At 67.5% G+C, this 55,671-nt stretch carries 56 protein-coding genes (2 of these 56 only partly in view); 21 read left to right on the plus strand and 35 right to left on the minus strand.

What is annotated here, in order from left to right:
• Nucleotides 1-834 carry the 3' portion of an MFS transporter gene (locus EV650_RS17765; RefSeq protein ID WP_134120179.1) on the plus strand. It extends 384 nt beyond the left edge of the window, so the window shows 834 of its 1,218 coding nt (coding positions 385-1,218); its start codon lies beyond the left edge, outside the window; its stop codon occupies nt 832-834.
• On the plus strand, nt 831-1,520 hold the full coding sequence (locus EV650_RS17770; RefSeq protein WP_134120180.1) for an SGNH/GDSL hydrolase family protein: 690 nt from the start codon (nt 831-833) through the stop codon (nt 1,518-1,520). The genes EV650_RS17765 and EV650_RS17770 overlap by 4 nt, the downstream gene beginning before the upstream one ends.
• Nucleotides 1,521-1,686: 166 nt before the next feature.
• Here the strand turns inward: EV650_RS17770 and EV650_RS17775 are convergent, their stop codons facing one another.
• The 14 genes from EV650_RS17775 to EV650_RS17840 form a co-directional block, all read right to left on the minus strand.
• Nucleotides 1,687-3,624: a hypothetical protein gene (locus tag EV650_RS17775; RefSeq protein ID WP_134120181.1), complete on the minus strand. Its 1,938-nt coding sequence runs from the start codon at nt 3,622-3,624 to the stop codon at nt 1,687-1,689.
• Nucleotides 3,625-4,037: 413 nt separating this feature from the next.
• On the minus strand, nt 4,038-4,373 hold the full coding sequence (locus tag EV650_RS17780; protein WP_134120182.1) for a DUF4288 domain-containing protein: 336 nt from the start codon (nt 4,371-4,373) through the stop codon (nt 4,038-4,040).
• Nucleotides 4,374-4,389: 16 nt separating this feature from the next.
• Nucleotides 4,390-5,718 carry a hypothetical protein gene (locus EV650_RS17785; protein ID WP_134120183.1) on the minus strand — a complete coding sequence of 443 codons (1,329 nt, stop codon included), beginning with the start codon at nt 5,716-5,718 and terminating at the stop codon, nt 4,390-4,392.
• Entirely contained in the window at nt 5,715-6,689 is a 975-nt protein-coding gene (locus tag EV650_RS17790; RefSeq protein ID WP_134120184.1) for an alpha-ketoacid dehydrogenase subunit beta, read from the minus strand. The genes EV650_RS17785 and EV650_RS17790 overlap by 4 nt, the downstream gene beginning before the upstream one ends.
• Complete coding sequence (locus tag EV650_RS17795) at nt 6,689-7,666, minus strand: thiamine pyrophosphate-dependent dehydrogenase E1 component subunit alpha (protein ID WP_134120185.1); 978 nt, start codon at nt 7,664-7,666, stop codon at nt 6,689-6,691. The genes EV650_RS17790 and EV650_RS17795 overlap by 1 nt, the downstream gene beginning before the upstream one ends.
• A 4-nt stretch (nt 7,667-7,670) precedes the next feature.
• The gene (locus EV650_RS17800) at nt 7,671-8,456 is read right to left on the minus strand and encodes a DUF3050 domain-containing protein (protein ID WP_134120186.1); all 786 of its coding nucleotides are present in this window, start codon (nt 8,454-8,456) and stop codon (nt 7,671-7,673) included.
• Between the two features lie 10 nt (nt 8,457-8,466).
• Complete coding sequence (locus tag EV650_RS17805; protein ID WP_134120187.1) at nt 8,467-9,372, minus strand: phytanoyl-CoA dioxygenase family protein; 906 nt, start codon at nt 9,370-9,372, stop codon at nt 8,467-8,469.
• Nucleotides 9,369-10,430 (minus strand): 4-hydroxyphenylpyruvate dioxygenase, encoded by a 1,062-nt coding sequence (hppD, locus tag EV650_RS17810; protein ID WP_134120188.1) that lies wholly within the window; start codon nt 10,428-10,430, stop codon nt 9,369-9,371. Before hppD ends, EV650_RS17805 begins: the two co-directional genes overlap by 4 nt.
• Nucleotides 10,431-11,690 carry a beta-ketoacyl-[acyl-carrier-protein] synthase family protein gene (locus EV650_RS17815; RefSeq protein WP_134120189.1) on the minus strand — a complete coding sequence of 420 codons (1,260 nt, stop codon included), beginning with the start codon at nt 11,688-11,690 and terminating at the stop codon, nt 10,431-10,433.
• A complete protein-coding gene (locus EV650_RS17820) occupies nt 11,687-13,264 on the minus strand; it encodes a class I adenylate-forming enzyme family protein (RefSeq protein ID WP_134120190.1) in 1,578 nt (525 codons plus the stop codon). The genes EV650_RS17815 and EV650_RS17820 overlap by 4 nt, the downstream gene beginning before the upstream one ends.
• The gene (locus EV650_RS17825; protein WP_134120191.1) at nt 13,261-13,695 is read right to left on the minus strand and encodes a beta-ketoacyl-[acyl-carrier-protein] synthase family protein; all 435 of its coding nucleotides are present in this window, start codon (nt 13,693-13,695) and stop codon (nt 13,261-13,263) included. The genes EV650_RS17820 and EV650_RS17825 overlap by 4 nt, the downstream gene beginning before the upstream one ends.
• On the minus strand, nt 13,692-14,801 hold the full coding sequence (locus EV650_RS17830) for a beta-ketoacyl synthase N-terminal-like domain-containing protein (protein WP_134120192.1): 1,110 nt from the start codon (nt 14,799-14,801) through the stop codon (nt 13,692-13,694). Before EV650_RS17830 ends, EV650_RS17825 begins: the two co-directional genes overlap by 4 nt.
• Entirely contained in the window at nt 14,794-15,006 is a 213-nt protein-coding gene (locus EV650_RS17835) for an acyl carrier protein (protein ID WP_134120193.1), read from the minus strand. The genes EV650_RS17830 and EV650_RS17835 overlap by 8 nt, the downstream gene beginning before the upstream one ends.
• Complete coding sequence (locus tag EV650_RS17840; RefSeq protein WP_134120194.1) at nt 15,006-15,260, minus strand: acyl carrier protein; 255 nt, start codon at nt 15,258-15,260, stop codon at nt 15,006-15,008. The genes EV650_RS17835 and EV650_RS17840 overlap by 1 nt, the downstream gene beginning before the upstream one ends.
• Nucleotides 15,261-15,363: 103 nt before the next feature.
• Between EV650_RS17840 and EV650_RS17845 the strand changes: the two genes are divergently transcribed.
• A complete protein-coding gene (locus tag EV650_RS17845) occupies nt 15,364-16,560 on the plus strand; it encodes an RNA-guided endonuclease InsQ/TnpB family protein (protein ID WP_134120195.1) in 1,197 nt (398 codons plus the stop codon).
• Nucleotides 16,561-16,600: 40 nt separating this feature from the next.
• Nucleotides 16,601-17,218: a 4'-phosphopantetheinyl transferase family protein gene (locus tag EV650_RS17850; protein WP_166678210.1), complete on the plus strand. Its 618-nt coding sequence runs from the start codon at nt 16,601-16,603 to the stop codon at nt 17,216-17,218.
• Here EV650_RS17850 and EV650_RS17855 read toward each other — a convergent pair.
• Complete coding sequence (locus EV650_RS17855) at nt 17,149-18,549, minus strand: class I adenylate-forming enzyme family protein (RefSeq protein ID WP_134120197.1); 1,401 nt, start codon at nt 18,547-18,549, stop codon at nt 17,149-17,151. The genes EV650_RS17850 and EV650_RS17855 overlap by 70 nt on opposite strands.
• Before the next feature lie 416 nt (nt 18,550-18,965).
• Between EV650_RS17855 and EV650_RS17860 the strand changes: the two genes are divergently transcribed.
• From EV650_RS17860 to murQ, 5 genes are all read left to right on the plus strand, one after another.
• The gene (locus EV650_RS17860; protein ID WP_238174296.1) at nt 18,966-21,494 is read left to right on the plus strand and encodes a glycoside hydrolase family 3 N-terminal domain-containing protein; all 2,529 of its coding nucleotides are present in this window, start codon (nt 18,966-18,968) and stop codon (nt 21,492-21,494) included.
• A 10-nt stretch (nt 21,495-21,504) separates the two neighbouring features.
• A complete protein-coding gene (locus EV650_RS17865; protein ID WP_238174297.1) occupies nt 21,505-22,779 on the plus strand; it encodes an exo-beta-N-acetylmuramidase NamZ family protein in 1,275 nt (424 codons plus the stop codon).
• On the plus strand, nt 22,776-24,500 hold the full coding sequence (locus EV650_RS17870; RefSeq protein WP_134120199.1) for a serine hydrolase domain-containing protein: 1,725 nt from the start codon (nt 22,776-22,778) through the stop codon (nt 24,498-24,500). The genes EV650_RS17865 and EV650_RS17870 overlap by 4 nt, the downstream gene beginning before the upstream one ends.
• Nucleotides 24,501-24,536: 36 nt before the next feature.
• Nucleotides 24,537-25,424, plus strand: coding sequence for a MurR/RpiR family transcriptional regulator (locus EV650_RS17875; RefSeq protein ID WP_134120200.1), 888 nt, complete (start codon nt 24,537-24,539; stop codon nt 25,422-25,424).
• A 100-nt stretch (nt 25,425-25,524) separates the two neighbouring features.
• Complete coding sequence (murQ, locus tag EV650_RS17880) at nt 25,525-26,418, plus strand: N-acetylmuramic acid 6-phosphate etherase (RefSeq protein ID WP_134120201.1); 894 nt, start codon at nt 25,525-25,527, stop codon at nt 26,416-26,418.
• On the opposite strand, the gene EV650_RS17885 is transcribed toward murQ, so the two are convergent.
• Both EV650_RS17885 and EV650_RS17890 read right to left on the minus strand, forming a co-directional pair.
• On the minus strand, nt 26,392-27,570 hold the full coding sequence (locus EV650_RS17885) for a low temperature requirement protein A (RefSeq protein ID WP_202874744.1): 1,179 nt from the start codon (nt 27,568-27,570) through the stop codon (nt 26,392-26,394). The genes murQ and EV650_RS17885 overlap by 27 nt on opposite strands.
• Before the next feature lie 10 nt (nt 27,571-27,580).
• Entirely contained in the window at nt 27,581-29,026 is a 1,446-nt protein-coding gene (locus tag EV650_RS17890; protein ID WP_134120202.1) for a ketol-acid reductoisomerase, read from the minus strand.
• Nucleotides 29,027-29,241: 215 nt separating this feature from the next.
• Between EV650_RS17890 and EV650_RS17895 the strand changes: the two genes are divergently transcribed.
• On the plus strand, nt 29,242-29,793 hold the full coding sequence (locus EV650_RS17895) for a hypothetical protein (protein ID WP_134120203.1): 552 nt from the start codon (nt 29,242-29,244) through the stop codon (nt 29,791-29,793).
• A gap of 61 nt (nt 29,794-29,854) precedes the next feature.
• On the opposite strand, the gene EV650_RS17900 is transcribed toward EV650_RS17895, so the two are convergent.
• From EV650_RS17900 to EV650_RS17920, 5 genes are read right to left on the minus strand one after another with little or no spacing between them, the layout of a single operon-like run.
• Complete coding sequence (locus tag EV650_RS17900) at nt 29,855-30,946, minus strand: Gfo/Idh/MocA family protein (protein WP_134120204.1); 1,092 nt, start codon at nt 30,944-30,946, stop codon at nt 29,855-29,857.
• A complete protein-coding gene (locus EV650_RS17905; protein ID WP_134120205.1) occupies nt 30,939-31,709 on the minus strand; it encodes a ThuA domain-containing protein in 771 nt (256 codons plus the stop codon). The genes EV650_RS17900 and EV650_RS17905 overlap by 8 nt, the downstream gene beginning before the upstream one ends.
• Before the next feature lie 20 nt (nt 31,710-31,729).
• Nucleotides 31,730-32,533 carry a carbohydrate ABC transporter permease gene (locus tag EV650_RS17910; RefSeq protein ID WP_134120206.1) on the minus strand — a complete coding sequence of 268 codons (804 nt, stop codon included), beginning with the start codon at nt 32,531-32,533 and terminating at the stop codon, nt 31,730-31,732.
• A gap of 18 nt (nt 32,534-32,551) precedes the next feature.
• Nucleotides 32,552-33,490, minus strand: a complete 939-nt coding sequence (locus EV650_RS17915; protein ID WP_134120207.1) for a carbohydrate ABC transporter permease — start codon at nt 33,488-33,490, stop codon at nt 32,552-32,554.
• Nucleotides 33,491-33,493: 3 nt separating this feature from the next.
• The gene (locus tag EV650_RS17920) at nt 33,494-34,729 is read right to left on the minus strand and encodes a sugar ABC transporter substrate-binding protein (protein ID WP_134120208.1); all 1,236 of its coding nucleotides are present in this window, start codon (nt 34,727-34,729) and stop codon (nt 33,494-33,496) included.
• Between the two features lie 159 nt (nt 34,730-34,888).
• Here EV650_RS17920 and EV650_RS17925 point away from each other — a divergent pair, with 159 nt between their 5' ends.
• Entirely contained in the window at nt 34,889-35,896 is a 1,008-nt protein-coding gene (locus EV650_RS17925) for a LacI family DNA-binding transcriptional regulator (protein WP_238174298.1), read from the plus strand.
• Here the strand turns inward: EV650_RS17925 and ilvY are convergent.
• On the minus strand, nt 35,840-36,721 hold the full coding sequence (gene ilvY, locus EV650_RS17930; protein ID WP_134120210.1) for an HTH-type transcriptional activator IlvY: 882 nt from the start codon (nt 36,719-36,721) through the stop codon (nt 35,840-35,842). The two genes, EV650_RS17925 and ilvY, sit on opposite strands and share 57 nt — an antisense overlap.
• 158 nt (nt 36,722-36,879) lie before the next feature.
• Nucleotides 36,880-37,185 carry a hypothetical protein gene (locus EV650_RS17935; protein ID WP_134120211.1) on the minus strand — a complete coding sequence of 102 codons (306 nt, stop codon included), beginning with the start codon at nt 37,183-37,185 and terminating at the stop codon, nt 36,880-36,882.
• Between the two features lie 90 nt (nt 37,186-37,275).
• On the opposite strand from EV650_RS17935, the gene EV650_RS17940 reads away from it, so the two are divergent.
• From EV650_RS17940 to EV650_RS17950, 3 genes are read left to right on the plus strand one after another with little or no spacing between them, the layout of a single operon-like run.
• Complete coding sequence (locus EV650_RS17940) at nt 37,276-37,446, plus strand: hypothetical protein (RefSeq protein WP_202874746.1); 171 nt, start codon at nt 37,276-37,278, stop codon at nt 37,444-37,446.
• Nucleotides 37,443-37,985, plus strand: coding sequence for a DUF6879 family protein (locus EV650_RS17945; protein ID WP_134120213.1), 543 nt, complete (start codon nt 37,443-37,445; stop codon nt 37,983-37,985). Before EV650_RS17940 ends, EV650_RS17945 begins: the two co-directional genes overlap by 4 nt.
• Before the next feature lie 4 nt (nt 37,986-37,989).
• Complete coding sequence (locus EV650_RS17950) at nt 37,990-38,850, plus strand: helix-turn-helix domain-containing protein (protein WP_202874748.1); 861 nt, start codon at nt 37,990-37,992, stop codon at nt 38,848-38,850.
• Between the two features lie 45 nt (nt 38,851-38,895).
• Here the strand turns inward: EV650_RS17950 and glmM are convergent, their stop codons facing one another.
• The 3 genes from glmM to rplM are packed head-to-tail and all read right to left on the minus strand — an operon-like array spanning nt 38,896 to nt 41,250.
• Nucleotides 38,896-40,242, minus strand: a complete 1,347-nt coding sequence (gene glmM, locus EV650_RS17955; RefSeq protein ID WP_134120214.1) for a phosphoglucosamine mutase — start codon at nt 40,240-40,242, stop codon at nt 38,896-38,898.
• A gap of 7 nt (nt 40,243-40,249) precedes the next feature.
• The gene (gene rpsI, locus EV650_RS17960; protein WP_134120215.1) at nt 40,250-40,771 is read right to left on the minus strand and encodes a 30S ribosomal protein S9; all 522 of its coding nucleotides are present in this window, start codon (nt 40,769-40,771) and stop codon (nt 40,250-40,252) included.
• 35 nt (nt 40,772-40,806) lie between these two features.
• The gene (rplM, locus tag EV650_RS17965; protein ID WP_134120216.1) at nt 40,807-41,250 is read right to left on the minus strand and encodes a 50S ribosomal protein L13; all 444 of its coding nucleotides are present in this window, start codon (nt 41,248-41,250) and stop codon (nt 40,807-40,809) included.
• A gap of 277 nt (nt 41,251-41,527) precedes the next feature.
• On the opposite strand from rplM, the gene EV650_RS17970 reads away from it, so the two are divergent.
• Both EV650_RS17970 and EV650_RS17975 read left to right on the plus strand, forming a co-directional pair.
• Nucleotides 41,528-42,814 carry a citrate synthase gene (locus tag EV650_RS17970; protein ID WP_238174299.1) on the plus strand — a complete coding sequence of 429 codons (1,287 nt, stop codon included), beginning with the start codon at nt 41,528-41,530 and terminating at the stop codon, nt 42,812-42,814.
• Between the two features lie 588 nt (nt 42,815-43,402).
• Nucleotides 43,403-44,200 carry an SDR family NAD(P)-dependent oxidoreductase gene (locus EV650_RS17975; RefSeq protein ID WP_134120218.1) on the plus strand — a complete coding sequence of 266 codons (798 nt, stop codon included), beginning with the start codon at nt 43,403-43,405 and terminating at the stop codon, nt 44,198-44,200.
• Nucleotides 44,201-44,262: 62 nt separating this feature from the next.
• Here EV650_RS17975 and EV650_RS17980 read toward each other — a convergent pair whose 3' ends face one another.
• Nucleotides 44,263-44,718, minus strand: a complete 456-nt coding sequence (locus EV650_RS17980; RefSeq protein ID WP_134120219.1) for a nuclear transport factor 2 family protein — start codon at nt 44,716-44,718, stop codon at nt 44,263-44,265.
• Nucleotides 44,719-44,840: 122 nt separating this feature from the next.
• On the opposite strand from EV650_RS17980, the gene EV650_RS17985 reads away from it, so the two are divergent.
• Together EV650_RS17985 and EV650_RS17990 are read left to right on the plus strand one after the other, a co-directional pair.
• Nucleotides 44,841-45,386, plus strand: coding sequence for a TetR/AcrR family transcriptional regulator (locus tag EV650_RS17985; protein WP_238174300.1), 546 nt, complete (start codon nt 44,841-44,843; stop codon nt 45,384-45,386).
• Nucleotides 45,383-46,384: a glycoside hydrolase family 18 protein gene (locus EV650_RS17990; RefSeq protein ID WP_238174301.1), complete on the plus strand. Its 1,002-nt coding sequence runs from the start codon at nt 45,383-45,385 to the stop codon at nt 46,382-46,384. The genes EV650_RS17985 and EV650_RS17990 overlap by 4 nt, the downstream gene beginning before the upstream one ends.
• Here EV650_RS17990 and EV650_RS17995 read toward each other — a convergent pair.
• The 4 genes from EV650_RS17995 to EV650_RS18010 form a co-directional block, all read right to left on the minus strand.
• Nucleotides 46,374-47,018, minus strand: coding sequence for a response regulator transcription factor (locus EV650_RS17995; protein WP_134120220.1), 645 nt, complete (start codon nt 47,016-47,018; stop codon nt 46,374-46,376). The genes EV650_RS17990 and EV650_RS17995 overlap by 11 nt on opposite strands.
• Nucleotides 47,009-48,253, minus strand: coding sequence for a sensor histidine kinase (locus EV650_RS18000; RefSeq protein ID WP_134120221.1), 1,245 nt, complete (start codon nt 48,251-48,253; stop codon nt 47,009-47,011). Before EV650_RS18000 ends, EV650_RS17995 begins: the two co-directional genes overlap by 10 nt.
• A gap of 14 nt (nt 48,254-48,267) precedes the next feature.
• A complete protein-coding gene (locus EV650_RS18005) occupies nt 48,268-48,690 on the minus strand; it encodes a hypothetical protein (protein ID WP_134120222.1) in 423 nt (140 codons plus the stop codon).
• 77 nt (nt 48,691-48,767) lie between these two features.
• Complete coding sequence (locus EV650_RS18010; protein WP_134120223.1) at nt 48,768-50,450, minus strand: ABC-F family ATP-binding cassette domain-containing protein; 1,683 nt, start codon at nt 50,448-50,450, stop codon at nt 48,768-48,770.
• A 74-nt stretch (nt 50,451-50,524) separates the two neighbouring features.
• On the opposite strand from EV650_RS18010, the gene EV650_RS18015 reads away from it, so the two are divergent.
• Both EV650_RS18015 and EV650_RS18020 read left to right on the plus strand, forming a co-directional pair.
• Entirely contained in the window at nt 50,525-50,725 is a 201-nt protein-coding gene (locus tag EV650_RS18015; protein WP_134120224.1) for a hypothetical protein, read from the plus strand.
• On the plus strand, nt 50,722-51,888 hold the full coding sequence (locus EV650_RS18020; protein ID WP_134120225.1) for a hypothetical protein: 1,167 nt from the start codon (nt 50,722-50,724) through the stop codon (nt 51,886-51,888). Before EV650_RS18015 ends, EV650_RS18020 begins: the two co-directional genes overlap by 4 nt.
• A 1-nt stretch (nt 51,889) precedes the next feature.
• Here the strand turns inward: EV650_RS18020 and EV650_RS18025 are convergent, their stop codons facing one another.
• Nucleotides 51,890-52,660, minus strand: a complete 771-nt coding sequence (locus EV650_RS18025; protein ID WP_134120226.1) for a hypothetical protein — start codon at nt 52,658-52,660, stop codon at nt 51,890-51,892.
• Entirely contained in the window at nt 52,653-53,174 is a 522-nt protein-coding gene (locus tag EV650_RS18030) for an RNA polymerase sigma factor (RefSeq protein ID WP_238174302.1), read from the minus strand. Before EV650_RS18030 ends, EV650_RS18025 begins: the two co-directional genes overlap by 8 nt.
• Nucleotides 53,175-53,348: 174 nt before the next feature.
• Here EV650_RS18030 and EV650_RS18035 point away from each other — a divergent pair, with 174 nt between their 5' ends.
• Entirely contained in the window at nt 53,349-55,160 is a 1,812-nt protein-coding gene (locus tag EV650_RS18035; protein WP_134120228.1) for a hypothetical protein, read from the plus strand.
• Here EV650_RS18035 and EV650_RS18040 read toward each other — a convergent pair.
• Nucleotides 55,144-55,671, minus strand: the 3' portion of a protein-coding gene (locus tag EV650_RS18040; RefSeq protein WP_238174303.1) for a class I SAM-dependent methyltransferase. It continues 75 nt past the right edge of the window; the window shows 528 of its 603 coding nt (coding positions 76-603); its start codon lies off the right edge, out of view; its stop codon occupies nt 55,144-55,146. The genes EV650_RS18035 and EV650_RS18040 overlap by 17 nt on opposite strands.

Here is a 55,671-nt window from a genome sequence, read left to right on the forward strand (position 1 = left end):
GTCGAGCTGATTCGGATCACGTCCCTGCACGAGGCCTTTGCCCGCGGCGCGACCCTCCTCGGCGCACCGCTCGGCGGCCTGTTGATCTACTGGACCGACGCCGCGCGCGTGCTGTGGATCGACGCGGCAACCTTCGTGATCTGCGCTGTCCTAGTGGCGGCGTTCGTCCACCCGCCTTCGGTTGTTTCGGACTTACGGCGGGACAAGTACTTTCGCTCGTTGGCTGAAGGCTTCTCGTTCGTACGGCGGGATGAGTTGCTCGCGACGATGCTGATCACCACGTTCACGATCAACATCTTCGCCAGCGCGAGTACGGCGGTCTTCATCCCGGTCTGGGTCCGCGACGAACTCGGCACACCGGCCGGCCTCGGTCTCACCCTCGGTGCGTTCTCCGCCGGTGCGCTACTCGGCAGCATCACGTTCGCCGTACTCGCCACCAAGGTGCCGCGCTATCTGACCTTCGCGGTCGGAGCGTTCGTCGGCGGCAGTCCTCGGCTGCTCGTGCTCGGGCTGAGCGATCATTTGAGCTTAGTCATCGTGGTGACGTTCTTGTCCGGCATCGGTATCGCGGCGATCAACCCGGTCTTCGGCGCCGCGTTGTACGAGCACGTACCGAAGCATCTGCAGGCGCGAGTGATCGGGCTCGTGGCGGCGTCGTCGTTCGCCGGTCTTCCGTTGGGCGCGTTGCTGGCCGGCGCGTTAGTGAGCTGGGTTGGGCTGATCCCCGCGTTGATCTGGTCCGGCGTCGCGTGTCTGCTGGTCAGCCTGTTCCCGCTGATCCGGCGTGGGCCGGGCAAGGTGCTGGATGCGCCGACCACCGCGGAGGTCACATGAACGAGGCCACCGATCCTTATTGCCTGCGGCCGGGCGAGAGCGCCAAGCTCCTCACCGGTCATCCGTGGCGGCGGTTCGTCGTCCTCGGTGACAGCGTCGCGGAAGGTCTCTGCGAGCCGGTCGACGGGTACAGCAAACTCCAGTGGGCGGACCGGATCGCCTCCGAGCTCCGCGCCGTACAACCTGAACTCGCCTACCTCAACCTCGGCGTCAGCGGACTACGCACCCGCGAGATCCTGGCCACGCAACTCGAGCCGGCACTCTTGTTCGGTCCTGACCTCGCCCTGGTCGTTGGCGGTGGCAACGATGCCTTCCCGGCCACGTACGACGCCGAGCGCGTCGATCGCGAACTCGCGCTGATGATCACCACGTTGCAGGGCGCGGGCGCCGACGTGATGACACTCGGAATGTTCGACATCTCCTACAGCCCGGCGGTCGTCGACTGGCTCCGTCCGGGCCTCAGGCAACGAATGCGAACCCTCTCAAACCACACCGCCGCCCTCGCCGCCGAGTTCGGCACCATCCACATCCACCTCACCGACCACCCCCTCTCCACCGACCCAACCCTCTACAGCCCCGACGGCCGCCACGGCACCGCCCGCAGCGACGCAGTAGCAACCGCCGAAACCCTCCGAGCCTTAGCCGACCACCTAACTACCACCCACCACCAAGCACCGCCGACCTAAGCATCGGCCACCCTGGTGGGTCCGACGCAGCACCTCAAGCCACCGACCGTGCGGCAACTCGAGGCCCGACCAACTCATCCCGACCCCGCACCTCGCACGGCGTAGCACGGCCGTCGTCCTCGTGCCTCGCGTCCGGTCGCTCGGAGACTGTTGCTGCTGGCATCGGTTAGTCGGGCTCTCCGGAGGTCCGCACTCGGTGGGTGCCGGTGGGGTCGACGTGGAACCGGAACCCGTGGGGTGTACTCCATTCGAGGGTCTTGTCGTCGACGCGGTGCACGTTCCAGCCGTGGGCGTGGGTCTTCACCCGGTGGGGGTAACGTCCCAACGGCGCGAGATTGCTGGTCGAGGTCTGACCCGGTGGACCGAGAGGGTCGTACGGGCGCAGGTGGTCCAGGTCCATGGAGCGGCGGGTCTCTTGGGTGCCGAACGGGAAGACTTCGACGGGGTGGGTGAGCTTGACGCGTTCGCGGATCCGGTCGGGGATCTCGTAGGCGTCCACACTCACCGCATCGTTCAGATCAATAACTGGTTTCACGGTGTACGGGCCGTACCCGACCAACTCGGCGAGCTGCTCGGCAAGCATCGGACCCAGCCCCTCGACCCGCAGGACACCGCTCCCGGTCGCGAGGGTGAGATCGGTGAGGTGCACATAGATCTCGGTCTGCCCCGGCCGCACCCGCACACCACCACTACCACTACCTCCACCGTTGGCGCCACAGCCGCTGCTGCCCGTGCCGTTGCCGGCGCCGTTGGTGCGGCCGCCGCTACCGGCGGCGCTGTGGGGGTGGGGTTGGTTGGCGTAGGCGTCGTGTTTGATCCGGGCCAGGCGGGCGCGCAGGGCTCGCTCGGCGGCGGGGTCCATGGGCTGGCCGTCGTCGGGTTCGATGTGTAGGAAGGGACCGGACGGTCCAGCCGACTCCGACTCCGACTCCGGCTCCGAGGACCCCTGCTCCGGCTCCATGCCCGGGGCGTCAGGTACGTCGGGAGGTTCGGCACTGCTGGGGTCGTGTGGGTCGCGGTCGAGCTCGCCGTCCGGGCCTAGCTCATCCCCGTTAGCCGGCCAATCGTCCAGCAGGTCCTCATCCTCATCCCTCCACCGCGCGCGAGCTCCTGCCGCGGCTGCAGTTGGTTCGCCGACGCCGGTACGAGCTTCAGTCGGGTCCGGCATACCGGGACCGTCCGGTGTAGCCGGGTCCGGCCTCCTCGGGTCCGGGGTGCCGGGACTGTCCGGCGCGGTCGGGTCCGGCGTGGTCGGGTCGGGCCTAGTCGCGTCGTCCGGGGTGTCGGCGGCGTCTGGCTGTGGGTTGATGAGGCGGTGGGCGCGGGCCTGGGTGAGAAGTTCTTCGGTGAAACGGGCATCGGCGATGATGCCGACCGCCTCCGCGCGGCGGGTCTGGACGCTGCGGGTGTCACCGAAGATCTTCAACGCCTCCGCGATCGCGGCCAGCGTCGCCTCGTTGCGGGCCACCGCACCCGCCGCGGCCTTGATGAACATCGTCTTGGTGCCATGCTCGTTCGACTGGCCGACAAAAACACCCCGCTCGCGCGCCTTCTCGGCGGCCTCGGCGCGGGCCTGGTCGGTGTCGACGTGCATCCTCGCGGCCTTGATGATCTTCTCCAACCGGGCCGGCGTGATCGAGTCCACCAACCCCGCCACTCGCTTGTCGACGCGGGCGGCTGCCTCCGCGGAGAGTTTCTTGCAGTCGGCGACGATCCGGCAGGCCTTCCAGGGGGTGGCTTCGCCGGACAGGACCCGGGCCCACAGGAAGGGGAATCGGTGCCGTAGCGCCAGGGCCTGGCCGAGGTAGTCGGCTGCGACCCGGGGTGAGATGCCTAGCATGACGCCGAATTCGGCGATGGCGAACTCGAGGATCTCTGGGCAGCCGTCGCCGCCGAGTACGACCGTGCGCTCGCGGCCGTCGCAGGTACGGCGGCCGGGGCGGCGGCCGGCCCGGTCGGGGTAGGCGGAGGGGTGGTAGCGGTCGGCGTAGGACAGGGCGTGTTGGAGGAGCCGGGCCTCGGCGCGGTGGGACAGGGCGCGGAGTTCGGCGGCCGACTCCAGCAGGTCGGCCGTCGGCAACGCATCCAAATCATCCTCGAACATGTGTTCGAGATTACTCCGCGACCGCGCCGCAGGCAAATCGAATAGAGCCGGAAACCCCTTATCCACAAGGGGAAACCTCACATCACATCGGAATCGCGAAACGGGTATGCCTCAGCGGGCATCCGCCCGACCTTGCACGAGCAGGCACGTCGGCGCGGTCCGGCAGTTGGTCCGCGGCAATGCGGTGGGGCAGTGGTCCGCAGCGATGCGGTGGGGCAGTGGCGCGCGGAGGGCGGTGCAGTCCGGCAGTGACGACAGTCCAGTGTGGCGTTGGTGTGGGGCGATGCCTCGCGACGGCGATGCGGTGCGCGGCAAGCGGTGCGGCACTGCCGTGCAGTCCGATGCGGCGGGCCGTGGTCGTGCGGTCCGGTCGTGTGGTGGTGCGGTCGTGCGGTGGTGCGCTGTGGTGATCTTTACGAACGCTGCTGGTGTTCCTTGCCGGTGTCGAAGAAGTGGTTGAGGTAGGACTTGGGTTTGCGGTTGCTGTCTCGTAGGAGGGAGAAGATCTCAGCGCCGTCGCCGGGCGGGTCCTCGAGGCGGTATGCCTGGGCCAGACCCAAGTAGGTGTCCGGCGAGTCGGTGAGGGTCGCCGAGTACTCGCGGGCCTCGTCCTCCGCACGCTCGATGGCGTGATCGAAGGAATCGGCCCGCCACAACGTGATCCGCTCCTCGTACGTCTTGCCTGCGGCCTCGGGCGGCCACCCGCTACGGAAGATGCACCGCACTGCGTACCAACCGGAGCTGCTCATGGAACCCAATCATGCGCTACGGCAGCAGTAGTAGGCCGCTTGTTAAAGCGCCTTGGCCTACGTTTACTACGGGGCCGGCGTTGGGGACGGTGAAGCGGAGGTAGGCGCCGGCGGGGGTGCCGGCGAAGAGGTACGGGGCTACGCAGAAGGGGACGTCGGCCTCGTGGGGTTCGTTGGTTTCGAGGTTTATGAATTGCATGGTTAGGCGATCGACCTCGACGTGGGCCTGGACGATGTAGCCGCCTTCGCTCAGGGCCGTGTCGACGGCAGTTGCCCAAGTCTGATCGGAGACCTCTGGGCCGACGACTACTCCGACGCCGCCGTAGGATCCGTACGGCTTGAGCACCAGCGAGTTCCGGCCGGCGAGCACCTGATCGCGGAGCCCGCCGGCCAGGATCTCGGTGTGGGGTACATGGCCAACCACAACCGAGGCATCCGTCGGCGCCAGCAACGAGAGGTCTTCCCACAGCCAGGCGAGGATCGCCTTGCTGGCAAGCAACCAGCTCGCGGTGGCGGTGAACATCCGGACCGATCGCGTTTGCACCGCGATCCCCAACGCATCCAGACCAGCGCTCGGCTTCATCCCTTGTGGAACGAACATTCGCAGTACGGCGTCGATCGGGCCGTCGTCGACGCAGAGTCGGCCGGCGTCGTCCAGCGTCAGCCATTCAAGTGGGAACACGCGCATGTCGAAACCCAGCTCGCGACCGCGTTCGCTGAACGGTTCGAGCAGCTTGATCATCGCCAACCCGTCCTGCGACCCCGGGTACGTCCCACCGGTGGTGAACACCATCGCCAACCGATCGTCCCCGGTCACCCCCAACGCCGACCGCACCGCCTCGTACCGCGCGTCCACCGCCGACGCCGGTGCCTTCAACCCGAGCGCGGACACCTCCGGATCGCCCGCATAAGCATCGAGGAACCGTCGAGCAACCCCATCGGAGTCATGCGCCCCACCGAGCGCGCTGTCGATATTCGCCTCCACGACGTACGGCGTCCCGCCGCTGAGCAGGATGTCCGCCCGGACACCGCCGAGCAGTTCCTCGGTCAACGGCAGCTCCTCGTCGAGCAGATCGATGTACCCGACCGGCATCCCGAGCGCCCGTCGCAGCTCCCCCGCGGTCGTTGCCCGCCGCAAACAAGCCTCAAGGATCAGCCGGGCAACAGTCGCCGAGATGTCCGTCAACGACTCATACATACCGACCGACATGATCGGCGGTCGCAGCGGTCGCCACTCCTTGTTATGAGTCGCCACGCCGTCGTACACCTCTCGCCATGACGCGGTCCCGCGCGCGATGAGCGCCGTACGCGTTGCCTCGGGCAACTGGTGCCACAGGTCGGTCATTGATCCTCCAGTACGGCGTTGATCGCGGCAACGAGTTGATCCCGGCCGGGTTGGACGGCACGGTCGAGCGCAAGGGCGAACGGGAGTACGGCGCCATCGGGTCGGGTCACGCGGCGCGGCGGGGCGTCCAGGGTGAAGCGTTCGGCGGCGAGCGCGAGTACTTCGGCAGCGAAACCGCTGGTGCGATTCGAATCGTCGATCACCACCAGCCGGCGGGTCTTCGCCACCGACGCGGCCAGCCCGTCAACGTCGAACGGATAAACGGTCCGCGGATCGAAGACCTCGACCGAGATCCCGACACCGGCCAACTCATCAGCGACGACCAGCGCATCCTGCAGTAGGTGGCCGAGAGCAACGACCGTCACATCCCGACCGGACCGCGCCACCCGTCCGACCCCCAGCGGCACCGGCGCCAGTGTCGAAAAGTCGACATCGTCGCGGACACCGAGCGCGGCGGACGGCGCGAACACCACGACCGGATCATCGTCGCGGATCGCCGAGACGAGCAGACCGTAGGCATCCGACGGCGTCGCCGGCACGACCGTCTTCACTCCGACGTGAGCAAACAACGTGTAGGGATGATCCGAGTGCTGGCCGGCCCACCCGGTACGCGAGCCCGATCCAGGTACGACGTACGTCACCGGGACCTTGCATTGCCCTCCGGTCATCAACGAGAACTTGTGGGCCTGGTTCGCGATCTGCTCGAAGACCAAGAACAGCAACGACGGGATCTGGAACTCGATCACCGGCCGCATCCCGGCGAGTGCGGCCCCGGTCGCGAAGTTCGTGAACGCCTGCTCCGACAGCGGCGTGTCGATCACCCGCTCCGGACCGAACCGCGACGACAACCCGGCGGTCAGGTTGGACGCCGCGACCCGGATGTCTTCACCGAGCAGGAAGACAGACGGATCCAGCTCCATCGCATCACCCAAAGCGCGATTCAGCGCCTTCAAGTACGACAGTTTCGGCATCAGGGCATCACCGCGTACAAGTACTTAAGAGGATCAGCAGGGTCCGGGTGTGCGCTTCCCAGCGCGAACTCGGCCGCCGCATCGAGGGCCGCCTCGACCTCGGAGTCGACTGCCGCGCGCTCGCGCTCCGGCAGCCGTGCGCCCTGGATCGCGACCGGATCACGCGCCCGGCCGGCAGCGACCTCGCCGGGCGAGCGGTAATCGAGCCGGGCGCGGTGCTCGAAGGTGTGATGCGCGTCGAAACGATAGGTCAGGCACTCCAGAAACATCGGGCCCTTCCCGGAGCGAGCCCGCGCAACCGCAGCTGTGCTTGCCTTGAGCACCGTCTCCGGATCCTGCCCGTCGATGGTGAACGCCGGCATGCCGAACGCCCGCGCCCTCGCGGTGATGCTGCCGGCCACCGCCGACCCGACCGGCATCGTGGTCGCGTACCCGTTGTTCTCGCAGACGAAGAGCACCGGCACCTGCCAGAGCGCGGCCAAGTTCAGGGCCTCCAGCAACATCCCTTCGTTCATCGCACCGTCCCCGAAGAACGTGACGGCGACCGTGTCGCGCCCTTGCTGCCGGTACGCCCAGGCGGCACCGGTCGCGATCGACGCGGCCGCGCCGACGATCGCGTTCGCCCCGAGAATCCCGAGGCTGAAATCGGCCGCGTGCATCGAGCCGCCGCGTCCCTTGTTCAGCCCGGTCTCCCGTCCCATCAGCTCGGCGAGCATCCGGCCCGGGTCAGCACCCCGAGCGAGCACATGCCCATGCCCTCGATGCGTACTGGTGATCACGTCGGCTGAGGTCAACGCTGCACATACGGCAGCGGCGATCGCCTCCTGGCCGAGGTACGGATGAATCCCGCCGACGATCTCCCCGGACCGCACGAACTCGATCGCCCGCTCCTCGAACCTGCGGATCAACCGCACGGCCCGGTAGAGGTCGACGGTCACGGCATGGGGCGCCGTCCGGCCGAGATCGTCGGCGGTCATCGCTTCAGCCCTTCACCGCGGCCAGGATCGCGTCCCACAGGCGGGCGCGGGCGGCGAGCGCGCTGTTGATGGTGTCCGCGCAGGCGTCCCACTTGCCCTGGTCGTCGCCGCAGAGGTCGCTGACCATCTGCATCGCCATCGGCGTGTGCTGCTCGCCGTCCACCTCGATGTGCCGCTCGAGGTAGTCGACGAAGGTGTTGAGCCGGTTCGACCGCTCGTTCACCGCGACCACCTGGGTGAACATGTCCGGGATCAGGTCCTCCCGCCCGAAAGCGAACGCCGCCGCCTGGCAGTGGATCGGAGCGTTCTCGATGATGTCCCACGTGGTCCCGGCGAAGTCGATCGACGGCTGCGGTACGCCGGCCTCCCGAAGCGACTCGACCACCGGCGCTCCACCGCGAAGCAACTCGATGAGGTGCGAGATGGCACTCGTATCCGCGCCGGCCTCCGTCATCCCGTTCACGTACAGCTCGAAGTGGCTGATGAAACCGTCGCCGAGTTCGTCGCTCTCCTCGACCATCACGATGTCGTTGATCAGCCGGCGACTGCTGGTGTGCGCGGTCGGGATCCACGGCACGGTTACGCAGGTCAGCTCGCGTTGCAGTGACTTCAGCAGCGACATGAAGTCCCAGACCGCGAAGACGTGGTGCTCCATGAAGGTGACCAGCGCCTCGTGGGTGTCGAGGTTGGCGTAGAGCGGGTGCTGGACGACCTTGTCGCGGGCCGGGGTGACGGCCTTCTCCAGCTGCTCGATGCCGGGGTGGGTCTGACCCCAGTCGTAACGGGACATTGCGGTTCTCCTAGCGGTCGGCCCAGAGGGTCGGGCAGTAGTCGGGGTCGGCGTAATCGGGGTGGCCGGCGGAAGTACGGCGTACCAGGACGTCGTGGTTGTAGGCGGCAAGGGTTCCGTCGGTGAGCGGGTACTCGCGGTAGCGGTTCGCGCCGTCCTGCAGGTGCAGGGAGATCGCGCGGCGCGGGCGGTCGGTGACGTTGGCGCCGCTGCCGTGGTACGTGCGGCAGTGGTGGAAGTTCACGTGACCGCGCGGGATCGTGATCGGCAGCCTGGTCACCTCGACGTTGTTGTACGCCGCGTTCTCGGCCAGCATCTGGTCCAGCTGAGACCGGTCCCGCTCGGCGAAATGGCGTACGACGGTGTCGTCGGAACCGATCTCCGCCCACCGATGGCTGCCGTCCACCATCGTGATCGTGCCCATCTCCGGCGGGCAGTCGTGGAACGGGATGAACGCGGTCAGCATCCGGTCAGACGACGAGGACGACCAGTAGTGCTTGTCGAAATGCCAGGGCACCAGGTTGGACGGCTCGCCGGAGATCGGCGGCTTGTAGATCAGCGTGGACTGGAAGATGCGGATCTCGTCGGTCTGCGCGAGCCGGGCCGCGACCGCACCGATCAACGGCTTGCGGAGGATCTTGGCGAGACCGTCGTGTTCGTAGTGCACGTAGTCGTTGTGCCGCTGGACGTCGCCCTTCGACGGATCCCAGTAGGCCAGCCTGGGTGGTGCCTCCGGCAACGATCGGTCCCGCTCGCCGGCGTAGTACCGCTCGCTGGCGTTGACCAGTTCGTCGGTCTCGTCGTCGGTGAGCAGCTTCTTGGACAGGTACCAGCCGTGCTCGTTGTAGAAGGCAACATCCTCGTCGGTCGGCAGCAGCTCGACCTCTTCGTCGGACAGCTTGAACTCCAGCGTCATGAGGCCAGCTCGCGTTCCTTGGCCTCGTAGAGCGCCTTGATGTTCCCGCTGCCGAACGTCATCGCGCCACGCCGCTCGATGATCTCGAGGAACAGCGTCCGTCGTACATGCATCGACTCGGTGAAGATCTGCAGCAGCTGGCCCCAGTGGTCCCGGTCGACCAGGATGCCGAGCTTCTCCAGGTCCTCGATCGGCGTCTCGAGCTCGCCGACCCGCTCCGGCAACGCCTTGTAGTACGCCGACGGCGAGGCAAGGAAGTTCACACCGCGGGCAGCCAACGTGCTGACCGCCTCGACGATGTCGCTGGTCCGCAAGGCGATGTGCTGTACGCCGGCGCCCGCATGCCAGCTGAGGAATTCGTTGATCTGTCCCGGGCGGCGATTCGGATCCGGTTCGATCAGGGTGAATGTGACGTGTTTCGACGGGCTCTGGACGACGGTCGACTCCATGCCCTGCCCCGCGACCTCGATGTACTCGTCGAAGATCGGCAGGAATCCGAAGACGCGTTCATAGAACTCCACAGTCGGCTTCAGTTGGCCGGACGGCACACAGATCGCCAGGTGGTCGATCTCGCTGAACAACTTCTCGTCCGGCCCGCTCGCCGGCGCGGTGATCTGGATCGCGCCCGGCAAGAACTCGTACCGCGGCCCGCGCCGCTCCACCAGCCGATGGATCACATCGCCGAACCCACCGACCTCGGCGATGACGACGGTGGTCTCCTGGTCCGTGTAGATCACCGGCGCGGCGACCGATTCGGCGCCTCGGGCAAGCAGTTCGGTATAGGCGCCTGCGGCGTTGTCCACCTCCAAACCGACCACGGCGACACCGTCACCGTGCCGCTGGACGTAGGCAGCCGCCGGATGCTCGGCAGCCAGACCGGACGTCAGCACAATCTGTACGGCGTCCTCGCGCAGCAACAGCGATCGTTGCCCGGGCAGTCCGGTCTCGGGTCCGCCCTGGCCGTGTATCTGCAGGCCGAACGCGTGCCCGAGGTAGAACGCCGCCTGCCGAGCGTCGCCCACGTACAACTCGACGTGGTCGATCCCGTAGATCTCCATTTACGCCCTCTCCTCACTGTTGATGTCGCGCCCGGTCGGCGTACTGGCGGCGCCGAGGAGCAGGCTGACGTTCTGACCGCCGAAGCCGAACGAGTTCGACAACGCGTACTCGAGCCGGACCTCGCGGGGTTCCTTGCGGACGTGATCCAGCGGGCAGGCCGGATCCGGATCGTCCAAGTGGTACGTCGGGGGCACCAGGCCGGACGTGATCGCGCCGACCGCCGCCACCGCCTCGACGACCCCGGAGGTGCCGAGCATGTGACCGGTCAACGCCTTCGTCGAGCTGACCGCCGGCCGGTGATCACCGAACGCCCGCCCGATCGCGACGGACTCGGCGACATCCCCGAGCTTCGTGCTGGTGCCGTGGGCGTTGACGTAACCGACCTGGCTGGGGTCGATCGCCCGCATGGCCAACTGCATGCACTTCGCCGCGCCGACCCCATCGGGCCTCGGCGCCGTCGGGTGATGAGCATCCGAGTTCACGCCGTACCCGACGACGTCCGCATAACCGCCGGCTCCTCGAGCGGCAGCGTGCGCGGCGCTCTCCAGGACGAGCAGTGCGGCACCTTCTGAGAGCACGAAACCGTTGCGGCGCAGGTCAAACGGCCTACTCGCCTCGGCCGGATCGTCCCAGCCGCGGGCCAGCGCTCGTGCGTTCGCGAACGTCTCGGCGAACGTCGGGAACAGCGGCGCCTCGCTCGCCCCGCACAACACCACGTCGACCTCGCCGGACCGGATCAGCCTGACTCCGTCCGCGATCGCCTGCGCTCCGGACGCACACGCCGTACCGACCGCCGAGGTGTACCCGCGGAGGCCGAAGCGGATCGCGATCCGGGCGGCCGGCATGTTCGGGAGGATGCCGGTGAGCAGGTACGGACTGACCGCGGCGCGACCTCGTTCGGCGCGAGCGAGGACCTGTTGCTCGAGCATCGCCATTCCGCCGACACCGCCCACGATCACGCCGACCCGGTCGGGGTCGACGTTCTCGCCGACGATCAGACCAGCATCGGCGAGTGCGTCTTCGGCGACGAGTTGGGCAAGGATGACGGTCCTGTCCATCACCTTGCCGTCCGGGCCTTTGGCGATGGTGCCGGCGTCGATCGGCGGGAGGATGCCGGCCAGCTCGATCGAGTTGGCGATCGGGTGGTCGGCGGGCGGCTTGACAATGCCGGATCGCCCATGCAGCAAGGCGTCGTACACCTCACGGGGTCCACGGCCGACGGGAGTCAGCAGGCCCATCCCGGTGATCGTGACGGTCATGCCCTCGCCTCCCGGAGGGCGACCTTGCGGACCTTGCCGGTGACCGTGACCGGGATCTCGTCTGTGCCGACGACGGTGACGTTGCGGATGATGGTGGCGACCTCCTCGCCGACGGCCGCCTTGATCGCGGCGGTGCGGTCGAGGTGGGGCGCATCGTGGGACAACTCGAGGAGTACGTCGGCGACGTACCTGCCGTTGTCCGAGGCGATGATCACCGTGCAGTCGTCGACCTCCGGGAGCGCGGCGAGTATGCGTTCCTCGGACATCGACGTGAAGAGTTGCGGGCCTTCGAACCCCGCGACCGCGTCCGGCACCCGGTCGAGATGGAAGTAGTGACCCGTCTCGTCGCGGTACACCAGGTCGCCGGTGAGGAACCAGCCGTTCAGCCGGAAGCGGTACGTCGTGACCGAGTCGTTCCAGTACCCCGGCGACACCGTCGGCGAGCGGAACCCGAGCAGGCCGACCTTGCCCGGCGGCAGTTCCTCGCCGGACGAACTCAGAACGGTCGCCTGGGCGAACTCGTAGGGCTTACCAATGCAGCGGCCGTAGTGATCGCTGTCGATCGTGTGCGTGATGTGGAACCCGTTGTGGCCCATCTCGCTGGAGCCGAGGCCGTCGATGAAGTGACTGCCGCGGACGGTCCGACGGCCCTCGCGGGTGACGGTCTCACGGGTGCCGACAGCAACGAGTTTGCGGATGTGCGGTTCATGGGCGCAATCGCCGGTGTTGAACCACATCCGGACCGAATCGAGGTCGCGCTTGCTCAGATCTTCACGGGCGAGTCCGGCCCAGGTGACCGCGAATCCGTAGACAGCGTGGGGTTTCCAGCGCTCGATGTTCTCGAGGACATACGGCGCGTCCTGGCTGGAGAGCAGCAGCATCTCAGCACGGTTGCCCAGGACCTGGTTGACCATCAGGATCGTCGCGGTGTGCGGGATCGGGAGCGCGTTGAGGATCCTGTCGGTGCCTTGCGCCTGCGGCATGGTGAGCAGGTGTTTCAGGGCGGCGTACAAGGTGGTGTGGGTGTGCAGCACCGCCTTGGGTACGCCGGTGGTGCCGCTGGTGTGCGTGATCACAACGGGGTCGTCGGCGTGGTGCTGGTAGTGCTCCGGCGCCTTCGCTGGATCACCTTCGCCCAGCTCTCGAGGCTCGGCGAGGATCTCTGTTTGCAGGAGCGGTTTGTGAGCGGCGTCGGCGAGTACGGCGGTGACCCGCAGCCGGCGGATGTACTCGTCGGCGATCGCGGGCGCCATCTTGCCGTTGAGGAGTGCCGGGATCGCTCCGATCCGAGTCAGCGCGAGGAAGCTGAGCACGATGTCCTGCGCCTCGGTGGCCCAGATCGCGACCACGTCCCGGCGGCCGATGCCGTGCTCGTGCAACCACGCCGTACGGGCCTGGACGCGTTCGTCGAGTTGGCCGAGGGTGAGCGGATGCTCGGCCGGGAAGTGGTCGACCGGGGTGTCGAAGGTCAAGCCGGGGCCGTTCGGATCGGCGCCGTACTTGATGACTGTTGCCAGCACGTTCCCCGTGCCGATCGCCGGGTCCGCGGCCAGTTGTGCTCTGAAGCTCCTCATACCGGGTCTCCCCCACTAACGATCTCCGCGAACGCCTGGTCCGCGATCACCTGCACGATCAGCACCTGCTCGGCATCGCCGTCGTCGATCAGCAACTCGGCCTCGTCCCGTCCGCCGTCCGTCACACACACCACCGGGCCGCGCAGATCCCACTTGGCCGCGAGCCATCCGGCGACGCTGTTCGGCACCGACTGGAAGAAGAACAACGGACCGATGCGCTTGCCGTCGGCAACTGCCTCGTGAACGTGGTCCGCACTGACCCTGTCCCCGTCAGTCACAAGCACGATCCCTGTCCGCGGACTCGAGTCGGCGAGCTGGCTCAAGCACCGCTCGGCCGTCGCCACCACGAGCGGGTTGAACCGCGACAACACAAACCCAGCCACCCCCGGCGGCTCCCCCGCATCCCACCGCGCCTCAGCCAGAACCCTCATCCGACCCGCACCACCAAAGCCGTATTCGCTCCCCCGAACGCCGAGTTCAACGACATCCCGTACGGCGACGTCGCGGGCCGCGGCGCATCCACGATCACATCCACCGAACACGCCGGATCCGCCCCGAGATAACCGGCGTTCACCGGCAACTTCCCCTCCCGCAACGCCTGCACCAGCACGACAAACTCCACCAATCCGGAAGCCTCCAACGCATGCCCATGCACCCCCTTCGTCGAAGACACCCCCGGCCCACTCCCCATTTGCCTGGCAGACCCACCAAGTTGGGGGTTTGTGACCCGCAACCCGGGTGTGGAACCCCCCGTTTGCTGGGTGGGCCAGGCAAATCGGTGGGTCTGCCAGGGAAATGCGGTCGTCAGGGCGGCGGACTCGGCGGCGTCGGCGAACGTGGTGCCGGTGGCGTTCGCGTTGACGTAGGCGATGGCGTCGGGTGGGAGAGCCGCTTTCCGGAGCGCCGACTGGATCGCTTCGGCCAGGCCTCGGCCGTCGGGAGCGGGTTGGACGGGGTGGTAGCCGTCGCCGGAGCGGGACCAAGCGACCAACTCGGCCAACCCTTCGCCGGGTTGCAGGACGACCGCAGCTACCCCGTCGCCTAGCAGGGTGCCGGTTCGATGCAAAGAGAACGGGCGTACGGCGCCGTCCGTCGACAGCGCTCGGCCGGCGTCGAAGAGGGCGTACTGGTAGGGCTCGACCAAATACGCGGCGGCTACGACGACCCGGTCGAGGCGACCGAGCCGGATGAGAGTCGCGGCGTCCGCCAGCGCCGTACTCGCGGAGACGCAGGCGGACGTGTAGGTCCGGAGTTGGCCGAAGTCCTGCTCCGGCCGCGTGTGCAGGGCAAGCAGGAGCGGTGTGGCACCACGGTCGACGCCGGCCTGGGCGCACGCCGAAGCGATCGCGTGGTCCAGCTCCTCCTCCAGCGTGCCGGCATCGGCAGCGGTCGCGGCATGGTGGGTACGGCGGTTGCCGGTGTCGAAGCGGGTGACCTCGGCGAAGGCCGGCGTACCGGACAACTGCGCCGACGGACCACGACCGAGAGCGGTCATGATCGACATGCCGGTGACCGCGACCGGGCGAGCGTCAGACATGGCTGGTCAGCACCTCGCTGAGTACCGCGGCCGCGTCGTCGATCGTGGTCATCCGCGCGAGCTGGTCGTCGTCGAGCTCGACGCCGTACCGCTGCTCGACCTGATGGACCAGCCAGGCCAGCTCCATCGAGTCGAGCCGCTCGGCGCCGGCCGGCCGTTCGCCGAGACCGGCCAGCCAACCGACGATCTCGTCCCGCGAGATCATCACACCTGCTGGGCGACCCGGCCGGCCACCTCGGCGGTGAACTCGCCGACCGTCATCAACGCCAACTGCTCGGACTCGTCGTCGGAGAACCTGACCCCGAACCGGTCCTCGACCCGGACCGACAGGTCTGCCAGCGCCAGCGATTCCAGATCGACCCCGGCCGGGCCGAGCGTGGTGTCGTCGTCGATCCCTTCGGTGTCGTAGTTCATGTCCTGCAGCTGCGCGATGACGAACTCGCGTACCTCTTCCTTCATTGACTTGGCCGCGGGGCATCCCCGCCGTTGGAGCGGAGAGCACCCGCGACTCCCTCCCTTCGGTGATCAGGGACTGTCGGTCCCGACTGGTTGGATGTGTGGCATGTGCCGGTTCCGGATCTACCCGAGTCCCGCGCAGGAAGCTGCGTTGCTGGAGCAGTGCAGACACGCTCGGCACATATGGAATCTGGCGCTTGAGCAGTGGTCGATGTGGACTCGCGACCAAGGACCGACGCCCGGGTACGTCGAGCAGGCACGTCAACTGACCGAAGCGCGAGCGGTGTTCGGATGGTTGCGAGCGGGCTCGCAGATGGTGCAGCAACAAGCGCTGCGAGACTTCGAGCAAGCGGTCAAGAATTTCTACGCGGGATCCCACCGGCGACCGACCTGGCGTAAAGCCGGGGTGCATGAGGGCTTCCGCATTGCCGGCTCCCAAGCGTCCCGCATACGAAAGCTCAGCCGGAAGTGGGCCGCCGCTCTGGTACCCAAAGTCGGCTGGGTTCGATTCCGCCTCTCTCGCGCCGTACCTGACGCGAAGTCCTACCGCATGACCCGCGACCGGCAGGGTCGCTGGCACATCGCATTCGCCGCCATCCCGGAGCCGATCCCCGCACCTGGTACGGGTGAGATCGTCGGCATAGACCGCGGTGTCACCGTCTCGGCCGCCCTGTCCACCGGCGAACTCCTGACCTGTCCCAAACTCTCCGAACGCGAACGGCAACGGCTCAAGCAGCTGCAACGTCGCCTCGCCCGGTGCCGTCGCGGCTCGAATCGACGCCAGCGGGTGAAGGCCGCGATGGCCAAACTGCATGCCCGCGCCGCCAACCGCCGCAAGGACTGGGTCGAGAAGACCAGCACTGACCTCGCGCGACGGTTTGACGCCATCCGCGTCGAAGACCTCGACATCGTCTCGATGACCTCGCGCCCCAAGGCCAAACCCGACCCGACACGACCAGGTGCCTACCTTCCGAACCGGCGCGGCGCCAAGTCCGGTCTGAACCGGGGCATCCTGACCAACGGCTGGGGCGATCTTGTACACCGACTCGAGCAAAAGGCCCGGGGTAGAGTCGAGAAGGTGAACCCTGCGTACACGTCGCAGACGTGCAGCGTCTGTGGGCATTGCGCACCGGGAAACCGCGAGAGTCAAGCGGTCTTCTGGTGCGTTGCCTGCGGACATCGGGCGCACGCGGACGTGAACGCAGCAGTCAACATCGCGGCCGGACGGGCCGTCAGCGCACGCCGAGAGACGCCCGCATGGGTCTCGCCGAAACGTGAACCTCAACACGCTACCTCCGCGTAGAAGTTGGAATCCCGGGCTCTTCACGAGCGGGAGGATGTCAATGAGTTACCTTCTTTCGGTGGTGGTGGGAGATCCGGTTCATGTCTGGGTGGCGCCGGCCGGCGCCGAGCCGCGGGCCGCGGCCCACAACCTGTTGCTCGACCTGGCGAGCACGCTCATCAGCAGTCCTTCGCTGCACCACGACTCCGACGGCCGTCCGCACGTCCCCGGGCTCGCTGTGAGCCTCAGCCACACTCACGACCTCGTGGTGGTCGCAGCCGCGGCGGACGGTCCTATCGGCGTGGACGTCGAGGAGCTGCACCCGCGTGAGGTGCGCGAGCTGGCCAACCGCTGGTTCGCGCCGGAGGAACTCGACTGGATGTCCACTCAATCGAGTCAGCTCAAGGCATTCCTGCTGTTGTGGACGGCCAAGGAAGCGGTCGGCAAGGCACTCGGTCGCGGTCTCCGGCAGTCGGGGCTGCGTCGCCCGATGCCGCTCGGCGGCGGCGCGGTCGAGTCCGAACCCTCGCTCCTGGTGACCTACGTGCCGTGGAAGTACGCCGTACTCGCCGTCGCGGCGCCGATCGGGCTCACCGAGATCGTCGTACGTCACGAGACGGCCTTGCGGAGCGTGGAGAGATCGCGGACGAGTTTGCCGGTTGTTGTCCGAGGCAACTGATTGAGCAGATGCAGGGTCCGGGGCCGTTTGTACGACGCCAACTGCTGGGCGAGCTCGGCTTCGAGGTCGGCTACCGGACGCGGCTCGTTCAGCTGGACGTACGCAGTGATCGCGCCGTCGAAGGCAACCACCGCCGCCTCGACACCACGCAACGACGCGAGTGTGGCCTCGACCTCTGTCAGGTCGACCTTCAGCCCGCCGACCGAGACCTGCGAATCCAGCCGGCCCTTGATGCTGACCAGTCCGGTCCCGGGATCGACCACGCCGGCGTCGCGAGTGTGCAGCCAGCCGTCGGCCCATCGGGTCGGGTCGGACAGGCCTAGGTACGGCGACTCCGGGCGGCGGATCTGGAGTTCGCCGTCGACCGCGCGGACCTCGATCCCGGGCGCGGGCCGGATCGCCGGACGATGCTCGCCGTACAGGTCGGTGCCGATCACCCCGACCTCGGTCATCCCGTACATGTTCCCGAGCGGTACGCCGTACTTCTCCTCGAACGCCCGCCAGACCGCCGCCGGCACCAGCTCGCCGCCGGTCGTCATCCGCTTGAACTGCGGCAACCACGGCGGATCCTGCACCGAGGCGAGCAGCCCGATGTGGAACGGCACCCCGAGCACGGTCGCCGGCGTCGTCGCGGACCCGATCGCCTGCAGAATCGCGTCCCCGGTCAACCGCGCCGGCGGAACGAGCTCGACCCCGGCGTGCAATCCGTACAGCAGACCGCCGACCAGACCGAGCACATGCACCATCGACGGCAGCAGGATCAGCCGCTCACCACGCTGCGGGACACCGTCGATCTGTGTGTACCGCAGTACCTCCGCGACCAGGTCGTCCGCGGTCCGGCCGATCACTTTCGACGGGCCGGTCGAGCCAGAACTCAGTTGTACGACGGCATGCGACGTACCGGCCGGATGGCCCGAGTAGCTCGCCAGGTCCGTGTCCACCTCGACGAACGTCCGTAGCCCGGCCGGCACCGGTTGCGCCGGCGACACCACGACCTGCGGCACCAGCCGCTCGATCGCCCGCCGGACCTCGTAGTCGGTCAGCCGGTGGTCGAGCAGGATCGCCTGCCCGCCGCCGCGCCAGATCGCCAGCAGATGCGTCACGAACGCCATCGACGGCGGCAACCGCAACGCCACCGCACCACCCGGACGGAAACCGGACTGGGCCAATTCTTTTTGCCGATCCCGGACCAGCTGCCGCAATTTCCCGAGATCAACCGGATCGGGGACCCGAAAGCAGATATTGTCGTCCGGGCCGGCCAGGACGACCTCGTCGACCCACTCTGCCCCTTGCGTGGTTCCGGGCACCACGACAGCACCGTCCATGGTCATCCGAGCTCCAGAGTTCGTTATACACAAGGGATTCGAAGACCAGTGCCCCCACCAAGGCCTGGTGATGACGCGACGATACGACACGATCACGCGACTGCGCCATGAACCAGAAGTAATGGGTCCATTACCACTGGCAACCCCTCGATTGTGCCTTTCATTTGAACAATTGAGAAACCTTCTGAAATGACTCGGCCGGTTAGAATTTGGCCTAGTCGCAGCAATCCGCAACGGGTTCCCCCGGGTCGATCGATCCACCACCCGGCGGCCCGCCCGAACCGCATCGGGTGTGCTGCCGCACGTCACCGACTCTTGACCCACCGTGCGCGCGTGGGTAACTTTCGCGTCGCGGGGGAGTATCTGTAATTGAATTACCTTGGCGTTCGCCCCTGCCCGCCCGGACTGAGTTGGTGACACCCATGGAACTGACCCGCCGCCAGACCCTCGGACTCGCGGCGGCAACCGTCGCCGGGACGACGGTTGCCGCGACCACGAGCGCCGATGCCCACCCGGACCGTTGGGTCCGCGACACCCTGAGCCGGATGACGCTCGAGCAGAAGGTCGGCCAGCTCTTCGTCTGCTACGCCTACGGTCCGACGGCCGCCACCGCCGACGCCCGCAACACCAGCCTGTACGGCGTTGCCACGCCGGCCGAGGTGGTCGGCAAGTTCAACCTCGGCGGCGTCATCTACTTCACCTGGACCGACTCGACGAAAGACCCGCAGCAGATCGCCGGCCTGTCGAACGGCCTGCAGGCCGCGTCGATCGCCAACACCGGCGTCCCGCTGCAGATCGGCACCGACCAGGAGTACGGCTCGGTGGTGCGGGTCGGACCGCCCGCGACCCAGTTCCCCGGCGGTATGGCGCTCGGCGCGACCCGCTCCGCGACGTACGCACGCTCGGCCGGCGCGATCGCCGGCCGCGAGCTGAGGGCCCTCGGGATCACCACCGACTTCGCCCCGGACGCCGACGTCAACGTGAACCCGCTGAACCCGGTGATCGGCGTCCGCTCGATCTCCTCCGATCCAGCTCTGGTCGCCCAACTGGTCGCCGAACAGGTCAAGGGCTACCAGCGCGACGGGCGGATCGTCTCGACCGCCAAGCACTTCCCGGGCCACGGCGACACCGCCACCGACAGCCACACCGGCATCCCGGTGATCGACCACACCCTCGAGGAGTGGACCCGGATCGACCTGCCGCCGTTCCAGGCCGTGATCCGGGCCGGCATCCAGTCGATCATGACCGCGCACATCGTCGTACCGGCGCTGGACCCGTCCGGTGATCCGGCGACGTTGAGCCGGCCGATCCTGTCCGGGATCCTGCGCGGGCAGCTCGGGTTCGACGGGGTCGTGATCACCGACTCGCTCGGGATGCAGGGTGTCCGGGACAAGTACGGCGACGCCGAGATCCCGCTCCGGGCGATCGAGGCCGGCGTCGATCAGCTGCTGATGCCGGTCGATCCCGGTCTGGCGTACAACTCGGTCCTCGACGCCGTCCGTGCCGGCCGGATCAGCGAGGCCCGGATCGACGAGAGCGTCAAGCGCATCCTCACCCTCAAGCGATCGACCGGCCTCGTCGACGACCCGTACGTCGACCCGGGCCGCATCGCGAAGCTCGTCGGTACGCGGGCCAACTACGCCGAGGCCCAGCGGATCGCCGACCGCAGTACGACGCTGCTCCGCAACGACGCCGACCTACTGCCGCTCTCCCCCGCACCACGGACGATCCTGGTGACCGGGTACAGCCCCGCCGCCTTGGCGACTGCTCTTCAAGCCCGCAGCGCGACCACGATCGTTAAGGACACCGGCACCACGCCGACCGACGCCAAGATCGCGGATGCGGTGGCCACGGTCGCGGATCTCACGGTGGTGCTGACCAACAAGGCCTGGGATACCGAGGTCACCGACAAACAGGCCAAGCAGCAGAAGCTCGTCAACGCCCTGCTGGCGACGGGCCGGCCGGTGATCGTGGTGCCGGTCCGCGACCCGTACGACGTCGCGTACTTCGACCCGGCGCCGACGACCCTGGTCACCTACGGCAGCACCGCACCGTCGATGGAGGCGCTCGCCAAGGTCCTGTACGGCGAGATCGCGCCGACCGGCAAGCTCCCGGTGGAGATTCCGGACCTGCACCCGTTCGGCCATGGACTCACCTTCGACCCGAAGCAGACCCGGCTGACCGTTGCGTCGTACAACATTCATGCCGGCGCCGGCGAGGACAACGTGTTCGACCTGGAGCGCACTGCCCAGGCTCTGAAGGCCCTCGACGCGGACGTCATCGGTCTGCAGGAGGTCGACGTCCACTGGGACGTGCGCAGCCAATGGCTGGACACCATCGCCGAGCTGGCGACCAAGCTAGGGATGCACTCGGCATTCGCGCCGATCTACGACCTCGACCCGCCCGCGGCCGGTCAGCCAAGACGCCAGTACGGCGTGGGACTGCTCTCCCGCTTCCCGCTGGTCCGGACCGAGAACCACTCGATCACCCGGCTCTCCACCCAGGACCCGAACCCGGTGCCCGCACCCGCGCCCGGCTTCCTCGAGGCCGAGCTCGACGTCCGCGGCCGACGGCTGCATGTCTACTGCACGCATCTGGACTACCGCGGCGATCCGACGGTGCGGACGCTGCAAGTGGCTGACACGGTCAAGATCCTGGCCCAGGACCGGAAGAAGGACCTGCAGATCCTCGTCGGTGACTTCAACGCAGAGGCCGACGCGCCTGAGCTGGCCGGGTTGTGGACGCGCCTGACCGACTCGTGGACCGCGGCCGGTTCGACGACCGGTGGGCCGTACGCCTACCCGGCGGTCGCCGCCAATAAGCGGATCGACTTCGTCACCGTCGGTACTAACCTGAATGTGCTCCGTGCCGAAGTGCCCGCCGAAGTCCCGGTGGAGCAGGCCGCCAGCGACCACCGCCCGATGATCGCCGACCTCTCGTTCCGTCCCTGAGGAGATGTCCATGAAGCGACGTAGTTTGCTCGCCGGCGCCGGTGCGCTGGCCGCCGCCCCGCTGATCGACGTACCGGCCGCGCAGGCTGCGCCGAAGCGTGGGGTGATGACCGGCGCCGAGGTGCTCGCCAAGGACGGCTGGCGCGTGCTGGCCGGTCAGAAGGTCGGCGTGATCAGCAACCCGACCGGGATCCTGCCGGACTACCAGCACATCGTCGACACCATGCACGCGTCCGGCAAGGTGAACATCGTCGCGGTGTTCGGCCCCGAGCACGGCTTCCGCGGCAGCGCGCAGGCAGGTGGGTCGGAAGGCGACCACATCGACCCGCGGACCGGGATCATGGTCTACGACGCGTACGGCGCGGCCGCGGACAAGCTGGCCGGCCTCTACACCACGTCCGGCGTCGAGACCGTCGTCTTCGACATCCAGGACGTCGGCGCCCGGTTCTACACCTACATCTGGACGATGTACGAGGCGATGCTGGCCGCGGTCCGCACCGGCGCGAAGTTCGTCGTACTCGACCGTCCGAACCCGGTCGGCGGGTCCGCGCGCGGTCCGATGCTGAAGCCCGGCTACACCTCCGGCGTCGGCAAGAAGGAGATCCTCCAGCAGCACGGCATGACCGTCGGCGAGCTGGCCCGGATGTTCAACGCGGAGTACCTGCCGCTGGAGCCGAACGGCGGCCGGCTGAAGGAGCTCCAGGTCATCGAGGTGGCGAACTGGAAGCGCGACCAGTTGTACGACGACACCGGCCTGACCTGGGTGATGCCGAGCCCGAACATGCCGACCCCGGACACCGCGCTGCTCTACCCGGGCCTGTGCATGTTCGAGGCGACCAACATGTCCGAGGGCCGCGGTACGACGCGACCGTTCGAGCTGATCGGCGCGCCGTACGTCGACTACAGGTGGGCCGAGGCGCTGCAGACCAAGAACATCCCGGGCGTCGCGTTCCGGGAGGCGTACTTCACGCCGACGATCAGCAAGAACCTGAACGTGCTCTGCGGCGGGGTCCAGGTGCAGATCACCGACCCGAACCGGGTCGAGGCGATCACCGCGGCGACCCACATGATCGTCGAGGCCCGTAAGCTCTACCCGGAATTCACCTGGCGGGCGGAGACCCCACCCGGCCGGTGGATCGATCTGCTCACCGGATCGGACCGGTTCCGGACCATGCTTTTGGCGGATGCGTCCGCCGAGGAGATCGTGGCAGCCTGGAAGTCCGAGACCGACGCCTGGACGGCCCGACGGGCGAAGTACCTTCTGTACAAGGGCGCGCACCGATGAAACGGCTTGCCGCGCTCACGATTGCTTCGGCGGTGATGCTGACGATGGGAACGCCTGCGGTTGCTGGCGGCAACAATTCCGGCTGGTTCGACCACCCGTACGACGGGTATGCGCCGAAGTCCACGCTGCTGCGCGACTCGACCCCGGCGGCCGCGGGCCTCGATCCGGCGCCGATCGACGCGGCGCTGACCCAGGTGGCCGGCTGGACCCAGCCGAGCGGTACGACGAAACCCCTGTACGCCGGCGCGGTCACGCTGCTCGGCCACGACGGGAAGGTCGTCACCCGAACCGCCACCGGCCTGGCGCTGAAGTACGCCGACGGCGCGGGGACGGAGCTGCCTCCGGATCAGCAGATCCCGATGCGGACCGACACGATCTTCGACCTGGCATCGGTGTCGAAGCTGTTCACGTCGATCGTGGTGCTGCAACTGGTCGAGAAGGGCAAGGTCGACCTCGACGCACCGATCGCGACGTACGTCCCGGAGTTCGCCGAGAACGGCAAAGAGGCGATCACGATCCGGCAGGCGCTCACGCACACCACCGGCCTGCCGTCGTGGCTGCCGTTGTGGAGCGCGCAGCCTGATCCAGCCTCCCGGCTGCACATGGCGTTGACCGCGAAGCTCATCAACCCGCCGGGCAGCACCTACCTCTACAGCGACCTGAACCTGATCTCGCTCGGCGAGGTCGCGCATCGCGTGACCGGCAAGACGCTGGACAAGCTGGTCGCCGACGGGATCACCAAGCCGCTGCGGATGCGCGACACCGGCTACAACCCGGACCCGAAGAAGAAGCCGCGGATCGCGGCGACCGAGTTCCAGACCGCGCCGCCGCGCGGGATGGTGTGGGGCGAGGTGCACGACGAGAACGCCTGGTCCCTTGGCGGTGTCGCCGGGCACGCGGGCGTGTTCAGTACTGCGGACGACCTCGCGGTACTGGCGCAGGCGTTCCTGAACGGCGGCAGTTACGGCGGGGCCCGGATTCTCAAGGAATCCTCGGTGACCGCGATGATCACGAACTTCAACCAGGGCTTCCCGGGCAACGACCACGGCCTCGGTTTCGAGCTCGACCAGCGCTGGTACATGGGCGGTCTGTCCGGCCCGCGGACGGCCGGTCACACCGGCTACACCGGTACGTCGATCGTGATCGACTTCGACTCCCGGTCGTTCGCGATCCTGCTCACCAACCGGGTCCACCCGTCGCGCGACTGGGGTAGCAACAACCCGGCCCGCCGCGCCGTCACCCAAGGTCTGGCGCTCGCCCTCGGCGTCGGCCCACGCCACGGCAAGGACGCCTGGTTCTCCGGTACGACGGACAACGCGACCACCACCCTGTCCACCAAGGTCGCCGTACCGGCCGGTGGCGCGAAGCTGGCGTTCGACCTGTTCGTCGACACCGAGGACACGGATCTGCTGTATCTGGAGACGTCCACGGACGGGACGACCTGGACGAAGGTGCCGTTCTCGGTGCGGGACCGGGGCTCGGTGATCGACACCGACGGCTCGATCAGCGGCTCCGGCGACCGGCACTGGCACCAGGCGACCGCCGAGCTGGGCGCCGGCGAGCAGACGATCCGCTGGCGGTACACCAGCGATCCGCTGTACCAGGGCCGCGGCGTGTACGTCGACGGTGTGAAAATCACGAGCGGGGATGGTGTTCTTCTCGATGGTGAACGAACGCCTGAATCATTTACCGCAACAGGTTGGAGACTTTCGCGTCGGTGACCCCACTTCGTGCATAGTCGCCGTACCGTGGCTGTCATGAATTCAACAACCTCTCCAGAACCCACGGGACCGCTGCTGGTCCGGGTCCGCGCGGTGATGCCCGCGCTGGCGCCGGCCGAGCAGCGGGTCGCGAACGCGGTCCTCGCGGACCCGGGCGGAGTGGCGGCGATGACGATCTCCGAACTGGCCGAGGTGGCGTCCACCTCCGAGACCACGGTCATCCGGTTCTGCAAGCAGATCGGTGTCCCCGGCTACCCGCAGCTCCGCCTGCAACTGGCGGCGCAGTCGGCGACGGAGAGCCTCCGGCCCGAGGTGGGCGGGGACATCGAGCCCGGCGATTCGCTGGCCGACGTGGTCAGCAAGGTCGCGTTCGCCGACGAGCGGGCGGTTCGCGAGACGGCCCAGCAGATCGACGTCGACGCGCTGGCCAAGGTCGTCGACGCGGTGGTCAAGGCACCGCGGGTCGACCTGTACGGGTTCGCCGCGAGTTCGTTCGTGGCGCTCGACCTGCAGCAGAAGCTGCACCGGATCCGGCGGGTCGCGTTCGCCTGGTCCGACGTACACATCGCGCTGACCAGCGCAGCGCTCCTCGGTGAGGGCGACGTCGCGATCGGCATCTCGCACACCGGTACGACGGTCGAGGTCGTCGAGGCGCTCGAGGAGGCGGCCAAGCACGGCGCCACCACGGTCGCGGTAACAAACTTTCCGCGCTCGCCGCTGGCCCGGACCGCGGACCTGGTGCTGACCACGGCCGCCCGCGAGACGACGTACCGCTCCGGGGCGATGGCTTCACGGATCGCGCAACTGACGGTGATCGACTGCCTGTTCATCGGGGTCGCTCAGCAGGTGCTGCCGGACGCCCGGAAGGCCCTCGAGGAGACCGCCAGCGCGGTCCGCGGGCACCGACTCAAAGGATCCGAGTGAGGTCAACCCACCCCCTCCCGCCTTTGGCTTTCCTTCCTTCCCTTTCCGTCAAAGATGAACGGAATTGAAAATCCTTCAGTAGGAAACTAACATCGTTCTCGTGACCTCACCGACCGAGCAGCGCAACCCCAGGACGCTCGCCATCGACGCGGTGGGCACGTCCGAGATCCTTCAACTGGTCAACAACGAGGACGCCCGGGTCGCGGGTGCCGTCGGCGTTGTCATCCCCGAGCTGGCCAAGGCCGTCGACGCCGCCGTCGAGGCGGTCCGTGGCGGCGGCCGGGTGCACTACTTCGGCGCCGGTACGTCGGGGCGCCTGGCGGTCCTGGATGCCGCCGAGCTCCTGCCCACGTTCCACGTCCCGGACGGACTGGTGGTCGCCCACCACGCCGGCGGCATGGAGGCGCTGCTGCGCGCCGTCGAGAACGTCGAGGACTCCGAGGAGGGTGGCGCCGCGGACGCGGCCACAGTCACCGGTCAGGACCTCGTCGTGGGCCTCGCCGCTTCCGGAAGTACGCCGTACGTCGCCGGAGCCTTGAAGGCCGCCCGCGCGGCGGGAGCGACGACTGTCCTCGTCACGTCGAACCCCGACGCCCCGCTGGCACCGCTGGCCGACGTCGTGATCGCGGCCGACACCGGCCCGGAGGTCATCGCCGGCTCGACCCGGCTGAAGGCCGGCACGGCGCAGAAGATGATCCTGAACGCGTTCTCGACGACGCTGATGATCAAACTCGGCCGCACCTGGTCCAACCTGATGGTCGACCTGGTGGCGACCAACAAGAAGCTCCGCGGCCGGATGCTCCGGATCCTCGCCGAGGCCACCGGCGCCGACGACGCTGCTTGCGAGACCGCCCTGGCGGCCGCCGACGGCGAGCTCAAGCCGGCCCTGGTGCATTTGCTGACGGGCACGCCGATCGCGGAGGCCCGAGCCGCCCTCGAGGCCGCCCACGGCCGCGTAGCCACCGCCCTAGCCGAGCTCGGGAACCCCAGCTGAGCGCTGCACCGGCGGGTGTACGACGAGAGTCGCCACGATCAGCGCCATGAAGACGGCGGTGAGGGCGAACGGGATCGGGATCAGCGGATCCAGCAGGACCAGAACGGCGCCGAGCGGTACGACGATGTTGACGGTCCGATCGGCGTTGTCGCGAATGGCGATCCACCAGATGCCGAGCACGAAGATCGCGATCGGGACCGTCACCGTGTAGGACGCGGCCACCTCGCTCAGCTCGGTGTGATGGGTGATGCTGTCGATCTCGACCTCGATACCGGCCGAGAACGCACCGGCCGCCGCGAACACGAAGTAGTGCAGGTACCCGTACCGCAACGAGCGCGCCAACGACGTGATCGTGGTGTGGTGTGGCGGCCAGAAGTAGATCCACCACATCGCGGCCGTGACGACCAGCGTCAGCACCGAGAGCGAGATCAGCGGGCCGAGCGACTCGTGGTCGTGGACGGCCTCGATGATCGCGTTGGCGGACGCGAGCAGGCTTTCACCGAGCAGGATCAGGGTGAAGAGCCCGTACCGTTCGGTGATGTGGTGCGGGTGCCAAGGCGTCGTACCGCGCCGCTCGGCGACCACCGGCAGGGCGAGCTCGGCGATCGCGAACACCACGACCCCGTACTTGAAGATCCCGGCCGGGACCAGGAGCAGCAGCACCCAGACCACCTGGATGGCCGCGATCCCGCCCGCGTAGATCTGGGTGGCGCGGCGTGCGGAGCCGGCCGACCGGGATGCGCGCAACCACTGCGCGACCATCGCGATGCGCATCACGACGTACCCGATGACGGACACGGTGAAGTCGTGGTCGACGAACACCGGCTCGATGCCGGCGGCGAGCACCAGAACGCCGCTCATCTGCAGGATCGTCAGGACCCGGTAGAGCCAGTCGTCGGTGGCGAACGAGGTGGCGAACCAGGTGAAGTTCATCCAGGCCCACCAGATCGTGAAGAACACCATCGCGTACCAGCCGATCCCGCTGACGATGTGCTTCTCGCTGAGGGCGTGGTGCAGTTGCGACGCGGCCACGCTGACCGCCACCACGAACACCAGGTCGAAGAACAGCTCCAGCGACGACGCGACCCGCCCCGGCTCGTGCGGGTCCCTGGGACGCATGGGGATCAGCCGTGACCGGGTCATCGTCGTCATGGCGCCCAGGCTAAACGGATATGTCCACCGAGGGCCGGAGCTTCGCGGCTGCGGCCAGGGCGTCGTGCGCCGGGTTGTCTTCGAAATCCTTGAGCAGTGCGGGGTCCGCAGGGTGGTCGAGGTGCGGCAGCGCGATCTGCTCGTACGCCGCCTGGAACCGCGGACCCCATCGCCGAGTACCGAGGCGGGCGGTCCGCGAACAGTTGTCGACCATGTAGGCGACGTCGCGGGCGTGCATGTACGGCAGCAGCGAGTCGACCGCCTCGATCACCGACTCGTTCACGATCTCCGACCACGCGTGCCCGCGGGCGGCGAACTCGTCAACCTGCGCCATCATCGTGGCCACGAACAATCCTGCCGTGACCGCATCAATGTTCTGAGCTGCTGTTGCTCGGCGGGCGTGCACCTCGGCGCTGTGGGTCCACATCGGGCTGCCGCCGATCTCGGTCATCGGCCGGGTCGCCAGGCGCTGCTCGGCGAGGATCACGCTACGGAGTTCGGTGCCGTCGGCAACTTCGTCGTAGATCTCCGCGACCAGGTCCCGGGCCGGGCCGTACGCCGCGGAGTAGGCACGGTCGAACAGGTCCACGTCCCCGCTCGCCGCCCGGACAGCGACCAGCCCGTCGTCCGAGATCGTCCGCGCGATCGGCCCGGTGATCGCCTCGGTGGAACGCTCGTACGCCGTCACCGGATCGGCACCCTCGATCCGGAAGTGCCGGTACAGCACCTCCACCAGCCCATGCACCGCGCCGAGCAGGATCGCCCGCTCGCCGACGATGTCGGACCGGTACTCGTCGGCCAGCGTCGTCGCGAAGGTGTACGGCGAACCGAGCCCGATCGACCACGCCAGCGCCCGGTCCCACCCGTGACCGTCCGGATCCGCGTGTACGGCGATGCTCGCGTTGATCCCGGCTCCGTTGATCGTCGCGCCCTGCTGGTACAGGCGGCGGACCGAATCACCCATGCCCTTGGGACACACTGCGATCACCGGATGCCCGTCGGGAAACGAGCTGCCGATCGCGGTCAGGTGACCCAGGAGGAAACCATGGGACAGACCAATGGTCGCGCCGGGCTTGAGTACGGCGAAGATCTGCTCGTGGTTCGCAGCCAGCGCGGCGTCCGCGATCAGCAGGATCACCAGGTCGGACGCGGCCGCGACCTCCAGCCAGTCCCCCAGCGTCCCGTTCTCCTCGGTGAACCCGTGCTTCCGCGCGTCCTCCGCCGAGGCCGACCCAGGTCGCAGGCCAACCGATACGACGACCCCGGTCCCGTCGAGCGAGTCGCGCAGGTTCTGCGCCTGCGCGCGCCCCTGCGGCCCCCATCCCAGTACGCCGATGCGCTCCACCCCGTGCAGCGCCTCAACCAGCAACGGAAACAGATCCCGCCCACCCCGCACGATGGACTCAGTCCCGCCCGGCACGACCATGCTCTCAACCCGAAACACCGAACTCTTCATGCCACCAGTCAAAGGGCGGTGCGACCATTGCAGCAAGCGCAATGTCCGCACCGCCCCGTTGCAGCTTGTGAAACACAGTCCACACCCGAGGACCTTTGGCGGCCAAGAAAAGGCCTTGCGGCCTTGGTACTCGACGACATCAGCCGCCTATTTTGAGCTTGGTTCTTCCCGAGCACGGGGAGCCACCATCAGATGTTGTCAACGGGGAGCACAGTATGTCTCAGCAGCACCAGCAGCCAGGTCCACAGCATCCGGTGGGGCAGATGGCTCCGCCGCCTGGCTATGTTCTCAAGAAGAAGACCCACCGGTTCCGCAACTTCGTGGTCTTCCCGTTCTTAGGCTTCATCGCCCTGATCGTCGTCATCGCGGTCGCCTCGAACAGCGGCGGGGGCGGCGGCAGCGCCACCACGGCAGGTGACACGAAGACCGCCGCTCCGGCCGGCCGGAACGAGCCGTACGCCGTTACGTTGGGGAAGGCCTTCCAGGTTCCTGGCACCAAGCACCGGATCGACGCCGGCTGGAAGATCAACTACCAGCAGTACGTCGGCTCCCAGCTGGTCGGCTCCGTGACCAACGTCAGCACGGACACGAGTACCGCGTTCTTCAGCGTGAAGTTCCTCAAGGGCAACAAGGTGCTGGCCAACTTCCAGTGCAACACCGCCGAGCTGGAGCCTGCCCAGACGGAGCACATCGAGTGCTACAACGAGGTGACGACCACGCAACGCCTCACCGGCTGGGACACGGTCACCGCGGAGGCGACCTTCTGACAAACCCCGGGGACCTGCGACAGGGCATTGCCTGTCCAAGGTCCCCGGAGCTTGTTCGAGACTATGACTCCAGGCCGACTGCCTTCAGGGGGTTGGGCCAGGCTTTGAGGGCCGCGTGCAGGGCTGGGTCTTGGGTGGTTGCCAGGGCCTCGTCGTGCGCATCGGTGATGACATCGGCGATGGTGACAGCGGTGCCGGTGTTGGCGGAGCGGACGGCGGCTTCGACCATGGCGAGGCTTACTACGTTGGAGTGCACCTCGGATTGCGGGGTTGTCGACGTGCGGACCGCGTTGACGAACTCGACGAGGGAGCCGGCGATTTCCTGGGGTTCGTCGGACATCGTGGCTGGGAGGGGCTCGCCGGACGCCAGCTCTGCGACGGGTGGGTTGTCGCCGTCCCAGGTCGCCGTACCGCCGGGTGTGCTGGCTCTCCAGAGGCCGTTCCACGAGGTTTCCAGGCCGGGCGCGCACCAGCTGCCGGTGAAGGTGAAGCGGGTGCCGTCGGCGTAGGTGAAGATCGCGGTCGCGGCCGCGTTGCCGTCGAACCAGCTCCAGTCGGGGTTGTACGAGTCGCAGTACACCGAGACCGGTTCCGAGCCGATCAGCTTGCGCGATAGGTCGAACTGGTGGATCGCCATGTCGACCAGGAGCGGCTCGGCCATCCGCTCGCGGAACCCGCTGAAGTGCGGCGCCTTGAAGAACTCGCACGACAGCGTGCCGATCGTGCCGAGTTCGGCGAGCTGGCGTTCGAAGGCCGCGACGGCCCGGAAGTACCGGCGCGACTGCGAGACCATCAGCAGCTGCCCGCTGACCTCCGACGCCGCGACCATCGTCAGACACTCGCGGACAGTCTCGGCCAGCGGCTTCTCGCAAAGCACAGGAAGCCCACGCAGCAAGGCATCCACGCTGACCTTCGGGTGTGCGAGCGGGACGGTCACGTCGATGACCGCATCCGCGCGATCGGCCAGCTCGTCGATCGAGTTGGCCACTGGTACGTCGCCGTACCCGTGCTCGTCGGCCGCCGCTCGGGCCACCTCCAGGTCGAGGTCGACGAGACCGACCAGCTGCACGGAAGGGTTGGCGGCGATCGTCCGCAGCCAGGCGCGGCCCATGCCGCCGGCGCCGGCCTGGAGAAGACGCAAGGGTTCAGGCATCCGCAGGCTCCTCGATCGGGCCGGTGTAGCCCTTGCCGTTGAAGAAGTCCTCGGTCTCGTAGCGCAGCAACGTCGGCAGAGCACGCGACGGCAGGTCGGTCTTGGCCCACCCGACCCCGTTCGCGATCACCTTCCGGACGTCCTTGTGGTGGTAGACCGGGAAGTCCTGGTCGCCGGGCGAGAAGTAGAAGATCTTCCCGTGCCCGCGACGGAACGTGCAGCCGGACCGGAACACCTCGCCACCGGAGAACGACGAGACGAAGATCAGTTCGTCCGGGACCGGGATGTCGAAGAACTCGCCGTACATCTCCTGCTGCTCGATCACGATCGGGTGCGGGACGCCCTGCGCGATCGGGTGCGTCGGGTTGATCGTCCAGACCAGCTCGCGGTCCCGCTCACTGCGCCAGCGCAGCGTGCACGTCGTACCCATCAGCTTGCCGAAGATCTTCGACCAGTGACCGGAGTGCAGCACGACCAGGCCCATCCCCGACAGCACGTGCTGGTAAACGCGGTCGACCACCTTGTCGTCGACCTCACCGTGCGCGGCGTGGCCCCACCAGACGAGTACGTCGGTCTCGGCCAGCACCTCCTCGGTCAGGCCGTGCTCGGGTTCGTCGAGGGTGGTGGTGGAGACGTCGGCTTCGAGGTTCTCGCGGATGCCGGCGGCGATGGTCTCGTGCATGCCGTCCGGGTAGATCTCCCGGACGTGCGGCTCGACCTGCTCGTGCCGGTTCTCGCCCCAGACGAGTACGCGAATCGTCATATTTCAGACCCTTTCAGACATTATTTGACGGCCCCGCCGATGGCGCCGGCGGCGATGTACTTCTGCGCGGCGATCAGCAGCACGATGGCCGGGATCGCCGAGAGGACCGCGGTCGCCATCACCGCGTTCCAGTTCTGCACCTGAGTGCCGAGGTACTGGTAGATCCCCAGCGTCACCGGCCGTACGCCGCCCTTGGTGGTCAGCGTCAGCGCGAACAGGAAATCGCTCCAGGAGAAGAGAAAACTGAACAGTCCCGCGGTGATCAGGGAGTTCTTGCTGATCGGCAGCACGATCGCGACGAACGCCCGGAACAACCCGGCGCCGTCGACCCGCGCGGCCTCCACCAGCGACGGCGGCAGCGACATCATGAACGACCGCAGAATCAGGATCGCGAACGGGATCCCGCTGCTGCAGTTCGCGATGATCAACCCCGGGATCGAGTTCAGCAGACCGATCCGCTCGTACGCCGTGTAGAGCGCGTTGGCGATCACGATCCCCGGAATCATCTGCGAGATCAGGATCGCCAGCAGCCCGATCGACACCCACCGGGACCGGAACTGCGAGAGTGCGTAGGCACACGGCGTCGCGATGGCCAGGCTGAGTACGACGGTTCCGACCGCGATGATCACGCTCGTGACGAGGTTCCCGCCCTGCTCGTCGAAGGCCCGCTTGTAGCCGCTGAACGTCGGGTGCAACGGCAGGAAGCCCGCGGTCAGGGTGTTGCCCGATGGTTGGAGTGAGGCGTTCAGCATCCAGTAGACCGGGAACAGCATCACGCACAGGATCAGTACGCCGATCACGGTGTACGCCGTACGTCGCATCATGTCCCTCCTACTCGTCTGTTATTCGTCAACCGCGCGGCGGGTGCTGCGCAGGTAGAAGACCGCGAACACGAACGAGATCGCGATCAGGATGTTGCTCAGCGCCGCGCCCTGGCCGAACTTGAAGTCCACGAAGGACTTCTCGTACGACTGGGTCGCCAGCGTCTGAGTCGCGTTCGCCGGTCCACCGCCGGTGAGGCCCAGGATGATGTCCAGGACCTTGATCGTGTAGACGACGCCGAGCATCAGCACCACGCTCGCGACCGATCGCAGGTTCGGCCAGGTGATGTACCGGAACGCCCGCCAGCCCGTTGCGCCGTCGAGCTGACCGGCTTCGTAAAGCTCGTCGGGGATCTCCGCAAGACCGGAGTACAGCAGGGTCACGTTGAACGGGATGCCGATCCAGATGTTCACGCCGATCACCGCGATCAGCGCGACCGACGGCGAGTTCAGCCACGGCACCGGATCGTTGATCACGTGCAGCCCCAGCAGCGACCGGTTCAGGATGCCGCTGTCCTGCTCGAGGATCGACCGCCAGGTGGCACTCGACACGATCAGCGGCAACAGCCACGGCAGCAGGAGAAGCGAGCGCAGCAGTCCGCCGAGCGGGAACCGCTGGCGGAAGAAGAGCGCCAACGCCAGGCCGATCGCGAACTGGAACGCGATCGACCCGATGGTGAACAGCGCGGTGTTCACCATCGCGTCCGAGAACAGCTGGTCCTTCACCACCGCGCTGTAGTTCTGCAGCCCGATCCACGGCGCCTCGCCGGTGAAGAACGTCCGCAGGGTGTAGTCCTGCAGGCTCATCAGCAGGTTCTTCACCACGGGGTAGCCGAACAGCGCCAGCATCGCCACCGCGGCGGGCAGCACGAACAGGATCTTGGTCAGGTCCTCGCCCCGGCGGCGCCGGCCGCGAACGCGCTCGCGGCCGGCCACCGTCGTACGTGTGAGCGTCACCATCGATCAGCCGCCGGACGCCTGCTTGAAGGCGTCCTGGACCGAGGCCTTACCGGTCAGCGCCAGCTGGATGGCCTGGTAGATCACCTTCGCCGCCGCCGGCCACTTGTCGCCGAGCTTGCCGGTCCGCGAGCGGGCGGTCTTGACCTGCTCGGTGAAGGCCTTCATCGACGGCACCTCCTTGACGTACTCGTCGAGCAGCGCGGTCTTGGTCGGGATGGTGTACCGCGCCTTCGCCCAGGCGAGCTCGTTCTCGTCCGAGTTCAGGCACTTCACGAAGTCGGCGGCCTTCTGCTCCTTGGCCTGGTCCTTGTTCAGCGGGACCGTCCACGCCTCACCGCCGAGCGGCGCGACCGGCTTCTGATCCGGCTTGTTCAGCGGGAACGTGACCACGTCCCACTTGATCTTCGGGTTCTTGTTCAGCGCCGGGATCTGCCACGGGCCGTTCACCATCATCGCGGCCTTGCCGGCGATGAACTGGTCGTTCACGTCGCCCTGCGTCCAGTTGATGACGCTCTTCGACGCGGACCCCGACTGCACCAGATCCGTCCACAACTGCAGGGCTTCGGTCACCTGCGGGGTGTTCAGATCGGTCTCGTCACCACCGTTGGTCCACATCGCCGGCAGGAACTGCCACGAGCCTTCGTACGTCGCGTTGGCGTTGAACGCCATCCCGTACCGCCCGGGCTTGGTCAGCTTCTTGGCCGCGGCCTTCAGCTCGTCCCAGGTCTTCGGCGGCTGTACGCCGGCCTCGGTCAGCATGTCCTTGTTGTAGAACAGGGCGATCGTGTTCGTCACCGGGGCCAGCCCGTAGAGCTTGCCCTGGTACGACGTCGCGTCGACCATGCCCTGGATGACCCCGTCGCCACTCAGACCTAGGTCGTTCAAGGGCGCCAGCGCACCGGTCGCGGCGATCTGCTGTACGTCGGGGTTGTCGAGCATCAGCACATCCGGCAACGTCTTCGACGAGGCCTGCTGCAGCACCTTCTGGATCAAGGTCTCACCAGGGACCGTCTCCCGTTTGATCGTGATGCCGAGCGTCGACGCGCAGGAGTCGAGGCCCTTCTGGACAAGGGTCTTGTCCGGCTCGTTGTTGTAGTAGTCCAGGATCGTGAGGCTCTTGACGCTGTCGCCGGACGAGGACGACGACTGGCTTCCGCCGCCGTTGTCGCCGCAGGCGGCCAGCAGGAGCGACACCGTCGTCGCACCCGCCAGCGCGGCGGCGATCCGCTTGCTGATCATGACATCGGGCTCCTTCAAAGCGTTTAACCAGTGGACGAGGGCAAAACCAGTTGCTCTTGTGGATTAGTCGGTAAACCGCTTAACTAAGGCGTTGAAGGACTATGTTCCGTACGTCACACCGCTGTCAAGAGTTCAGAGGGGGTCGGATCGGTGGTCACGATGAAGGATGTGGCTCAGCGGGCCGGTGTTTCGATCGCGACGGTGTCCTTCCTGCTGAACAACACCAAGCCGGTGACCGCGGCGACCCGGGCCAGGGTCGAGCAGGCGATGGCGGAGCTCGGATACAGCCGCAACATGGTGGCCCGCGCGCTGGCAAGCCGGCGTACCCACATCATCGCGATGGCCTACCCGGCGCTCGAGCACCGGTTCGGGATGTCGACCGCGGAGTTCTTCACCAGCGCGGCCGAGGCCGCCCGGAAAGAGGACTACCACCTGGTGCTGTGGCCGGTCGGCAACGACGGGGTCGAGCTGCGTGAGTTGCTCGGTCAGGGTCTGGTCGACGGCGTCGTGCTGATGGAGGTCCAGCTGGACGATCCGCGGGTCGACGTACTGCAGCAGGCCGGTACGCCGTTCGCCTTGATCGGCCGGACCACGGAGCTCGAGGGGTTGTCCCACGTGGACATCGACTTCGACACCACGGTCGAGGACGCGGTGAAGTACCTGTACGACTACGGGCATCGCGAACTGGCCTTGATTTCGGGCGATCTGGACGATCCGCGGTTCCACGCTTATGGCCCGTGGGTCCGCACGGAGGACGCCTATCGCCGGGTCGCCGCGTCGTACGGCATGTCCGTCGTCATCCTGCCGTGCTCCGACACCACCCAGGCCGGCAAGGCCGCCGCCGAACGACTGCTGGCCGAGCATCCCGAGACAACCGCGATCCTGGTGCTGAACGAGTACGCCGCCCTGGGGGTCGTGTCCGGGCTGAAACGCGGCGGCCTCGACATCCCCGGCGACGTCTCCGTCCTGGCGCTGCTGATGGTCCCGGAGAACGCCGCCATGGCCGACCCCGAACTCACGATGATGCGCACCCCCGGCCCCGAACTGGGCCAGCTCGGCACCGAGTCCCTCATCCGCGAACTGGAAGGCGACGACCCGCTACCACCCCAGCTAGTCGCCGCCAAGCTCCTCCCCGGCGCGACGGTCGCGGCTCCCCGGGGCACCTGATTCGGTCAGGCTCCAGAGAGCGGCGATCAGCGGGCGCCGGAGGTCGGCGCGTCTGGCGCAGAGGCCGATCGTGAGCGGGTCGAGATCGGCCGGGATCTCTATCAGGCGGTCGCGGACGGCGGATGAGTCGAGGACCAGTCTCGGGACGATTCCGGTGCCACATCCCAACGCCACAAGGGCGAGCAGCGCTTCGTGGCCGTCGGGCTCGGCGGCGATCACCGGCTTCAGCCCGGTCTTGCGAAACCAGCGGAAGGCGGCCTCGCGGACGAGCCCTCGAGCGGGTACGACGTACGGACCGTCCGGATCGCTGTCAGGAGCTTTCACGAGTACGAGATCGGTGACCGCGACCGTACGGCTGACCAACGATTGTGGGAGTCGCTTGGGGATCCCGGCGACAGCCGCGTCGACCTCGCCTTCGTCCAACCGGGCCAGAGCCGCGGCCGCGTCACCGGTCCGGAGATCCAGGCGGATCTGTGGATGCGCCTCTCGCAACGGAGCCAGCAGGTCCGGGAGCAACGCCTGGCAGGCCGTCACAGTCGCGAAGATCCGCAGATCCCCAGTCAGACCGGCCTGATCGCCCGAGCCGGCCCGGTAGTCGTCCCACAGTTCCAGCGCGTTCTCGGCGTACGCCGTGAATCGCCGACCTTCCGCGGTCAGTACGACACCCCGCGGACCGCGGTCGAGCAACCGCGCGCCGACCCGCGTCTCCAACCGCTGGATCGTCCGCGTCAACGTCGCCGCACTCACATGACACTCGAGGCTCGTCCGCCCATAGTTCAACGACCGAGCCAAATGCAGGAACAGCTCCAACTCGCGATGCTCCAACGAGACCTCGCAGAGGGCGGCGAGAAGACGAATGACAGGACAGTGGGCTACTTAGGGTAGTTCAACGCCTTCAAGAAAAAGACAAGGAAAGAAAGAAAAGAAGTAGAGAGGGTTGCGTGCCTGGCCGGCTTCGGCCCTCAGGTGACAGACATCTGCATCTACTCGGCGTCGAGCCACTCGGCACCATCGGAATCGCGGTGGTAGCCGTGGTGGTACCCGAGGACGCAGCCGATCCCCCTGTCGGGATTCTTGCCGTCACATGGCTCCGACCGCGACGGGCTGAGGCTCGGCCAGGTACGACGGGGCGCGCTCAGCAGATTGGCCGGATCTGATGACTCATTTTGACTCACAAGATCGAGGATGATCATCACAAAGGCCCTTGTCAAGCCGGCGTTCTGCTGCAGATACAGGGTTCGCGCGGCAGACACGCAGAGCAGGTTGACCCCAACTGCGGCATCTGTCACCGTTGATTTGCTGACTCATTCTGACTAGATGGAGGCGAGATGCGACTCATTCACCGCGCTGGACCTTGCGACAACGGTCCTTGTCCCAACGTGTTCGACACCGATGAAGGCACACTTGTGGCAGTGCAGGGCGCGCAGTTGGTTGATGCCGACGCCTTGGCGCAGCTGAGCCAGATGCCGGCGCACGAGACCGTCGTCCTGGTGCCGCGGGAGCTCCTGCTGGAGTACGCCAAGAAGATGGCAGACGGAGCCACGGTGTGAACTTCGAGGAGTTCGACGCTCAGTTCGACCGATTCACTACAGAGGTCTTCCGGCTGGAGAATCTTCAGGGCTACGCGGTCTCCGAGGAAGACGCACGACTCAAAGCCTTCCGTGACGGCACGCCGCGGCCCGAACGTTCCGTGCGGACCGAGCCTTGGCTGGCTCGGATCGCTGTGAGCACGGTCGCGGGTAAGAGATGGGAGCGGGTCCACGTCGTCGATCACCCCCTCTCCGAATATCTCCGGTACGAACTGGTCGGGTACGTCGAGTCCCAGGCGGCCGGAGAGCGCATCCTGATCGCGGAGCGGACGGCCGACGAGTCGCTGACCAGACTTGGCGAGGACTTCTGGTTGTTCGACGCCGACTCGCCGACCGCGTACGCCGTACTGATGCACTACGACGAGGCTGGACATTTCGTAGGCTTCGACCACACCACGGAGCCCGCCGTGCTGGAGCGCTGCCGGAATGAGCGCGAGCTCGTTCGGCGGCATGCCGTGGACCTCAACGCCTACCTGGCGGAGCAGAAGGAAGATTTGTAACTGCGTGCGTACTTCGGACCAGACTCCACGGACTCCGCGGCAACACATCGGCGCGGAGTTGCGACGCTTGCGGACGATGGCCGGCGTGAGCGGGCGCCAGCTCGCTCAGCGGACCGGGCTGAGCCAGTCCAAGGTGAGCAGGATAGAGCGCGGTGATGCACTCGCGTCGGTTCCTGAGCTGACACATTGGCTGGAGCAGTCCGGCGCGATCGATCGCCTGGAGCCATTGATCTCAGCTACCGAAGCGGCGCTGAACCAGACCGACGGATGGGAGGAGTTTGCGCAGGAAGTCAGCTTCGCCGAGATGCAGGCGCAGGTTCAGCACCGCGAGGCGACGGCTCGAACCCAGCGATCGTTCCTACCGACACTGGTTCCTGGTCTCCTCCAGACTGCCGAATACGCACGGCTGGTGTTCATCGCATCAGATCTGCGCGGCGAGCAGGACTACGCGGCCGCAGTCCAACGCCGACTCGACCGCCAGCAGATTCTCTACGATCAGACACACACGTTCGAGTTCATCCTGACCGAGGCGGCGCTGCGGTGGCGGCCCGGTCCACGTGAGCTGCTGATTGCGCAGCTGGACCGCATCGCGAGCGTCGCCACGCTCAGCAACGTATCCATCGGAGTCGTCCCGCTGGACGTCGAGGCGCAGACGATTCCGTGGCACGGCTTCACTTTGAACGAGGACGTCATCGACGGCGAGCCCTTCGTGCAGGTCGAGACGATGCACGCGTATCTGACGGTGGCGCGGCCTGAGGACGTGGAGCTGTATCGGCGGCAGTACGCGGTACTGCGTGAGTCCGCTGCTACCGGGCAGCACCTCACGGACTTCCTGAGCGCGCTCCGCGCCGAGCTCAAGCCGTAAATGCAAAGTACGCCGGGGAGGATCTCTCCGGCGTACTTTGCTACGTCACAACTTCAGTGAAGTGGCGACCACGTCGGCGAGGGTGTGGGCGATCTCGTCGGCCGTGGCGGAGGACTCGGCCTCGACCATGACCCGGACCAGCGGCTCGGTGCCGGAGGGCCGGAGCAGGACGCGGCCGGAGTCACCGAGACGCGTGGTGGCTTCGGCGACGGCGGTCTGCACCGCGGGGTCGGTGCCGGCCCGGCTCTTGTCGACGTTCTTCACGTTGACCAGGACCTGCGGCAGGCGCGTCATCGCGGCGGCCAGGTCGCTCAGCGACTTGCCCGTCTGGGCGAGCCGGGCGAGCAGCATGACCGCGGTCAGCGTGCCGTCGCCGGTGGTGGCGTGGTCGGACAGGATCACGTGCCCGGACTGCTCACCGCCGAGCTTGTGACCGCCGGCCTTCATCGCCTCGAGCACATACCGGTCGCCGACCTTGGTCTGCTCGACCGCGATCCGCTCCCGGACCATCGCCTGGACGAAGCCCAGGTTGCTCATCACGGTCGCGACGACCGTGTCGTTCAGCAACCGGCCACTGTCCCGCATCGCCAGCGCCAGGACCGCGAGGATCTGGTCGCCGTCGACGAGCTCGCCGTTCGCGTCCACAGCCAGGCAGCGGTCGGCGTCACCGTCGAGCGCGATACCGACGTCGGCGCGGTGACCGACGACCTCACGCTGCAGACCGTCCATGTGCGTGGATCCGCAGTTCAGGTTGATGTTCAGCCCGTCGGGGGCGGCGGCGACCGTGATCACCTCGGCGCCGAGCCGGCGCAGTGCCTCCGGCGCGGTCTGCGAGGCGGCGCCGTTGGCGCAGTCGATCACGACCTTGAGACCGTCGAACCGGTTCGGTGCGGAGCGGACCAGATGCGAGACGTATGTCTCGAAGCCCTGCCCGTCGTCGGTCACCCGGCCGACGGAGGCGCCGGTCGGACGCTGCCACTCCTCACCCATCCGGGCCTCGATCGCGTCTTCGATGACGTCGTCGAGCTTGATCCCGCCGCGGGCCAGGAACTTGATGCCGTTGTCCGGCATCGGGTTGTGGCTGGCGGACAGCATCACGCCGAGGTCCGAGCCGGTCGAGCCGGTCAGGTAGGCGACGGCCGGGGTCGGCAGCACGCCGAGCCGGACGACATCGACGCCGGCGCTGGCCAGTCCAGCCACCACGGCGGCTTCCAGGAACTCACCACTGGCACGAGGATCCCGGCCCACAACGGCGCGTGGCCGGTGCCCTTCGAAGGCACCGGCCTCGCCGAGTACGTGAGCTGCCGCGACCGAAAGGTCGAGCGCCAGCTCCGCGGTCAGGTCCACGTTCGCCAGGCCACGGACTCCGTCCGTGCCGAACAAACGCCCCATCAGGTGATCAGCGCTTGCTGTACTGAGGCGCCTTACGGGCCTTCTTGAGACCAGCCTTCTTACGCTCCTTGATCCGCGAGTCGCGGGTGAGCAGGCCGGCCTTCTTCAGGCCCGGGCGGTTGGCCTCGAGGTCCGCCGCGTTCAGGCAGCGGGCCACACCCAGCTGCAGCGCACCGGCCTGGCCGGTGATGCCGCCACCGTTGATCCGGGCGATCACGTCGTACGAACCCTCGAGGCCCGCGACGACGAACGGCTCGTTCACGTGCTGCTGGTGGACCTTGTTCGGGAAGTAGACGTCGAGGTCCTTCCCGTTGACCTTCCACTTGCCGGTCCCCGGGACGATCCGGACGCGGGCGACGGCCTCCTTGCGGCGGCCGGTGGCGCCGGCCGGGTTGATCACCGCGACCCGCCCCGCCTCGGCGCGCTGCTCCGGAGCCGGGTTCGTCTCGGAGGTGTAGGCGACCGGGCCCTCGGTGTCGATGGGGACCTCGGTGTCGAGCTCTGCGGTCTCGGTGGTGATGTCGCTCACGCTGTGAATCCTCGTTTACCTGGTTCGTCGATCGCTTACTGGGCGATCTGGGTGATCTCGAACGGCTTCGGCTGCTGCGCCGTGTGCGGGTGCTCCGGACCGGCGTACACCTTCAGCTTGGACAGCAGCTTCCGGCTCAGGCGGTTCTTCGGCAGCATGCCCCAAACGGCCTTCTCGACGGCCTTCCGCGGGTCCTTGTCGAGGATCTCGCCGATCGGCGTGGCGGTCAGACCACCCGGGTGACCCGAGTGACGGTAGGCCAGCTTGTCGGTCCGCTTGGTGCCGGACAGGGCCACCTTCGAGGCGTTCACGACGACGACGAAGTCACCGCCGTCCACGTGCGGCGCGAACGTCGGCTTGTGCTTGCCACGCAGCAGGGTGGCGATCTGGACGGCAAGCCGACCGAGCGTGACGTCGGTGGCGTCGATCACGTGCCACTCACGGGTGACGTCAGCAGGCTTCGGGCTGTACGTGCGCACGGTCGTTGACCTTCGTTTCTCAGAGGTTGACTAGAACTGGACGTCGGCGAGTGGTCCGCCGACAGAGGCATAGACCTGGAACGCACAACAGCAGCCCAGAATACCGGCGTAGACACGCGTGGGTCAAAGTGAGCCCACACGCCGAGGGGACCCCGGCTTGGAAGCAGCTGAGGACCGCACTAGTTTAGCGGTGAAGATTGCAGTCCGAACCCGCGTCCCGCCGGCTGATCTACCCTCATTCATCCAGGCGATGACGCCAGCTTCCGAAGAGGGCATTGTGACCGAACAGTCGCTCACCGTCCGGGACAACCGGACCGGCAAGGACTTCGACCTTGCCATCACCGATGGCACCATCCGTGCCGCCGACCTCAAACAGATCAGCGCATCCGACGGCGACGGCGGGCTCGCCACCTACGACCCCGGCTTCGTCAACACCGCCTCGACCCGCTCCTCCGTCACCTTCATCGACGGCGACAAGGGCATCCTGGAGTACCGCGGCTATCCGATCGAGCAGCTCGCCGAACAGTCGAACTATCTCGAGGTCGCCTACCTCCTGGTGAACGGCTCCCTGCCGAACAAGTCGGAGTACGAAGCCTGGGCCCACGACGTGACGTATCACACGTTCGTGCACGAGAACCTGAAGACCTTCATGCAGGGCTTCCGGTACGACGCACACCCGATGGGCATGCTGCTCGCCTCGGTGGGCGCGCTGTCCACCTTCTACCCCGAGTCCCGGGAGATCTTCAACGAGGAGTCGCGGGCACTGCAGATCCGCCGGCTGATCGCGAAGATGCCCACGCTGGGTGCGTTCGCCTTCCGGCACGCGCAGGGCAAGCCGTACGTCTACCCGGACAACGAGCTCAGCTACGCGGCGAACTTCCTGTCGATGCTGTTCAAGATGAGCGAGCCGAAGTACGCCGCCGACGACCGGCTGGTGCGCGCGCTGGAGATCCTGTTCATCCTGCACGCCGACCACGAGCAGAACGCCTCCACCAACGCGGTCCGCGCGATCGGCTCGACCCAGGTCGACCCGTACAGCGCGGTCACCGGCGGCATCGCCGCCCTCTACGGCCCGCTGCACGGCGGCGCCAACGAGGCGGTGCTCAAGATGCTCCGCAGGATCGGGACGGTCGACAACGTGCCCGCGTTCATCGAGGGCGTGAAGAACGGCGAAGAGCGGCTGATGGGCTTCGGCCACCGGGTCTACAAGAACTACGACCCGCGGGCGAAGATCATCAAGAAGGCCGCCGACGACGTCTTCGAGGTCACCGGCATCAACCCGCTGCTGAAGATCGCCGTCGAACTGGAGAAGATCGCGCTGGAGGACGAGTACTTCGTCTCCCGCAAGCTCTACCCGAACGTCGACTTCTACTCCGGCCTGATCTACGAGGCCCTGCAGTTCCCGCCGGAGATGTTCACCGTGCTGTTCGCCATCCCGCGAACCTCCGGCTGGCTGGCCCAGTGGGAGGAGTCCCTCGGCGACTCCGACCAAAAGATCGCCCGCCCGAAACAGATCTACACCGGCCAACGCGGCGTCCAATACGTCCCCATGGGCGACCGCTAACCCCACCAGCAACACCCAGCCGCCGCGAAACGAACCCGTTTCGCGGCGGCTGTCTTGTGAGGCCGCCTTCGGCGGCGCGCGCAGACTGCGGAATCCCGCGAACGTGATCGGCGCCAGCACGGCCCGCTGTCGTCGAGTCGTGGATTTGGGGCCGAGATTCTCGCCTAAATCCACGACTCGGCAATCGAGGCCCTCGCCTATTCACACGACTCGACCACCCGAGCCACGTCGCCAGCTCGAACGCACGGGCACAGCATCCGACTGCGGCGAGCCCGCCAGGCCTGGCGGGCCTAGCCGTGCATCCGGGCACGCCCACTGTCGTCGAGTCGTGGATATGGGGCCGCCGCGGACCGCGATTCTCGCCTGAATCCACGACTCGCCAATCGGGGCCCTCGCCCATTCACACGACTCGACCACTCGAGCGGCTGTTCGTTCCACAGCCACCTCACCGAAGCATCAGCCGCAGCATCCCCCGACGGGCGGCACGCGGCGCCGATCACCTCCAGCCGCACCCACAGTCCGCGCACTCGGCCGAAGGCGGCTGTCGTTTCGGCGGTTTCTGTCTGTGGGGGCTGTTACGTTCCGCGGATGGGGACATTGGTGGGGAAGGTTGCGGTTGTTACCGGCGCTAGTCGTGGGGTGGGGAAGGGGATTGCGCTCGGACTCGGGGAGCAGGGGGCGACTGTCTACGTGACAGGGCGGTCGGAGGCTGGTGGGGCGGCGACCACGCCGTTGCCGGGGACGGTTCAGGAGACGGCTGCGGAGGTTACCGAGCAGGGCGGGCGCGGGGTGGCGATCGCGTGTGACCACCGCGACGACGAGCAGACGAGGCGGGCCGTTCGGCAGGTGGTGGAGGACGCCGGGCGGATCGACGTACTGGTCAACAACGTGTGGGGTGGTTACGAGTACTTCTGGGACGGCACACCGTTCTGGGAGGAGGCTGGTTTCTGGACGCAGCCGCTCGAGCGCTGGGACGCTGCGTTTCAGGCCGGCGTACGGGCGCACTACGTGACGACCGTGGCGGCAGCGCCGGTGATGGTGGCCGCAGGGTCAGGGCTGATCGTCAATGTGTCGTCGGACGGTGCCGAGAAGACCGACACGGGGGTCGCGTACGGCGCTGCGAAGGCGGCGACCGACCACATGATCGCGTGCATGGCCCAGGAGCTCCACGACCACGGCGTGACCGCCGTGTCGCTCTACCCCGGCCTGGTACGAACCGAGTCGGTCCTCCGCGCGGCCGACCATTTCGACCTCACCAGCTCCGAGTCCCCACTGTTCGTGGGCCGCGGAGTAGCCGCCCTCGCCGCCGACCCTGAGGTCATCCGCCATACCGGCCAGGTGATCCGCACCGCGACCCTCGCCGAGGAGTACGCCTTCACCGACTGATTTGGAGATGGCCCCGGGCGGGCTTGGTGCCTCGGTCCGGGGCCGTCTGGGGGTTCTGGGGACTAGGACGCGGTCGGGGCGGGGGCTGGTTCCCGTAGGTGGGTGATGAGTTCTTCGACCTGGCCGCGGGCTCGGATCATTGCCAGGTGGTCGATGTAGTCGCGGGACTCGACGATCAGGCCGTCGCGGACGCGCAGTACGAACACGGCCGGCACCCGGAACGGATCCCCGGTCGCCAGCACCGTTCCGGCGTACTCGAACTCGGCGACAACCACCTCAGGATCGGCCGTCTCGTGCACCCGGATGTTGTCCGGCTGGAACTGGACCACCTCGGTGACCCGCGGACCGTTCACGCCGAAGTGCTCCGCGAGCGCGGCGCGAGACAGCAGCGGGTGGTCGCCGTACGGGCTCATCGGATGGCGTACGTCGGTCTGCTCGGCGTACAGCTCCGGCAGGATCGCGAAGTCACGGTCGGCGACACCGTGGACCAGCTTCAGGAAAACCTCTTCGGGAGTCATCTAGTTCCTCACGGGAATTAAACGGAGTGATGACTTCGAATATATGGAGTAACGACTTCGTTTACAACCCTTTGCCGGTTCGCCGCGTCTCCTAGGCTGAGAGGCGACGGAGGGGAGCTGGGGTGCGAGCAGACGCGCGCGACAACCGGGCCAGGATCATGACCGCGGCGGACGACGTGTTCGGCCGGGCGCCGGGGGCGTCGACCGACGACGTGGCCCGGCTGGCGGGGGTCGGAATCGCCACCGTGTTCCGGCACTTCCCGACCAAGATCGAGCTGCTCGAGGCGGTACTGACGCTGCGGCTGGAGCGGCTGCGGGACCGGGCGCTGGAGCTGGCCGGCAGCGACGACCCGGGGAAGGCGTTCTTCGAGTTCTTCACGCAGGTGGTGGCCGAGTCCGCGTCGAAGCTGGCGATCGCCGAGGCGCTGACCGCGTCCGGGGCGACCGCAGGCGAGGAAGTGCGGGCGGTCGGTCACGGGATGCGGGCCGCGTTCGACGACCTGCTCACCGCGGCTCAGAAGGCCGGCGCGGTCCGGGCCGACGCGCAGTTCGCCGAGGTCTACGCGCTGCTGATCGGCGCATCCCGCGGCGCCACGGCCGCCGGTCTCGAGCCCGACGTACGCGATCGGATGCTCGGCATCCTGTACGACGGCCTCAAGCATTCGTGAGACGCCGTTGGCGATCCTGGTCCCGCGCCCGCCGGGTCCTCACAGCTGTCACGCTCGCCGTCGTACTGCTCGTCGTAGCGCCACTCGCCAGCTACGCGGTCTCACTTCGCCTGCAGTACGCCGGTGAGCCATCAGCCCGTACTCGGAACCAAGACGCGCTCTGGCTCGGCCATGCCTGGGTCGACGGCCGTAAGACCACGACCGATGTCGCCGCACTGGCCCAGCAGCTGAAGGGCACCGGCATCCGCGATCTGTACGTGCACACCGGCCCACTCGAACACGACGGATCGTTGCCGTTGGCAAAGGTTTCGCCGAAGGCCAAGTGGTTCGTCGACGCGATCCACGCCGCGGCACCCGACTTCCGCGTGCAGGCCTGGCTCGGCGACGTCGTACAACCGGGCAAGAACCCCGGAATGAATCTCGATGATCCAGGAGTCCGGCAGCGCGTGGTCGCCTCGGCGAAAGCCGTTCTGGAGCAGGGTTTTCAGGGCATCCACTACGACTTCGAGCCGGTGCGGTCCGGTTCGCAGGGCTACCTGGACGTGCTGGACGAGACCCGCGCACTGGGTACGACGCTGTCGGTCGCAGCGGCCCAGATCGACCCGCTGTGGTACCTGCACCTGGTCCCGATCGAGAAGTGGTGGTCGCAGGACTACTTCGCTCAGGTCGCCCGCAGGGTCAACCAGATCGCCGTCATGTCGTACGACACAGCCATGCCGCTGGAGTCCCTGTACGGCGGGTACGTCGCGAAGCAGACCAAGCTGGCCCTTGAGGTCACTCCCCCGACGACGGACCTCCTCATGGGCCTCCCGGCGTACTGGGAGAACAATCCGGCCCACTGGGGCAACGCAGAGACAGTCAGCGCAGCAGTCCGCGGCGCCCGCCTCGGTCTGGGCACCTCAACCCGCCAGAACTTCGGTCTGGCCTTGTACGTCGACTTCGCCGCCACCCCGGCCAACTGGGCCGCCTACCGCGACGGCTGGTGCGTCAGTCCTTGAGGTACGTGAGTACGGCGAGGACGCGGCGGTTGGCCGAGTCGTCCGAATGGATGCCGAGCTTGTCGAACGTGCTGGTGGTGTACTTGCTGATCGCACCCTCGCTGAGGAACAGGCGCTTCGCGATAGCGGCGTTGGACAGGCCTTCGGCCATCAGGGCGAGGACGGACCGTTCCCGCTCGGTCAGCCGGGCGAGGTGCGGTGCGGAGGTCGGCCGCGCGAGCAGCTTGGTGACCACGACAGGGTCGAGGGCGGTGCCGCCCGCGGCGACGCGTTCCAGGGCGTCAAGGAACTGGTCCGCCTCGAACACGCTGTCCTTGAGCAGGTAGCCGACACCGCCGGCCTGATCGGCGATGAGCTCGCGCGCGTACAGCTGCTCGACGTGCTGGGACAGGATCAGCACCGGGAGCCCCGGCACTTCGCGGCGCGCCTCCAGTGCGGCGACCAGTCCCTCGTCGGTGTTGGTCGGCGGCATCCGTACGTCGATGATCGCAACGTCCGGCCGGTGGTCGAGGATGGCACGGAGGGTCTCCGGGCCGGTAGCAGCCGTCGCGACCACCTCGTGGCCGAACGTCTCGAGCAACCGGACCAGGCCGTCGCGCAGCAGGTAGAGGTCCTCGGCAACGACTATGCGCATGGGATCTCCATCCGTGCTCGGGTCGGCCCGCCAGGCGGACTGTCCAGGGTCAGCGTGCCGTCGAAAGCGTTCAGCCGGCGACCGATGCCGTCCAGCCCACCACCAGGTACGAGGACAGCCGCACCGGGACCGTTGTCCTCGACAACTACCTCAAGGGTCCCATCCGACCGGTGGAAGCTGACCTGCGCCTTACCGACGGCCGCGTGCTTGGCCGCGTTGGCCAGCAGCTCGGCGACGCTGAAGTAGACGGCGGCCTCGATCGGTGCCTCAAGCCGCTGGTCGAGATCAGAGACAACCGAGACGTCGAGCGGGCTGTCCAGGGCGAGCGCGCGGATCGCGTCGACCAGGCCGCGTTCGACCAGAACGGGCGGATGCACCCCGCGGACCAGCTCGCGCAACTCAGTCAGTGACTCGGACGTGCCCTTGCGTGCCTCACGCAGCAGGGCCTTGGCGCGTTCCGGGTCGGCGTCCATCAGGTGCTCGGCCGTGACGAGCGACAACCCCACAGCGACCAGGCGGGCCTGCGCTCCGTCGTGCAGGTCACGCTCGATCCGGCGAATCTCGGCGGCCTGCGCCCTGGTCAGGTCGGCGCGCTGCAGCTCAAGCTCCCGTACCCGCTCCGCTGCGGCAGCCCCGTCCGGCAGCCGCAACCAGCGTCCGGCGAGCGGACCGAGCAGCCGCCACGCGTACGGCGATGCCGCGGCGGCGATCGCCAGCAGGACGACACCGATCACGATGGCGAACGGCGACCGACGAGTGAAGGCGACCACGGCTCCGGCCAGCGCAGCCGGCGGTACGGCGCACACCGGTCCGAGCGTGATCGCACCGACCAGGATCCACCGCACATCCCGCCAGAGGGCCGGGTCACCGATCCGGCGCCGCCACTGCTGATCCATCTCGGCGTCCCGCCGGGTGCGTTCGTACGAATGGCCGTTCCACCAGTAGCCGGTGGCCAGCTGCACCGGCTCAGGCCCGGGCTGCCGGTACCCGTCCTCGATCCGCAGACCGCTCCAGCGGCGTGCGAGCCGTCGTACCAAAGTCCCGATCGGGCGGGCCAGGCCCAGCGCGGCAGCGCTGAAGAGGAGCAACCAGCCGATCCACGTCCACACGTTGGTCAGCGACCACGGCGAGCCGGTCAGCTGACCCACGAGGGGCGGAACGATCGACACCACCGGCACGACCGCCACCAGGGCGAGCAGCACGACCGCGCGCGCGAAACCCCTTGCCACTCCCATGTCGTCCCTTCCGTTCAGGCGCTCGTGGGAGACGCACCGCTGAGGGCGCGCCGGCGGGTGATGACTGCGACCGCGACCAAGGACAGGGCCGAGATGCCCTGCAGCGCGGCGTACCATCCTGGGCACACTCCCGGGATCAGGTCAATCACCACGATCGCGATCGGGAGCACTGTCGTGACGGTCCGCAGTCGGTCGAGGCTCGGCCGGGATCCCTGCGACGCGCGGACCGCGAGCCGGTGCAGCAGCGGCGCGACGGCGAGCAGGATCCCCGCGCGGACCCACATGAACGCGCTGACCGGGCCGTGCAGGACGGCGTCCACGATCACCGTCGACAGCACGATGACGCAGACCACGCTGAAGATCCCGATGCATTTCTTCGCCGTCTCGAACAGTTCCTGGACCTGGGCGTTGTCGGTGTGAAGCTCTGAATTCGTCATACCCCAAACGCTAGAAATCCCGAGCTCCGCGCAGTACGGGGCCAGACCCACACTCCGGTGGGTCCAGCCCCACCTGATCAGCGGGCGCGTTCGACGCGGCCCTCGTCCCAGACTGGTTCGTCCGGCTCGTAGACGGTGCCGTCAGCACCGAAGACGAGGTAGCGGTCGAAGCCGCGGGCGAACCAGCGGTCGTGGGTGACTGCGAGGACCGTACCGTCGAAAGCGTCGAGTCCCTCCTCCAGCGCCTCCGCCGACTCGACGTCCAGGTTGTCGGTCGGCTCGTCGAGCAGGAGCAGCGTCGCACCGGACAGCTCGAGCAGCAGGATCTGGAACCGCGCCTGCTGCCCACCGGACAACGTGTCGAAGCTCTGCTCGGCCGCATGTGCCAGCTCGTACCGGTCCAGCTTCCGTGACGCCAGTTCGCGCCCCATGCCCTCACGGTGGTCGTCACCGCGGTGCAGGATCTCCAGCAGGGTGCGGCCGACCAGCTCCGGGTGCTCATGCGTCTGCGCGAACCAGCCGGGCCGAACGCGCGCACCGAGCTTGGCGTTGCCGGTGTGCGCCACTGGAGCGATCTGTACGTCGCCAACCGGCTGGTGCTCCACATCCGGATCCGACCCACCATTAGCGAGTAGTCGGAGGAAATGTGACTTCCCGGACCCGTTGGACCCCAGTACGGCTACACGTTCGCCGTACCAGATCTCTAGGTCGAAAGGCTTCATCAGCCCGGTCAGCTCGAGTCCTGTGCACACGACGGCCCGCTTGCCCGTGCGGCCGCCGGTGAGGCGCATGCTGACCTTCTGCTCGCGCGGCAACGCCTGCGGCGGCCCAGCCTCCTCGAACTTGCGCAGCCGAGTCTGGGACGCGCGGTAACGCGACGCCATGTCGGAGTTGTACGCCGCCTTCTGCTTGTACATCAGCATCTGCGCCCGAAGCTTCGCGTGCTCCTCGTCCCAGCGCTTGCGCAGCTCCTCGAACCGCTCGAAGCGGTGCCGCCGGGCCTCGTGGTACGTCGCGAACCCGCCGCCATGTGTCCACGCGGTGTTGCCCGCGGCACCCAGCTCGACGGTGACGATCCGGGTAGCGGTGTTGGCCAGCAGCTCCCGGTCGTGGCTGATGTAGAGCACCGTCTTGTCAGTACTACGCAGCTGCTCCTCGAGCCAGCGCTTCCCTGGTACGTCGAGGTAGTTGTCCGGCTCGTCCAGCATCAGGACCTCGTCCGGCCCACGCAGCAAGGCTTCCAGCACCAGTCGCTTCTGCTCACCGCCGGACAGCGTCTTCACCTCACGCCAGCGGCAGCGCTCGAACGGTACGCCGAGTGCGGACGTCGTACACACGTCCCACAGGACCTCTGCGTCGTACCCGCCGACCTCACCCCAGTCGGCCACCGCCTGCGCGTACCGGAGCTGGGTCTTCTCGTCGTCGGCCTCCATCATCGTCAGCTCGGCCTTGTCCAGCTTGGCCGCGGCCTGCTGGATCGCCGCCGGCGCCACCCCTAGCAGCAGGTCGCGAACGGTCGACGAGTCCCGCACCGAACCGACGAACTGCCGCATCACGCCGACCCCGCCGGACCGGGCGATACTGCCGCTGTGCGCCTTCAGGTCACCCGCGATGATCCGGGTCAGCGTGGTCTTGCCGGAACCGTTCGCCCCGACCAGCGCGACCTTCGCGCCGTCACCGACCCGGAACGTGATGTCGTCCAGCAACACCCGCCCGTCCGGTAACTCGTACCCCACACCAGCGACATCCACATGACCCATTCCCCCAGTCTGACCGCCCCGGCAACCCCCACGCGACCGGTTATCGACCCCCTGACGAGGAATGATCTGGACGGATGGACGCTTATCGTGAGGCGCAGCGGCTGTACGCCCAAGCAATGTTGTCGACTGCCTCGGGGCAGGACCGGATTGCCGAGCTCGAGCAGACAGTGCAGCGGATCGGCGAACTGGTGCCGACGGCCGCACCGGGCGACCGGGCCGCGGTGCTACTGATGAACAGCTCGCTCGTGGAACTGATCGCTGGGGAGAGCCGATGAACGAGCTCCTCCAGCGCGGTCCGGAGATTCTCCCGGGCAGTTGGAAGTACGAGTGGGTGGCGTCGGTCGTCGCCAAGGCCGCGGAGTACGCCGGCCGCCCCTCGCACTGGAACGGCAAGCTCTACGAGCAGCCCGGTCCGGTGAGCGGGCTCTACCATCGTGACGGCAGCATGACGATCAGCCGGGAGCACGTGCTCGACCCGGCCCGCCCTGCCTTCACGCCGGAGCAGACCGCTACCTCCAGCGAGCTGTCCGCGGCCGCCGGCCCGACCAAGATGGCCATCTTCCAGGCGCGGCTCTCGCTGTCCGAGTTCGGCGACGACACCGTGCCTGGCGCGACCCCGGTCGGGTCGCTGGAGGATCTCGCGCTCGAGAACGCGCTGGCCGACCGCTTCACCAACCGGTACGGCGGCCGGATCGCCGAGGATCTCACGGAGCAACCGCTCTCGATGCTCGGTCAGTCTCCGTCGTTCCCGGCGTACACAACGGCGACGGACCGGCTGATGTACTCGGTCGGCGGCGTCGCCGGAATGGGGCCCGAAAAACTCCGCGACCTGATCGAGAGCACCGAGCGCCCACAGCGATTCAACGCGATCGCCGATGCTGCGCTCGACCATCAGCTGGGCGATCTGGTCCCCGACTCGCACCGGGACCAGCTGCGCCAGGACCTGACCGGGCCGCTCCGGCGCGGGCTCGGCGGCTTGACGATGACGGAGTACAGCGAGCTCACCCATCCAGGGTCGAAGTACGGCTGGGGCGAAAGATCGGCCGAGCGGACCGCAGACGAGTTCATCGAAAATCTCGCCGACATCGTGGACCACTACGACTCGTGGGCAGAGCAGAACCCTGGCGTCGAACCGCCGGAGCTGCCGGACTCGCTGCGAGAGAAGTTCCTCGACCGTGAGGAGCAGACGCAGCAGGTCTGGGCCGACGCGGGCTGGCCGGCGCAGCAGCCGGTCGCGGGCCGCGAACAGGCCTACAACGAGCGGTTGCCCGAGCAGCCGTACCCGAACGCCCGCCAGCAGGAGATCGCCAAGCTGCAGCAGTTCCTGTGGTCGCACACCGCACCGAGCCAGCAGGGCAGTACGACCGTCGATGCGAGCGGACGACCTGACAACGTGCGGCAGATCGGTACGCGCAAGCCGGAGCGTGGTGTCGAGTGAGCTACCAGTCCTTCAGCGCGTTCAGGTAGGTCCCGCCGGACGGACGGACCGAGCCGGTCATGAACAGCTTGAGCGGCGCGGAGTACAGGCCGTAGGTATGCGTGCCGGTGTAGAAGCCGGCCGATTCACAGCCGTCGTACTCGACCCAGATCTCGCGCACACCGGCTGCAGTGTCGAAGCGGAGCACGATCGCCTCGGACGGCTTGGCGGTCGGCGGCGCGCACTTGAACACCGGCAGGTCGGGGTTCCGCTCCGGGAGCACCTTGATCGCGTCCACGACCTGCTGCGCCACCGCGGCGTTGAACACCTCCTGGCCGAGCAAACCCGTCCCGCCCTCGGCAAATCCGTAGCGGCACGCTCGTAGGCCGGTCACCTTTGTCGCCAGATCCAGTCCGGCACTGGCCTGCAGCGCGTCGGGACCAGCGGCCTTCAGGATGGGGTGCTCCAGAGGGCACATGTTGTCCGGCGCCGGCGAAGGCATGACACCCTCGAAGGACCTGTTCGGAGCCGCGGCCTTGCTGTCTCCACTGGTGTTGCTGCTGCCCGTGGCGACCGGCGACTCACCACCGACCAAGCTCCACACGCCACCGATCGCGGCAGCCACCAGCACAGCACCCGCTGCCATCGACCACCCCTGTCGACGGCGGCGTACCCGTCGACGCGCTTCCTGCGCCAGACCGGTCTTCTGCAAACCAGCCTCGGCACCGGCCTGGTTCTGCAGGGCAGATGTGAACTTGGGGCCGAGCTCCTGCTCAGGGTCGTGCTCAGGCATCCTCGGCTCCTTCCGTACTCAGCGTGGTCTTCAAAGCGGCCAATGCTCGATGGACATGCGACCGGGCGGTCGCCTCCGCGCAGTGCAGTAGCTGGGCAATCTCGGCGTACGACAGCTCCTCGTAGAACCGCAGTACAACGGCGGCACGCTGTTTGTCCGGCAGCGTCGCGCACAGCGCCCAGATCGCCTCCGACTCGGCTCGGGCCGCCGTACCGTCGCCAACGGCCCGGGCGGTCCGCACTGGTTCCGGTACGGGCGCCTCTCGCCGGCGAAACCTTCGCCACCAGGAGATGTGCGCATTCACCACCATCCGCTTCACATATGCCTCAGGATCGTCGGCCCGGCTCACCCGAGCCCACCGGGCACACGCCGTCGTCAACGCGTCCTGTACGGCGTCCTCCGCCAGGCTGGAGTCCCCGGTGAGGACATAGGCGAACCGCAGCAGGGCATCCGCCTTCTCGGTGACCCACACCTCGAAGCCGGGCGGCCCTGTCCGTACCTCCGCTGCCGCCAAGGCTGCCTCCATACCCTCAGGACGGCGCCGGTGGCGCGTTCGTTGCAGCGGGACCTTGGATCCCGGCACTGACGGTCGGCAGCGTAACCCAATCGGTGCTTGACGCCTGCTGTTCATCGACCGTTCGGTCGTTAGTCTGGCGCGGTTGTTCGACCGAGGAGGAAGGACTGCAGCATGCCGGACGGGTACGAGAAGATCGGCAGTCGTGCCGACAGCCAGGCGCTCGCGTGGGCGTACCACCTGACCGAAGTCCTCGGGCACAACCGCCGGTACGACACGTTCGAGCTGTATCGACGGACAGACTGGTACGACAACCGGAGCGCCGTACTTCCCAATGGCGCGATCGTCCTGGGCGCGCAAACCGCGAACTGGATCGGGATGTCCGGCAGTCGCATGTACGACGGGCAGATCGAGGGCCAGTACCGGCCGACCCGTCAGGAAGCCGCCGACGTCAGGCAGGCGCTGGACGACTTCATCACCGTCTATCTGGACAAGGTGGATCCGCCGGACCCGGCCATGGCACCTGGGTTGCGGGCCCTGGACTCCGGACTCCGTGACACCGTCGTCGTCCCGAAGATCATCGAGGAATCGCGCATCGACGGCGCCTTCCCGCAGATCCGCGACGTGGACGGCCGGCAGCCGTACCTGTACGGGACGACGCGCGCGTTCGTCGAGAGGCTCGGCAACCATCTGGGCATGCCGGCCGGCGATCTCGAGGACGTGCTCGTGAAGACTCCGCCCGCACAGCGTTTCGAGGCGCTGGCCGATGCCCTGGTCGAGAACGACCCGCTGCAGCGGCGGCTACCGGACGGCTCCGTGCGTACTCCGCCGGAAGACCATGTGGCCCGGCTGAAGGCAGCCCTGACGCAGGAACTCGGCGAAACCTTCGAACGCTGGGGTGAGCCGAGCCGCCAACACGATGCGGACGCCCAGCGCCACGGCAGGCAAGGGGCGACGACGCTCCTCGGGCACTGTGCGAAGGCGCGAGACGCGATCGACACCGATCAGCCTGGCTACCAACAGGTCGCGAGCCTCATGTCCGTCGTACAGACCGATCTCGGCACCGGCCGAGCCTCCGCCGCGCAGGGGCGCGACAGCGAAGCGCTCGTGCTCCAACTCAAGCTCAAAGCCGACTACTGGAACGGCGCGCTGCACACCTCGGACCTGCCCGACGGCGCGCTCGGGCTCGCCGGGACCGACCGCTCGCTGACCTTCGACCAGGAGCGGGTGGTCGACGTCCTGGCAGCCGCCGACCCGACCAGGCCACCCTCGCCGGAGCTCAGGGACGCGGTTGACGTCGTCGCAACCGAGGCCACCCGGCTGTGCAACCCGGTCGCCCCCGGCACCGGGTCGAACAACCCCGCGGGACAGGCGTTCGAGGACCGGCTCTGCCAAGACTTCGTCGGACGGCAGCAGACCCGCATGTTCGCCGCTCTCGGATACTCCGAGGCTCAGCTGGACAGCCGTTCGCCGGACGCGACCGCGACAGCGCAGGTGGTGGCGACCCTCACCGAGGCAGCCGCGCGAAAGCAGGGCCTCGAGCCGCACGAGGTGACGGCCAGGTTGCTCACCACGCCCTCGAACGAGCGCATCGAGGCGGCGGCCGCCCTCAGCCTCGGCGAACCCGGCACCATAGTCGACCGCGACCGCTGGACGGAGGCCACCAAGACCTTGGCCGGGACTATCGAGGCCACCATCACGAAGGCGGCAGATGCCGACAGCAACGGCCAGACCAAGCTGCACGCGTGGAATCGGGCCACCGCCGGCGAGAGACTGAGTCATCAGCTCACTGTTGCGATCGACAAGGCCGGCCGGCCCGTCGCCGGCGCCTCGAGTGACGAAGCACTGCTGAGGAGCGTCGCCGCCGCAACCAGCGGCCAGCCGCGTCCCGGCGGCGATCGGACCAGCGGCTCGGATTCGGCGGCACGCCGCGGGCATCAACCTGACAACGGGAAATCCGGCCAGCGGATCACCGGGCGCGATTAGCGCGAAGAACTCGGAAGCCTTTCGCGCTGCCGACGCGCTCGCACGGATAACCCTGCTCGGTCATCCATCGCTGCAATGAGTCCCCGCCCAGGTTCTTGCCGACGACGAACCAAGCCACGCCGTCAGGGGCCAGCCGAGCCAGCCAGCGCAGCAGCATCTTGTGCAGCTCGGGTTTGCCAATGTGGATCGCCGGGTTGGACCAGATCTGGTCGAACTGCAGCTCTGCCGGTACGTCGTCCGGTAGCGCAGGGTGCACCCGGTCAGCAACCCCTGCGGCGGCCGCATTCAGCGCGGTCAGCTCGAGCGCCCGGTTGTTCACGTCGACCGCCCACACCGTCGCCTTCGGGGCCTCCAGCGCCAGCGCACAGGCGATCGGCCCGTAGCCACACCCCAGGTCGAGGAACGTGCCGGCCTGCTTCGGCGGCTCGGTCTCGCGCAGCAGCACCGCCGTACCGATGTCCAGACGGTCCCGGGAGAACACGCCGGTCGCCGTCGTGAAGACATACGGCTT

This window comes from Kribbella kalugense (assembly GCF_004365875.1).
GTDB lineage: Bacteria > Actinomycetota > Actinomycetes > Propionibacteriales > Kribbellaceae > Kribbella > Kribbella kalugense.

What these genes read in the sequence shown, in the direction of transcription:
- EV650_RS17770 (WP_134120180.1), top strand. Translation starts at nt 831, where the DNA reads ATGAACGAGGCCACCGATCCTTATTGCCTGCGGCCGGGCGAGAGCGCC.
- EV650_RS17775 (WP_134120181.1), bottom strand. Translation starts at nt 3,624, where the DNA reads ATGTTCGAGGATGATTTGGATGCGTTGCCGACGGCCGACCTGCTGGAG.
- EV650_RS17780 (WP_134120182.1), bottom strand. Translation starts at nt 4,373, where the DNA reads ATGAGCAGCTCCGGTTGGTACGCAGTGCGGTGCATCTTCCGTAGCGGG.
- EV650_RS17785 (WP_134120183.1), bottom strand. Translation starts at nt 5,718, where the DNA reads ATGACCGACCTGTGGCACCAGTTGCCCGAGGCAACGCGTACGGCGCTC.
- EV650_RS17790 (WP_134120184.1), bottom strand. Translation starts at nt 6,689, where the DNA reads ATGCCGAAACTGTCGTACTTGAAGGCGCTGAATCGCGCTTTGGGTGAT.
- EV650_RS17795 (WP_134120185.1), bottom strand. Translation starts at nt 7,666, where the DNA reads ATGACCGCCGACGATCTCGGCCGGACGGCGCCCCATGCCGTGACCGTC.
- EV650_RS17800 (WP_134120186.1), bottom strand. Translation starts at nt 8,456, where the DNA reads ATGTCCCGTTACGACTGGGGTCAGACCCACCCCGGCATCGAGCAGCTG.
- EV650_RS17805 (WP_134120187.1), bottom strand. Translation starts at nt 9,372, where the DNA reads ATGACGCTGGAGTTCAAGCTGTCCGACGAAGAGGTCGAGCTGCTGCCG.
- hppD (WP_134120188.1), bottom strand. Translation starts at nt 10,430, where the DNA reads ATGGAGATCTACGGGATCGACCACGTCGAGTTGTACGTGGGCGACGCT.
- EV650_RS17815 (WP_134120189.1), bottom strand. Translation starts at nt 11,690, where the DNA reads ATGACCGTCACGATCACCGGGATGGGCCTGCTGACTCCCGTCGGCCGT.
- EV650_RS17820 (WP_134120190.1), bottom strand. Translation starts at nt 13,264, where the DNA reads ATGAGGAGCTTCAGAGCACAACTGGCCGCGGACCCGGCGATCGGCACG.
- EV650_RS17825 (WP_134120191.1), bottom strand. Translation starts at nt 13,695, where the DNA reads ATGAGGGTTCTGGCTGAGGCGCGGTGGGATGCGGGGGAGCCGCCGGGG.
- EV650_RS17830 (WP_134120192.1), bottom strand. Translation starts at nt 14,801, where the DNA reads ATGTCTGACGCTCGCCCGGTCGCGGTCACCGGCATGTCGATCATGACC.
- EV650_RS17835 (WP_134120193.1), bottom strand. Translation starts at nt 15,006, where the DNA reads ATGATCTCGCGGGACGAGATCGTCGGTTGGCTGGCCGGTCTCGGCGAA.
- EV650_RS17840 (WP_134120194.1), bottom strand. Translation starts at nt 15,260, where the DNA reads ATGAAGGAAGAGGTACGCGAGTTCGTCATCGCGCAGCTGCAGGACATG.
- EV650_RS17845 (WP_134120195.1), top strand. Translation starts at nt 15,364, where the DNA reads ATGTGCCGGTTCCGGATCTACCCGAGTCCCGCGCAGGAAGCTGCGTTG.
- EV650_RS17850 (WP_166678210.1), top strand. Translation starts at nt 16,601, where the DNA reads ATGAGTTACCTTCTTTCGGTGGTGGTGGGAGATCCGGTTCATGTCTGG.
- EV650_RS17855 (WP_134120197.1), bottom strand. Translation starts at nt 18,549, where the DNA reads ATGACCATGGACGGTGCTGTCGTGGTGCCCGGAACCACGCAAGGGGCA.
- EV650_RS17860 (WP_238174296.1), top strand. Translation starts at nt 18,966, where the DNA reads ATGGAACTGACCCGCCGCCAGACCCTCGGACTCGCGGCGGCAACCGTC.
- EV650_RS17865 (WP_238174297.1), top strand. Translation starts at nt 21,505, where the DNA reads ATGAAGCGACGTAGTTTGCTCGCCGGCGCCGGTGCGCTGGCCGCCGCC.
- EV650_RS17870 (WP_134120199.1), top strand. Translation starts at nt 22,776, where the DNA reads ATGAAACGGCTTGCCGCGCTCACGATTGCTTCGGCGGTGATGCTGACG.
- EV650_RS17875 (WP_134120200.1), top strand. Translation starts at nt 24,537, where the DNA reads ATGAATTCAACAACCTCTCCAGAACCCACGGGACCGCTGCTGGTCCGG.
- EV650_RS17885 (WP_202874744.1), bottom strand. Translation starts at nt 27,570, where the DNA reads ATGACGACGATGACCCGGTCACGGCTGATCCCCATGCGTCCCAGGGAC.
- EV650_RS17890 (WP_134120202.1), bottom strand. Translation starts at nt 29,026, where the DNA reads ATGAAGAGTTCGGTGTTTCGGGTTGAGAGCATGGTCGTGCCGGGCGGG.
- EV650_RS17895 (WP_134120203.1), top strand. Translation starts at nt 29,242, where the DNA reads ATGTCTCAGCAGCACCAGCAGCCAGGTCCACAGCATCCGGTGGGGCAG.
- EV650_RS17900 (WP_134120204.1), bottom strand. Translation starts at nt 30,946, where the DNA reads ATGCCTGAACCCTTGCGTCTTCTCCAGGCCGGCGCCGGCGGCATGGGC.
- EV650_RS17905 (WP_134120205.1), bottom strand. Translation starts at nt 31,709, where the DNA reads ATGACGATTCGCGTACTCGTCTGGGGCGAGAACCGGCACGAGCAGGTC.
- EV650_RS17910 (WP_134120206.1), bottom strand. Translation starts at nt 32,533, where the DNA reads ATGATGCGACGTACGGCGTACACCGTGATCGGCGTACTGATCCTGTGC.
- EV650_RS17915 (WP_134120207.1), bottom strand. Translation starts at nt 33,490, where the DNA reads ATGGTGACGCTCACACGTACGACGGTGGCCGGCCGCGAGCGCGTTCGC.
- EV650_RS17920 (WP_134120208.1), bottom strand. Translation starts at nt 34,729, where the DNA reads ATGATCAGCAAGCGGATCGCCGCCGCGCTGGCGGGTGCGACGACGGTG.
- EV650_RS17925 (WP_238174298.1), top strand. Translation starts at nt 34,889, where the DNA reads ATGAAGGATGTGGCTCAGCGGGCCGGTGTTTCGATCGCGACGGTGTCC.
- glmM (WP_134120214.1), bottom strand. Translation starts at nt 40,242, where the DNA reads ATGGGGCGTTTGTTCGGCACGGACGGAGTCCGTGGCCTGGCGAACGTG.
- EV650_RS17975 (WP_134120218.1), top strand. Translation starts at nt 43,403, where the DNA reads ATGGGGACATTGGTGGGGAAGGTTGCGGTTGTTACCGGCGCTAGTCGT.
- EV650_RS17980 (WP_134120219.1), bottom strand. Translation starts at nt 44,718, where the DNA reads ATGACTCCCGAAGAGGTTTTCCTGAAGCTGGTCCACGGTGTCGCCGAC.
- EV650_RS17995 (WP_134120220.1), bottom strand. Translation starts at nt 47,018, where the DNA reads ATGCGCATAGTCGTTGCCGAGGACCTCTACCTGCTGCGCGACGGCCTG.
- EV650_RS18000 (WP_134120221.1), bottom strand. Translation starts at nt 48,253, where the DNA reads ATGGGAGTGGCAAGGGGTTTCGCGCGCGCGGTCGTGCTGCTCGCCCTG.
- EV650_RS18005 (WP_134120222.1), bottom strand. Translation starts at nt 48,690, where the DNA reads ATGACGAATTCAGAGCTTCACACCGACAACGCCCAGGTCCAGGAACTG.
- EV650_RS18010 (WP_134120223.1), bottom strand. Translation starts at nt 50,450, where the DNA reads ATGGGTCATGTGGATGTCGCTGGTGTGGGGTACGAGTTACCGGACGGG.
- EV650_RS18015 (WP_134120224.1), top strand. Translation starts at nt 50,525, where the DNA reads ATGGACGCTTATCGTGAGGCGCAGCGGCTGTACGCCCAAGCAATGTTG.
- EV650_RS18020 (WP_134120225.1), top strand. Translation starts at nt 50,722, where the DNA reads ATGAACGAGCTCCTCCAGCGCGGTCCGGAGATTCTCCCGGGCAGTTGG.
- EV650_RS18025 (WP_134120226.1), bottom strand. Translation starts at nt 52,660, where the DNA reads ATGCCTGAGCACGACCCTGAGCAGGAGCTCGGCCCCAAGTTCACATCT.
- EV650_RS18035 (WP_134120228.1), top strand. Translation starts at nt 53,349, where the DNA reads ATGCCGGACGGGTACGAGAAGATCGGCAGTCGTGCCGACAGCCAGGCG.